General features: G+C 69.1%; 57 protein-coding genes and 1 riboswitch. Of the genes, 35 read left to right on the top strand and 22 right to left on the bottom strand.

Annotated elements, in window-relative coordinates; all coding sequences use genetic code 11:
• Window positions 1-53 precede the first annotated feature (53 nt).
• The 8 genes from rpmH (at window position 54) to AS25_RS05355 (ending at window position 6,531) form a co-directional block, all read left to right on the top strand.
• Window positions 54-191: a 50S ribosomal protein L34 gene (gene rpmH / locus AS25_RS05320; RefSeq protein ID WP_035962803.1), complete on the top strand. Its 138-nt coding sequence runs from the start codon at window positions 54-56 to the stop codon at window positions 189-191.
• A gap of 28 nt (window positions 192-219) precedes the next feature.
• Complete coding sequence (gene rnpA / locus AS25_RS05325) at window positions 220-561, top strand: ribonuclease P protein component (protein WP_035962805.1); 342 nt, start codon at window positions 220-222, stop codon at window positions 559-561.
• Window positions 562-628: 67 nt separating this feature from the next.
• Entirely contained in the window at window positions 629-1,066 is a 438-nt protein-coding gene (gene yidD / locus AS25_RS05330) for a membrane protein insertion efficiency factor YidD (RefSeq protein WP_035962812.1), read from the top strand.
• Window positions 1,063-2,046, top strand: coding sequence for a membrane protein insertase YidC (yidC, locus tag AS25_RS05335; RefSeq protein ID WP_035962814.1), 984 nt, complete (start codon window positions 1,063-1,065; stop codon window positions 2,044-2,046). The genes yidD and yidC overlap by 4 nt, the downstream gene beginning before the upstream one ends.
• Window positions 2,047-2,059: 13 nt before the next feature.
• Entirely contained in the window at window positions 2,060-2,602 is a 543-nt protein-coding gene (locus tag AS25_RS05340; protein ID WP_035962816.1) for a Jag family protein, read from the top strand.
• A gap of 137 nt (window positions 2,603-2,739) precedes the next feature.
• Window positions 2,740-3,330 (top strand): 16S rRNA (guanine(527)-N(7))-methyltransferase RsmG, encoded by a 591-nt coding sequence (rsmG, locus tag AS25_RS05345; protein ID WP_052160741.1) that lies wholly within the window; start codon window positions 2,740-2,742, stop codon window positions 3,328-3,330.
• 261 nt (window positions 3,331-3,591) lie between these two features.
• Complete coding sequence (locus AS25_RS05350) at window positions 3,592-4,452, top strand: ParA family protein (RefSeq protein WP_052160742.1); 861 nt, start codon at window positions 3,592-3,594, stop codon at window positions 4,450-4,452.
• Between the two features lie 876 nt (window positions 4,453-5,328).
• Window positions 5,329-6,531 carry a ParB/RepB/Spo0J family partition protein gene (locus tag AS25_RS05355; protein ID WP_437123709.1) on the top strand — a complete coding sequence of 401 codons (1,203 nt, stop codon included), beginning with the start codon at window positions 5,329-5,331 and terminating at the stop codon, window positions 6,529-6,531.
• A gap of 156 nt (window positions 6,532-6,687) precedes the next feature.
• Here the strand turns inward: AS25_RS05355 and AS25_RS05360 are convergent, their stop codons facing one another.
• From AS25_RS05360 to AS25_RS05385, 6 genes are all read right to left on the bottom strand, one after another.
• Window positions 6,688-7,866 (bottom strand): peptidoglycan-binding protein, encoded by a 1,179-nt coding sequence (locus AS25_RS05360; RefSeq protein ID WP_052160735.1) that lies wholly within the window; start codon window positions 7,864-7,866, stop codon window positions 6,688-6,690.
• 152 nt (window positions 7,867-8,018) lie between these two features.
• Window positions 8,019-8,354 carry a thioredoxin gene (gene trxA, locus AS25_RS05365; protein WP_035962823.1) on the bottom strand — a complete coding sequence of 112 codons (336 nt, stop codon included), beginning with the start codon at window positions 8,352-8,354 and terminating at the stop codon, window positions 8,019-8,021.
• A gap of 88 nt (window positions 8,355-8,442) precedes the next feature.
• Window positions 8,443-9,480, bottom strand: a complete 1,038-nt coding sequence (gene trxB / locus AS25_RS05370) for a thioredoxin-disulfide reductase (protein WP_035962826.1) — start codon at window positions 9,478-9,480, stop codon at window positions 8,443-8,445.
• Window positions 9,481-9,582: 102 nt separating this feature from the next.
• Window positions 9,583-11,442 (bottom strand): hypothetical protein, encoded by a 1,860-nt coding sequence (locus AS25_RS05375; protein WP_035962828.1) that lies wholly within the window; start codon window positions 11,440-11,442, stop codon window positions 9,583-9,585.
• A 67-nt stretch (window positions 11,443-11,509) separates the two neighbouring features.
• The gene (murJ, locus tag AS25_RS05380; RefSeq protein WP_035962830.1) at window positions 11,510-13,165 is read right to left on the bottom strand and encodes a murein biosynthesis integral membrane protein MurJ; all 1,656 of its coding nucleotides are present in this window, start codon (window positions 13,163-13,165) and stop codon (window positions 11,510-11,512) included.
• 65 nt (window positions 13,166-13,230) lie between these two features.
• The gene (locus tag AS25_RS05385; protein WP_035962832.1) at window positions 13,231-13,731 is read right to left on the bottom strand and encodes an NUDIX hydrolase; all 501 of its coding nucleotides are present in this window, start codon (window positions 13,729-13,731) and stop codon (window positions 13,231-13,233) included.
• Between the two features lie 103 nt (window positions 13,732-13,834).
• Between AS25_RS05385 and AS25_RS05390 the strand changes: the two genes are divergently transcribed.
• From AS25_RS05390 to AS25_RS05440, 11 genes are all read left to right on the top strand, one after another.
• Window positions 13,835-15,259: a CCA tRNA nucleotidyltransferase gene (locus AS25_RS05390; RefSeq protein WP_035963005.1), complete on the top strand. Its 1,425-nt coding sequence runs from the start codon at window positions 13,835-13,837 to the stop codon at window positions 15,257-15,259.
• Window positions 15,260-15,372: 113 nt separating this feature from the next.
• Window positions 15,373-16,632, top strand: a complete 1,260-nt coding sequence (locus AS25_RS05395; RefSeq protein ID WP_035962838.1) for a glycosyltransferase 87 family protein — start codon at window positions 15,373-15,375, stop codon at window positions 16,630-16,632.
• 9 nt (window positions 16,633-16,641) lie between these two features.
• A complete protein-coding gene (locus tag AS25_RS05400) occupies window positions 16,642-17,811 on the top strand; it encodes a hypothetical protein (RefSeq protein WP_035962840.1) in 1,170 nt (389 codons plus the stop codon).
• A gap of 50 nt (window positions 17,812-17,861) precedes the next feature.
• Window positions 17,862-18,281, top strand: coding sequence for a TM2 domain-containing protein (locus AS25_RS13745; RefSeq protein WP_052160743.1), 420 nt, complete (start codon window positions 17,862-17,864; stop codon window positions 18,279-18,281).
• A 129-nt stretch (window positions 18,282-18,410) separates the two neighbouring features.
• Window positions 18,411-18,716 carry a 30S ribosomal protein S6 gene (rpsF, locus tag AS25_RS05410; RefSeq protein ID WP_012399407.1) on the top strand — a complete coding sequence of 102 codons (306 nt, stop codon included), beginning with the start codon at window positions 18,411-18,413 and terminating at the stop codon, window positions 18,714-18,716.
• 124 nt (window positions 18,717-18,840) lie between these two features.
• Window positions 18,841-19,485, top strand: coding sequence for a single-stranded DNA-binding protein (locus AS25_RS05415; protein ID WP_035962843.1), 645 nt, complete (start codon window positions 18,841-18,843; stop codon window positions 19,483-19,485).
• A 66-nt stretch (window positions 19,486-19,551) separates the two neighbouring features.
• A complete protein-coding gene (gene rpsR, locus AS25_RS05420; protein ID WP_012399405.1) occupies window positions 19,552-19,788 on the top strand; it encodes a 30S ribosomal protein S18 in 237 nt (78 codons plus the stop codon).
• A gap of 20 nt (window positions 19,789-19,808) precedes the next feature.
• Window positions 19,809-20,258 (top strand): 50S ribosomal protein L9, encoded by a 450-nt coding sequence (gene rplI / locus AS25_RS05425; protein ID WP_035962847.1) that lies wholly within the window; start codon window positions 19,809-19,811, stop codon window positions 20,256-20,258.
• Between the two features lie 165 nt (window positions 20,259-20,423).
• On the top strand, window positions 20,424-20,729 hold the full coding sequence (locus AS25_RS05430; RefSeq protein WP_253270484.1) for a hypothetical protein: 306 nt from the start codon (window positions 20,424-20,426) through the stop codon (window positions 20,727-20,729).
• A 310-nt stretch (window positions 20,730-21,039) separates the two neighbouring features.
• Window positions 21,040-22,347, top strand: coding sequence for a replicative DNA helicase (gene dnaB / locus AS25_RS05435; RefSeq protein WP_231885474.1), 1,308 nt, complete (start codon window positions 21,040-21,042; stop codon window positions 22,345-22,347).
• 125 nt (window positions 22,348-22,472) lie between these two features.
• A complete protein-coding gene (locus tag AS25_RS05440; RefSeq protein WP_035963011.1) occupies window positions 22,473-23,822 on the top strand; it encodes a threonine/serine exporter family protein in 1,350 nt (449 codons plus the stop codon).
• Between the two features lie 88 nt (window positions 23,823-23,910).
• Here the strand turns inward: AS25_RS05440 and AS25_RS05445 are convergent, their stop codons facing one another.
• Window positions 23,911-24,414, bottom strand: a complete 504-nt coding sequence (locus AS25_RS05445; protein WP_035962862.1) for an FBP domain-containing protein — start codon at window positions 24,412-24,414, stop codon at window positions 23,911-23,913.
• 526 nt (window positions 24,415-24,940) lie between these two features.
• On the opposite strand from AS25_RS05445, the gene AS25_RS05450 reads away from it, so the two are divergent.
• Together AS25_RS05450 and recQ are read left to right on the top strand one after the other, a co-directional pair.
• Window positions 24,941-26,083 (top strand): Fic family protein, encoded by a 1,143-nt coding sequence (locus AS25_RS05450; RefSeq protein ID WP_084118021.1) that lies wholly within the window; start codon window positions 24,941-24,943, stop codon window positions 26,081-26,083.
• A gap of 70 nt (window positions 26,084-26,153) precedes the next feature.
• On the top strand, window positions 26,154-28,004 hold the full coding sequence (gene recQ, locus AS25_RS05455; protein WP_035962869.1) for a DNA helicase RecQ: 1,851 nt from the start codon (window positions 26,154-26,156) through the stop codon (window positions 28,002-28,004).
• A 28-nt stretch (window positions 28,005-28,032) separates the two neighbouring features.
• Here recQ and AS25_RS05460 read toward each other — a convergent pair whose 3' ends face one another.
• The 4 genes from AS25_RS05460 to AS25_RS13760 are packed head-to-tail and all read right to left on the bottom strand — an operon-like array spanning window position 28,033 to window position 30,195.
• A complete protein-coding gene (locus tag AS25_RS05460) occupies window positions 28,033-28,881 on the bottom strand; it encodes an alpha/beta fold hydrolase (RefSeq protein ID WP_035962876.1) in 849 nt (282 codons plus the stop codon).
• Window positions 28,878-29,639 (bottom strand): DinB/UmuC family translesion DNA polymerase, encoded by a 762-nt coding sequence (locus AS25_RS13750; RefSeq protein ID WP_172644415.1) that lies wholly within the window; start codon window positions 29,637-29,639, stop codon window positions 28,878-28,880. The genes AS25_RS05460 and AS25_RS13750 overlap by 4 nt, the downstream gene beginning before the upstream one ends.
• The gene (locus tag AS25_RS14870; RefSeq protein WP_052160738.1) at window positions 29,531-29,824 is read right to left on the bottom strand and encodes a hypothetical protein; all 294 of its coding nucleotides are present in this window, start codon (window positions 29,822-29,824) and stop codon (window positions 29,531-29,533) included. The genes AS25_RS13750 and AS25_RS14870 overlap by 109 nt, the downstream gene beginning before the upstream one ends.
• Window positions 29,818-30,195 (bottom strand): Y-family DNA polymerase, encoded by a 378-nt coding sequence (locus AS25_RS13760; RefSeq protein ID WP_052160739.1) that lies wholly within the window; start codon window positions 30,193-30,195, stop codon window positions 29,818-29,820. Before AS25_RS13760 ends, AS25_RS14870 begins: the two co-directional genes overlap by 7 nt.
• 321 nt (window positions 30,196-30,516) lie before the next feature.
• Here AS25_RS13760 and AS25_RS05470 point away from each other — a divergent pair, with 321 nt between their 5' ends.
• Window positions 30,517-31,098, top strand: a complete 582-nt coding sequence (locus AS25_RS05470; protein ID WP_143470094.1) for a class I SAM-dependent methyltransferase — start codon at window positions 30,517-30,519, stop codon at window positions 31,096-31,098.
• A gap of 139 nt (window positions 31,099-31,237) precedes the next feature.
• Here the strand turns inward: AS25_RS05470 and AS25_RS14875 are convergent, their stop codons facing one another.
• Window positions 31,238-31,900 carry a C40 family peptidase gene (locus AS25_RS14875; protein ID WP_035962879.1) on the bottom strand — a complete coding sequence of 221 codons (663 nt, stop codon included), beginning with the start codon at window positions 31,898-31,900 and terminating at the stop codon, window positions 31,238-31,240.
• 5 nt (window positions 31,901-31,905) lie between these two features.
• Window positions 31,906-32,054: riboswitch (cyclic di-AMP (ydaO/yuaA leader) on the bottom strand.
• Between the two features lie 632 nt (window positions 32,055-32,686).
• Here AS25_RS14875 and AS25_RS05480 point away from each other — a divergent pair.
• From AS25_RS05480 to AS25_RS05490, 3 genes are all read left to right on the top strand, one after another.
• Window positions 32,687-33,097, top strand: coding sequence for a four-helix bundle copper-binding protein (locus AS25_RS05480; protein ID WP_035962886.1), 411 nt, complete (start codon window positions 32,687-32,689; stop codon window positions 33,095-33,097).
• Window positions 33,098-33,513: 416 nt separating this feature from the next.
• Window positions 33,514-34,200, top strand: coding sequence for a DUF305 domain-containing protein (locus AS25_RS05485; RefSeq protein ID WP_035962894.1), 687 nt, complete (start codon window positions 33,514-33,516; stop codon window positions 34,198-34,200).
• A gap of 103 nt (window positions 34,201-34,303) precedes the next feature.
• Window positions 34,304-34,648 (top strand): NADH-quinone oxidoreductase subunit A, encoded by a 345-nt coding sequence (locus AS25_RS05490; protein WP_019310385.1) that lies wholly within the window; start codon window positions 34,304-34,306, stop codon window positions 34,646-34,648.
• Here the strand turns inward: AS25_RS05490 and AS25_RS14880 are convergent.
• A complete protein-coding gene (locus tag AS25_RS14880; RefSeq protein ID WP_172644413.1) occupies window positions 34,645-35,112 on the bottom strand; it encodes a hypothetical protein in 468 nt (155 codons plus the stop codon). The two genes, AS25_RS05490 and AS25_RS14880, sit on opposite strands and share 4 nt — an antisense overlap.
• A gap of 23 nt (window positions 35,113-35,135) precedes the next feature.
• On the opposite strand from AS25_RS14880, the gene AS25_RS05500 reads away from it, so the two are divergent.
• The 7 genes from AS25_RS05500 to AS25_RS05530 are packed head-to-tail and all read left to right on the top strand — an operon-like array spanning window position 35,136 to window position 42,744.
• The gene (locus AS25_RS05500) at window positions 35,136-36,113 is read left to right on the top strand and encodes a hypothetical protein (RefSeq protein ID WP_253270485.1); all 978 of its coding nucleotides are present in this window, start codon (window positions 35,136-35,138) and stop codon (window positions 36,111-36,113) included.
• On the top strand, window positions 36,106-37,041 hold the full coding sequence (locus AS25_RS05505) for a complex I subunit 1 family protein (protein WP_035962902.1): 936 nt from the start codon (window positions 36,106-36,108) through the stop codon (window positions 37,039-37,041). Before AS25_RS05500 ends, AS25_RS05505 begins: the two co-directional genes overlap by 8 nt.
• A gap of 3 nt (window positions 37,042-37,044) precedes the next feature.
• The gene (locus AS25_RS05510) at window positions 37,045-37,608 is read left to right on the top strand and encodes an NADH-quinone oxidoreductase subunit J (protein WP_035962907.1); all 564 of its coding nucleotides are present in this window, start codon (window positions 37,045-37,047) and stop codon (window positions 37,606-37,608) included.
• Window positions 37,605-37,907: an NADH-quinone oxidoreductase subunit NuoK gene (locus AS25_RS05515; RefSeq protein ID WP_019310381.1), complete on the top strand. Its 303-nt coding sequence runs from the start codon at window positions 37,605-37,607 to the stop codon at window positions 37,905-37,907. Before AS25_RS05510 ends, AS25_RS05515 begins: the two co-directional genes overlap by 4 nt.
• On the top strand, window positions 37,904-39,814 hold the full coding sequence (locus AS25_RS05520; RefSeq protein WP_035962911.1) for a proton-conducting transporter transmembrane domain-containing protein: 1,911 nt from the start codon (window positions 37,904-37,906) through the stop codon (window positions 39,812-39,814). Before AS25_RS05515 ends, AS25_RS05520 begins: the two co-directional genes overlap by 4 nt.
• Window positions 39,811-41,307: a complex I subunit 4 family protein gene (locus AS25_RS05525; protein ID WP_253270486.1), complete on the top strand. Its 1,497-nt coding sequence runs from the start codon at window positions 39,811-39,813 to the stop codon at window positions 41,305-41,307. Before AS25_RS05520 ends, AS25_RS05525 begins: the two co-directional genes overlap by 4 nt.
• A gap of 15 nt (window positions 41,308-41,322) precedes the next feature.
• A complete protein-coding gene (locus tag AS25_RS05530; RefSeq protein ID WP_253270487.1) occupies window positions 41,323-42,744 on the top strand; it encodes an NADH-quinone oxidoreductase subunit N in 1,422 nt (473 codons plus the stop codon).
• 55 nt (window positions 42,745-42,799) lie between these two features.
• On the opposite strand, the gene AS25_RS05535 is transcribed toward AS25_RS05530, so the two are convergent.
• The 8 genes from AS25_RS05535 to AS25_RS05570 all read right to left on the bottom strand — a co-directional run bounded on the left by AS25_RS05535 (window position 42,800) and on the right by AS25_RS05570 (window position 50,030).
• Entirely contained in the window at window positions 42,800-43,675 is an 876-nt protein-coding gene (locus AS25_RS05535) for a potassium channel family protein (protein WP_035962920.1), read from the bottom strand.
• A gap of 64 nt (window positions 43,676-43,739) precedes the next feature.
• Window positions 43,740-45,071 (bottom strand): APC family permease, encoded by a 1,332-nt coding sequence (locus AS25_RS05540; RefSeq protein ID WP_035963029.1) that lies wholly within the window; start codon window positions 45,069-45,071, stop codon window positions 43,740-43,742.
• An 87-nt stretch (window positions 45,072-45,158) separates the two neighbouring features.
• On the bottom strand, window positions 45,159-46,643 hold the full coding sequence (locus AS25_RS05545) for a multicopper oxidase family protein (protein WP_035962925.1): 1,485 nt from the start codon (window positions 46,641-46,643) through the stop codon (window positions 45,159-45,161).
• Entirely contained in the window at window positions 46,640-46,915 is a 276-nt protein-coding gene (locus AS25_RS05550) for an SHOCT domain-containing protein (RefSeq protein ID WP_019310374.1), read from the bottom strand. Before AS25_RS05550 ends, AS25_RS05545 begins: the two co-directional genes overlap by 4 nt.
• Before the next feature lie 79 nt (window positions 46,916-46,994).
• Window positions 46,995-47,660 carry a DUF305 domain-containing protein gene (locus AS25_RS05555; RefSeq protein ID WP_035962928.1) on the bottom strand — a complete coding sequence of 222 codons (666 nt, stop codon included), beginning with the start codon at window positions 47,658-47,660 and terminating at the stop codon, window positions 46,995-46,997.
• A gap of 100 nt (window positions 47,661-47,760) precedes the next feature.
• Window positions 47,761-48,099 carry a heavy-metal-associated domain-containing protein gene (locus AS25_RS05560; RefSeq protein ID WP_035962930.1) on the bottom strand — a complete coding sequence of 113 codons (339 nt, stop codon included), beginning with the start codon at window positions 48,097-48,099 and terminating at the stop codon, window positions 47,761-47,763.
• Window positions 48,100-48,183: 84 nt separating this feature from the next.
• Entirely contained in the window at window positions 48,184-49,323 is a 1,140-nt protein-coding gene (locus AS25_RS05565; protein WP_035962932.1) for a sensor histidine kinase, read from the bottom strand.
• On the bottom strand, window positions 49,320-50,030 hold the full coding sequence (locus AS25_RS05570; protein ID WP_035962935.1) for a response regulator transcription factor: 711 nt from the start codon (window positions 50,028-50,030) through the stop codon (window positions 49,320-49,322). The genes AS25_RS05565 and AS25_RS05570 overlap by 4 nt, the downstream gene beginning before the upstream one ends.
• 158 nt (window positions 50,031-50,188) lie before the next feature.
• On the opposite strand from AS25_RS05570, the gene AS25_RS05575 reads away from it, so the two are divergent.
• The 3 genes from AS25_RS05575 (at window position 50,189) to AS25_RS05585 (ending at window position 53,886) form a co-directional block, all read left to right on the top strand.
• On the top strand, window positions 50,189-51,715 hold the full coding sequence (locus AS25_RS05575; protein ID WP_035962937.1) for a multicopper oxidase family protein: 1,527 nt from the start codon (window positions 50,189-50,191) through the stop codon (window positions 51,713-51,715).
• The gene (locus tag AS25_RS05580; RefSeq protein WP_019310368.1) at window positions 51,712-52,563 is read left to right on the top strand and encodes a F510_1955 family glycosylhydrolase; all 852 of its coding nucleotides are present in this window, start codon (window positions 51,712-51,714) and stop codon (window positions 52,561-52,563) included. Before AS25_RS05575 ends, AS25_RS05580 begins: the two co-directional genes overlap by 4 nt.
• A gap of 84 nt (window positions 52,564-52,647) precedes the next feature.
• Window positions 52,648-53,886, top strand: coding sequence for a heparan-alpha-glucosaminide N-acetyltransferase domain-containing protein (locus AS25_RS05585; protein ID WP_239321857.1), 1,239 nt, complete (start codon window positions 52,648-52,650; stop codon window positions 53,884-53,886).
• Window positions 53,887-54,033: 147 nt separating this feature from the next.
• Here AS25_RS05585 and AS25_RS05590 read toward each other — a convergent pair whose 3' ends face one another.
• Window positions 54,034-55,392: a site-specific integrase gene (locus AS25_RS05590; protein WP_156960903.1), complete on the bottom strand. Its 1,359-nt coding sequence runs from the start codon at window positions 55,390-55,392 to the stop codon at window positions 54,034-54,036.
• Between the last annotated feature and the right edge of the window lie 364 nt (window positions 55,393-55,756).

The raw sequence follows: 55,756 nt of genomic DNA on the forward strand, positions 1-55,756 counted from the left end.
CCCTGTGATCCGTCGCAGTTGGCGCGCCGTTGTCCAACCTCGTGGAGTGACTAATGCCCAAGCGGACTTTCCAGCCCAACAACCGCCGCCGCTCTCGCAAGCACGGCTTCCGTGCTCGCATGCGCACCCGTGCCGGCCGCGCCATCATCGGCGCCCGCCGCAGCAAGGGCCGCGCCAGCCTGTCGGCCTGATTCATCGTCAACTCGCGAGGTTCGCATCGTGTTGCCCACCAGGCATCGGATGCGGACCTCGGCGCAGTTCTCAGACACCGTACGTTCCGGCGCCCGCAGTGGCCGCCGGAACGTCGTCGTATCCGTGCGAAGCACCACGGAGCAGGCGTCCCGCGTGGGGTTCATCGTCTCCAAGGCGGTGGGTAACGCCGTGGTCAGGAACAAGGTCAAGCGCCGCCTGCGTGAACTCGCTGCCGTGACCGTCCGCGAACACCCGGCCGGGCTCGACGTCGTCGTCCGCGCTCTGCCCGCGGCCGCCGCGGCAGGGTGGGACGAACTGGGGCGTGACTACCGCGACGCCCTGCATGCCGCGCTGCGCAAGGCGCGATGACCTCCCCGTTGCGCACGCGACGGATGCCGTAACGTTGCCTGTACAGAGTCGAGAAGGAGGCCCGCACGTGACATCACGTCCGTCTCCTGAGCAACTCCTCTCGCGCGCGCCGCACGAGTACAACCCCGGCGGTGGCCTCGTGCGCACCGTCAAGCATCTTCCGCAGAATCTCTGCATCGCCCTGCTCAAGCTCTACCGCACGATCGTCTCCCCGCTGTACGGGGACGTGTGCCGGTATTTCCCCTCCTGTTCCGCCTACGCGCTGGAGGCGTTCACCGTGCACGGCGCGGTGCGCGGACTCGGACTGAGCGTCAGACGTCTGCTGCGCTGCCACCCGTGGGCGGCCGGCGGGATCGACAGGGTCCCGAGCGGCGGTCGGGAGTTCCCCTCCATGGCCTCGACCCCCAAAATCGTTCTGCTCAACCACCCGAACCTCGTGCGCGACCACGTGCGCGACTGCCCGGCCCGTGACGACCACGCGGCTCAAGGAGCCAACGCTCGATGAACTTCTTCGACATCATTCTCTTCCCCTTCAGGTGGATCGTCTCCGCCGTGCTGTGGGTGTTCCACGAACTGTTCACCACCATCGGGATGGACCCGGCCTCCGGTGTCACCTGGGTACTGTGCATCGTGGGCCTGACCCTGGTCATGCGTACGCTGACCATCCCGCTGTTCCTCAAGCAGATCAAGTCCATGCGCGGCATGCAGGAGCTGCAGCCGGAGATGGCCAAGCTGCAGGCCAAGTACAAGGGCAAGAAGGACCAGCTCTCCCGCCAGGCCATGGCCGAGGAGCAGATGGCCCTGTACAAGGAACACGGTTCCAACCCGTTCGCGGCGTGCCTGCCGATCATCGTGCAGATGCCCATCTTCTTCGCGCTGTTCCAGGTGCTGCGTTCGGTCCCGCAGGCCGCCCAGAACAGCGAGTCCATCCACGTCCTCACGCCGCAGCTGGTCCACCAGTTCAATGACTCCACGATCTTCGGTGCTCCCCTGTTCTCCACCCTGATGCAGCCGGGTGCGGGCAACCACACGGCCACCATCGTGCTGGCGATCGTCATGATCGTGGCCATGTGTGCCACGCAGTTCATCACGCAGAAGCAGCTGACTGCGCGCAACATGAGCGATGCCGCCAAGGAATCGCCCATGTACCGTCAGCAGCAGATGATGCTCTACCTGTTCCCGCTCATCTTCGCGATCGGTGGCATCAACTTCCCGCTGGGTGTGCTCATCTACTGGACCGTCTCGAACCTGTGGTCCATGGGCCAGCAGTGGTGGGTCATCCGCAACAACCCCACCAAGGGGTCCCAGGCGGAGCGTGAACTCAACGAGCGCCGTGCGGCCAAGGGCCTGCCCCCGGTGGGCATGACCAAGAAGGAGCACGAGGAGAAGCTCGAGGAGCAGCGTGAACGCGCGGCGGCGGGCCAGCGTCAGCAGCCCGTGTCCAAGAAGCGCCAGAAGCAACAGGCCAAGAAGAAGAACGGCTGAGAGGTCGCACCCGATGAACGACATCGACGAACAGCAGCAGCTGCCCTCGCAGGACGCGTCCGCCGACGCGCAGACCTCCGAGCTCTCCCCCCTCGAGGAGGAGGGTGAGATCGCCGCGGACTACATCGAGGAACTCCTCGACACCGCGGACATCGACGGCGACATCGACATCGAGGTCCGCGACGGCCGCACGTACGTCTCCGTGGTCGCGGAGGACGGAGACGACTCCCCGCTGCGGGAGCTCGTGGGCGAGAACGGTGAGACGGTCGAGGCGCTGCAGGAACTCGCGCGGCTGTCCGTCCTCAGCGCCACGCAGCGGCGCAGCCGGTTGATCCTGGACATCGCGGGGCACCGTGACGAGCGGGCCTCGGAGCTGCGCGAGATGGCGCAGGACGCCGTGGCCAAGGTCGAGTCCGAGGGCGGCAGCGTGCACCTGCCCCCGCTGTCCCCGTACGAGCGCAAGATCGTCCACGACGCCGTCGCGGACGCCGGTCTGGTCTCCGAGTCCGAGGGCGACGGCGCCGGGCGCCACATCGTGGTCTCGGCGGCTCAGTGACCGTGTCGCGTTCCACCCCGCACCCCGGCGCGTCCGGGCAGGACAGGAACGGGTCGGGCGGCGAGGGCGCGTCGCGTCCCGCTCCCGAGCCCCAACCGGCCCCCGAGCTCGGTGAGCACGAGGCCGCCGCGCGCACGATCTTCGGTGACCGCCTCGACCTGGCGCGGCGCTACACGGAGCACCTGGCGTCCTCGGGCATCGTGCGTGGACTGATCGGTCCCCGTGAGGCCCCGCGACTGTGGGAACGCCACGTACTCAACTGCGCGGCGGTGGAGAGCCTGATCCCGCGGGACGCTCACGTCGCGGACGTGGGCTCGGGGGCCGGCCTTCCCGGCCTGTGCCTCGCGATCGCCCGGCCCGACCTGTCGATCACGTTGATCGAGCCGCTGGAGCGCCGTGTCACGTGGCTCGAGGAGATCGTGGCGGATCTCGGCCTGGACAACGTCCGTGTGCTGCGGGCGCGCGCCGAACAGGCGAAGGACGAGGTGGGCCCGGTGGATGTGGTCACGGCCCGAGCCGTCTCCGCGCTCATCGGTCTGGTGGACATCACCCTGCCGCTGTTGAAGGGCTCGGGTGAACTGCTCGCGCTCAAGGGACGTTCCGCCCAGGACGAGCTGCGCAAGGCGAGCAAGAAGTTCAATCGTTACGGGGTCCGGTCCTCGGAGGTCGTGACCGTGGGCGAGGACCTCCTGGAGGAACCCACCACGGTGGTCCGGCTCGTGCTGTGAGTCCGTCGTTGCCGGTGCGGCCTTGTCGATAAGCTACTGGGAGCACCGCACCAGTCACGGAAGGGACAGTCGATGACCGAGCCGGAACGGCCCACCGCAGGACGTACCCGTGGACACGACTTCGGACTGCCGCCTGATCCGATTTCGCAATCAAAAAAAGTTGTTCCTGATCGCGGACGCCATGTTTCACGTGAAACAGACGGTCAAGCAGGAGTGACGGCACAAGACGCGGTGGCGGATACCGCCCTGGGGAGGAAACTCGTGGAAGAGAACAAGCGCCGCGCCAAGCTCAAGAACGTGCACCTGGACCGCCCCGACAACACACGCTACATCACCATCAGCAATCAGAAGGGTGGTGTGGGGAAGACCAGCACGTCGGTCAACCTCGCCGTGGCGCTCGCTCAGCAGGGCCAGAACGTGATGGTCGTTGACAACGATCCGCAGGGCAACGCCTCCACCGCACTCGGGATCCCCCACGGTGCAGATGCGGACTCCGTCTACGACGTGCTCATCGACGAGGTGCCGGTGGCCGAGGTGGTCAAGGAATCCCCCGAGGTGTCCAACCTGTGGGTCCTCCCGGCGACCATCGACCTTGCCGGCGCCGAGATCGAACTCGTGTCCGTGGTGGCTCGTGAACAGCGCTTGCAGCGGGCTCTAGCGGAATACGCGACGGCGCGAGAGGAGCAGGGACTCCCCCGACTGGACTACGTGTTCATTGACTGCCCGCCCAGCCTCGGGTTGCTCACGATCAACGCGTTCGTCGCGGCGACCGAGGTGCTGATCCCCATCCAGTGTGAGTACTACGCGCTCGAAGGGCTGAGCCAGCTGCTCAACAACATCACCATGATCCAGAAGCACCTGAATCCGAAGCTCGTGGTGTCCTCCATCCTGCTGACGATGTACGACGGGCGGACCAACCTGGCGTCGCAGGTGGCCGACGAAGTCCGGCAGCACTTCCCTAAGGAGGTCATGGAGACCATGATCCCCCGGTCGGTGCGTGTCTCGGAGGCGCCAAGCTATCAGCAGAGCGTCATCACCTACGACCCCAGCTCCACCGGAGCGCTGTCGTACCTGGAGGCTGCGGCTGAACTGGCCAGCCGCGGATCCGGTGCGGCCAAGTAGATAGTTCCTGGACCGCGAACCAAACTAGTCCCCACGCTGCGCGTACGAGGCTCCGGGGACGTCAGGTCCTAAAACGCGGTGCCGTTTAGTTCTCCCCACGAGGGCCCCGATGTTTCACGTGAAACATCGGGGCCCTCGTATTTAAGGTGCACGGTTGCCACCGGTGAATGGGTCATATGAACGATCCGTTGTTGACTACGATGGACACACCATCATCACCGGGAGGAAATCATCGTGGCAGAACGACGTCGTGGCCTCGGGCGCGGATTAGGCGCTCTCATCCCCAGCGGGGACGCCCAGGAGCAAACGACACCGCCGACAGTCGACCCTAGCGAGACCGCGAGAAGTAGCGACCAGTCCGCACGAAGGGACGTGGCCGAGCCCACTGGTCGGAGATCGTCCCGTAAAGCCGGTACTACCAAGGGTGTAAAGGCCACCTCCGCCTCGACGCCTGCCGACGAGGATCCCCAGGGGGCGACTCCGCGCGCGACGGCGGCCCGCAAGAAAACCGGGACGAAGGGCAACAAGACCGTGGCATCAGGCGCCGACGCTGGGGCATCTGGTAAGAAGGCCGCCCCGACCGGTGACGGCGACAAAACTGGAACCTCAGTGCGTCGGTCGTCGCGGTCGGCTAAAGCGGGGGAGGCGGGCTCCGTAAAGGGTGCGAGCACCAAGCCTGATACGGCAACGTCGAAGACCCAGGTGAGACCGGCCAGAAGCGGCGCCGACGCCGCTGGGTCACAATCCGACGATGTTTCACGTGAAACATCCGATTCCCCGAAGGCTTCGGCATCACGTGGAAGCAAGCAGCCGCGGACCCGGAGAGACATGGGCCAGGCCCTACGCAGTACAACGAACGTGCGCCGCCCAGTGGACATGTTCTTCCTGCCGTCGGGTGGTGACGAGGAATCCAATGCGGGAGACTTTGACGACGTCTCGCGTACCGATGAAAGTCAGGACTCCTCGCGGGCCGCGGAGGTAACCTCCTCGACTACAGCATATGGGTCTCACCAGGAGACCGTGGACAATACACCCAAGAATGCTGGTCAGGCGAACGAGCAGGTAGAGTCCGGCTCTGCCGATGTTTCACGTGAAACATCGACCCAATCGTCTACCACTCCGAACACGACGCGTACCGCCGCTTCCGCCGATGGTGCTGCGGACGCTGCCAGAAATGATGTCCCCGCGGCGAGCGCTCCCGCGTCACAGCCAGAGGTCGTGCCCACGGGACACTCTGACCAGCAAGACCTGCAGAGCGTCCCCGGAGCCACCTTCGCGGAAATCTCGGTCACGGACATCCACCCCAATCGCAAGCAGCCGCGCCAGGTCTTCGACGAGGACGAGCTCGCGGAGCTCGCCTTTTCGGTGAAGGAACTCGGTGTCCTGCAGCCCATCGTCGTGCGGCCGAGTCACGAGGGGGGAGAGCAGAAGTACGAGCTCGTCATGGGTGAACGGCGTTGGCGGGCCGTTCAAGAGGCCGGTCTGGCCCAGATCCCCGCCATCATCCGGGACACGGCGGACGACGACCTCCTGCGCGATGCCCTGCTGGAGAACTTGCACCGGGCTCAGTTGAACCCCCTTGAAGAAGCCGCCGCGTACCAGCAGCTCATGGAGGAGTTCGGGGCCACTCAGGAGCAGCTCTCGGAGCGGATCGGACGCTCCCGGCCGCAGATCTCCAACACCCTGCGCCTCCTCCGACTCCCGGCGCTCGTGCAGCGCCGTGTGGCCGCAGGGGTACTGAGCTCGGGGCACGCACGCGCCCTGTTGGCGCTGACGGATCCCGCCGAGATGGAACGGGTCGCCCAGCGGATCGTGGCGGAGGGCCTTTCCGTGCGTGCCACGGAGGAGCTCGTCGCCCTCTCCGACGGTCTCAAGCGACACGCGAGCAAGCGGAAGACCCCCGCAACCCGTCACGATGACCGACTGGGTTACATCGCAGATTCCTTCTCCGACAAGTTGGACACGAGCGTGAAGATCCAGCTCGGAGCGCGCAAGGGCAAGATGACGATCGAGTTCGCCTCGGTCGAGGACCTCAACCGCATCATCGACGTGTTGGACCCCAAGCTCGACTCCAACTGACTCTCCGCAAGTACGAAGTAGGGCGGCGATGTTTCACGTGAAACATCGCGGCCCTACTTCCATCACCGGCGTACTCCGGCCGGACGAACCAGTGTCAGCAGCGAGTCGATCAGCCTTGTCTCGAACGAATCACCGTCGCCCAATGATTAGGTGCGTTCAGGCGTCCCTACGGTAATAGTCCTGGATGTCCGCCAGGCTCATGGTTCCCGTGGCCGTGGGTTCCGGCGTGGGCGCCAGGACGCGCTGGAGGCCACACAGAAGCGCCTCCGCCAAACGGGCGCGGTACTCACCGCTCCGCAGCCGGGAGGCCTCATCCTCGTTCGAGAGGTACCCCAGATCGACCCATGCCGCCGCGGTACGGACCTCACGGAGTGCGCTCCACTGCCGCGCGTGGCTCCCCAGGTCCAGGGCACCCGTGCGGGCCACCAGCTCACGCAGGATCATGTCCGAGGCGAGCTGACCCACGGGGGAGTAGGCCTGCCGCGTGTCCGGTGCACCCCAGAAGAAGGTGGCCACGCCCTGGGCCAAGGGTGAGGAGTTCCAATCACACTGCAGGGTGAGCATCAGGGCGTCGTCGGGGAGGACCTCGGGGACCTCTGGGACGCTCCCGTCCGAGTCCTCCGGTCCAGCACCTGACGACGAAGCACCGGTGCCCTGGGCCGTTGCGATCACGGGCTTGGCGCCCACCGCGCGGAGCAGGACGCGGGTGCGCTGCGCGACGTCGAGGGTGATGGCATCCTGATCCGCGGCGAACGAATCCGGGGCCCCGGCGGGGGACACCTGGGGACCGGCGCCGGACGGCACCAGGAGCACCAGGCGATCTCGGAGGGCCTCCTGGAGGCTCTCCAGCCGGTGGTGATCACGCAGGGAGAAGGCCTTCGCCGAGGTGATCTTCTTGCGCACGCGAGCCAGTCCGGAGAGGGTGTCGAGCCCCACGGTGCCGTCGCTCGGGACACCCAGGCTGTGTTGGAGTTCCTTCACGGCGTACTCGGTCTGTCGGCTGAACACCGCATCCAGGTGGCCGTAGTAGAAACCCAACAGCGAGAGGTTGTCCTGCAACTCCTCGACGTCGTCGCCCTGCAGCGGGGCCGCCTCGTCGAAGAACAGTGGACGGTCGCCCAGCCTGTACTGGGCGTCGTTGAGCGCCGCCTCGGTCTCCGGACCGACCACGCCGTCCACGATGAGCCCCTTGCGCTGCTGGAACACGCGCACGGCATGGTCCACACGGTCGTCGAAGACCGTGGGGTCCGACACGCTGTCACCGGCCACGGGTAGGTCCTCGCCCCCTGCCCTTACGAGGCGTTCCCTGAGACCCGTGATGCGGCGGTCGGTCATACCGTGTCTGAGCGCGGCTCCGGGGGTGGATGGCGGCACGTGGTCTCCCTGGGGTCGGCGAGCCACTCTCACGGAGTGGTTCGCACACTGGAATCGGGGTCGAGAAAACCCGGGCCCGCGCACATATCTAATGCGGGCCCGGGTCGGATGTCTCACGCGGAGGGGTTGAGGTACTCCCCGAACTCCTTCTCGAGCGCGGACTTGGGCTTGGCGCCGATCGAGGTCTTGGCGACCTCACCGTTCGCGAAGAGGTACACCGCGGGGATCGAGGTGATGCCGTACTGGGAGGCGATCGCGGGGTTGTCGTCCACGTTGACCTTCACCACGTCCACGTGATCCGCATGCTCCGCGGCGATCGCGTCCAGCACGGGTCCGAGCTGGCGGCACGGACCGCACCACTCGGCCCAGAAGTCCACGATGGTGGGCTTGGAGTTCTCGAGTACCTCGGCCTTGAAGTTGGCGTCGGTGACGTCCTTTGCAGAGCTCATGTGCGTTTCCTTTCGATGGGTTTCCCCGGTCGGTCGCCGAACCGTACCGGCGGTTCCGGGCGGGAGTGGGTTGTCGGGTGGATTCGGATCAGCTGTCGAGGGCCGCGAGGTAGTGCTCCACGTCCACCGCGGCAATACAGCCCGAGCCCGCGGCGGTGATCGCCTGGCGGTAGGTCGCGTCCACCACGTCGCCGGCGGCGAAGACACCGGGCAGCGAGGTCGTGGAGCTGCGCCCGTCCACGGCGATCGTGTTGTCCACGGTCAGCTCGAGCTGATCCTTCACGAGTCCCACGCGGGGGTCCGAGCCGATGGCCACGAACACACCGGTCACGGCCAGCTCCGAGGTCTCACCCGTGACGGTGTCCTCCAGGGCCAGGGACTCCACCTTGTCCGCGCCCTGGATCCCCGTGACCTTGGTGTTCCAGAGGATCTCGATCTTGGGGTCGTCGAACGCGCGCTGCTGCATGATCTCGGACGCACGGAACCGGTCCCGGCGGTGGATCAGGGTCACCTTGTCCGCGAACTTGGTCAGGAACGTGGCCTCTTCGATCGCGGAGTCACCGCCACCCACCACGGCGATGTTCTGCTTCTTGAAGAAGAACCCGTCGCACGTGGCACACCACGAGACGCCGTGGCCGGAGAGCCGTTCCTCATCCTCGAGGCCGAGCTTGCGGTACTCGGAACCGGTGGAGATGATGACCGCGCGGGCGCGCAGCACGGTCCCGTCCTCCACGGTCACCGTCTTGATCTCGCCGTCGAGTTCCACGGAGACGACGTCCTCGTAGCGGATGTCCGCCCCGAAGCGCTCGGCCTGCTGCTGCATGTTGTTCATCAGGTCCGGGCCCATGATGCCGTCGATGAACCCAGGGTAGTTCTCCACGTCCGTGGTGTTCATGAGTTCACCACCGGCGGTCACGGACCCGGCCAGCACCACGGGCTTGAGGTTCGCGCGCGCCGTGTAGATGGCGGCGGTGTACCCCGCGGGACCGGAACCCACGATGACGACGTCGTGAACGGCGTCGTCCCCGGAGGTGGTGCGGGCGTCCTCGGACGCAGCGGAGGCCTGCGCCGCGCCGCCGACGTTGAGGTTCACAGCATTCGCGAAAATGCCGGGCTGATTGCTCACTGGTACGAAACCTTTCCACGAGTCACCGCGTGTGCGGATGTCAACTACACCCCAGAACGTGGGGAGTACCGCCAGATATTCCGTTCGGCGGCGTCACCGGGTTCAGCGCACGGACAGTTCGCTGATCCGCAGGCCGTACGGGTAGCCGCCGATGGGATTGTTCAGTCGGGGCAGTTCGTTCCACACCACCAGGACGTACCGGTGCGGATCGTTCTGCGCGGCCTCGGAGAGCGGGACGCTGACCTGCGGCCCGGTGAACGAGCCCGTGCCCACCTGCTGCGCGCCGTCGAGCGACGGGCTGTCCGAGACGTACACGGTGAACTGTCCGCCGGTGCCACCGTCCTGCTGGATCGTGAGTTCCCGGACGGGCGCGGGGTCCTGCAGCTGCGCGGCGATTCCCACGTACTGGACCAGGTTTCCGAACTGCGGGTTCGAGAAACCGTAGCTCAGCCACGAGGTCCCCGGGTTGCCGTCCGTGGCCTGGCCCAGCGTGGCGTCCGTGTCGGCCATGAAGTTCGGGTCCTGGGTCACCCGCGTGACCGTCCCGATCTGCGGTGTGGCGGCCGGGCTCGGCGTGTTCGACGCCGCGGGGGAGCCCGCGGGTCCGCTCGGCGCCGCGTTCTCCTGCGGGGCCCCGCCCTGTCCGAACTGCCCGGTGAGCGCACCGAGCCCGCGGAAGCCCATCACGATCGCCGCGATCAGCGCGATGATCAGCAACAACAGCAACAGCCACCGCAGCGGACCCTTGCGGGAACGTTCGGTGGAGCCGGACCGGGCGCCACCCGCGCCCGCGGTGTCCGCCCGGTCGGCGACGTCCTCCCGCCCGGCGGCCGCGGGCTCCCTCGTCCCGTCCTCGGTGCGCGCCGCTGCGGTGTCCGTCCCCGCGGGGGAATGCCCGGCGGATGCGTTCGCCGACGACGCCGCTGCCGCGCCCGCGATCCCGCCCGCCGCCGCGGTGGTCGCGGCGGCGTTCATCATCCCGCCCCCGGCGGCATTGGCCGTACCCACACTCTCGGCGGACGCGGCGGCATCCGAACCGCCGGCCGCCGTCCTGGCCGGGGCGGCGGGATCGTCCAGGGCAGCGGCGTCGTCACCGGGGGCCGTGTCGGGGAGCGCCGCGGCGTCGTCGTCCGATGCCGAAGCATGCCCGGCCGCTGCACCGGAGGCCGGTGCGATCGTGCGGAGGGCGGCGGTGCCGTCGTGAGCGGCGTCGTCATCGCGGGCCGAGCGGGGCGCGGAGGGCTGTTCGTCCAGGCGCCCGGGCTTGCCCTCGGTCCGTTCGTAGCTCTCGTAGCGGTTGTCGCCGTCGTAGGTGGGGTCGATCCCCTCGGCCGACGTCGCTGCGGTCGCCCCGGTGGCTGCGCCCCGGGTGGCTGCGCGGTCGAACATCGTGGAGCGCACGGCGTCGGGACGGACCTTGCGCGCGAAGCCGAGCTTGTTGCGCACGGACGGGGCGGCGGGGGCGTCGTCGTAATCGTCGTAGTCGGAGGCGTTCCAGCGCGTGACGGCGGGGCGCCCCGAGGGCTCGGGATCCCGGGAGACGGTGTCCTGCGGCTGTGTGGGGTCCGGCTCCTCGTAGATGTAGGCGGAGGAGGCGGCCGAGCGGGAGTCCCCGAAGATGTCGTCGGAGAGGGAGTAGTCGTCGGCGTCGTCGTCCTCGACCAGCAGCGCGTCCAACAGGTCCGCGGCGGGTGCGTAGGAGGTGACCAGGTAGGTGGAGTCCTCGGTCTGACCCATGTCCAGGACCTGGAAGCCGCTGTGCCCGGCGCCGGCGGCCAGGGAACGCGCGTTGTCCACGAGCAGCGACTCGTGAGCGGGGGAGGGCACCAGGATCGAGACCCGGCGGCGCAGGATCTGGTCCTCGCCCTGGAGCACGTGATCGTCCTCGGCGGTGCTCAGCAGGGACGCGGTGACCTTGTAACGGCCCCCCAGAACGGCTCCTAGCGCAATGGGCTGGGACACGGTGGCTCCCTCTGATAATCGGGCGCCACGGGGGTCGCACGGGCGCGAGAACGATCTTTCGGGCAGTCTACCGGCCGAGTTTGGCGCGCAGCGGGGCCAGCAGACCCGTGAACTCCTGGACCCGGAACAGCTTCAGGGCCACGGCGTACACGGCGGCCATCACGAGCCCGCCCACGGCCAGGCTGATCAGGGCTGCTGCCTGGTTGCCCCACGGGAAACCGTCGGTGCGGTACCCGCCGAGCAACCACAGCGTCACGACCCCCGCCACGCCCGCGACGAGCGAGGCGGCCAGGATGCGCGCGTGACTGCCCACGATCCGGGACAGGCCGTAGTCCCCGATCCGCCGCGTGAGGGCGTAGTGGTAGATCACCGTGGCCAGCACGTTCTGGATGGCGTAACAGGCCGCGACGGCGAACACCATGTGCTCGGGCGAGAAGACCCGGGCGATCAGCACGGCGGCGATCACGGTGAAGACGGACACTCCCAGCTGCACGAGGAACGGGGTGCGCGCGTCCTCCTGGGCGTAGAACGCGCGGCCCAGCATGAACGCGGTGGACATGAACGGCGCGCCGATGGCGATCACCGTGATGACCTGACCGATCACCGCGCCCGCGGCGGGAACGCCACCGGAGAAGAGCATGCCCAGCGGACCCGCGTATACGATCAGGGCGACCATGCAGAACACGGTGGCCACACCGGTGACCCGCAGGCTCGAGGACAGGGACGAGACCAGGGAGTCACGGTCCTTCTCGGAGGCCGCGGCCGCCATGCGGTTGAACAACACGGTGGCGATGGACAGCCCGATCACCCCGTGGGGCAGCGCGTAGAGCATGGTGGCCTGGTCCAGGACGGCCGTACCTGCGATGGGGGGTGCCCCACCCGGGCCGGACGCGATGTCCGCCCGGGCACCGGTGGGGATCGCTGCCGTGCGGTACAGGGCCATGAACGCGAGGTTGGCGATCACGCCGGTGGCGAGCGTCCAACCGCCCAGACGCGCCGCGGTGGACAGCCCGATCCCGCGCCACCCGAAGCGCGGGCGGATCCGCAGCCCCAGCCGGGCGAGCGGCCAGAACAGGATGAAGGCCTGCGCGGCGACACCCACCGTGGCCATGAGCACGAGCCAGAACGTCTGGGCGGAGGTCCAGTTCTCGAGGGTGTGGGGGTTCGTGCGGAACGGACCGAACTGCTGGATGAAGACCAGCAGGGCGGCGATCGCGATGACGTTGTTGAGCACCGGGGCCCACATGTACGCACCGAACGCGCCCTTGGCGTTGAGCACCTGACCCACGACCGTGTAGAGGCCGTAGAAGAAGATCTGGGGGAACGTGATCAGCGCGAACGTGGTGCCCATGGCCAGCTGCGCGTCCGACCACCCCGGGCCCATGAGGTTCATGATGGGGCGCACCAACAGCACGACCGCCGCGGTGATCACCAACAGCGCGATCACGGCGAGCGTGATCAGCCGGGAGATGTAATCGACACCCTCGTCCTGCGCCTTGGACGCCTTGATAATCTGCGGCACCAGCACCGCGTTGAACACACCGCCCGCGATCAACACGTAGATCAGGTTGGGCAGCGTGTTGGCCAGCTGGAACACGTCCGCCATGGTCGCGGCGGAACCGATGGCCACCGTGATCAGGAACGTCTTGACGAACCCCAGGATGCGGGACACCAGGGTCCCGGAGGCCATGATGGCGCTGGAGCGCGCACCGGACTTCTGCATGGATCAAGGCCTCCTGCGCGGGGGGACGGGCCGGGTACGGCGCACGACGGATCGGACGGGACAGCCTACAACTGGTGAATGATGTATTCCCGGGCGATGTCCGCGATGCGCCGCTCGTTGGGGAAGGACAACTTCCGGCCGAGGTCGTCGATCCCGGACCACGCTACATCCACGGCCTCGTGGTCGGGGTCGTTCTCCGTGGTCAGGAATCCGCCGGTGGCCTCCAGCAGGAAATGGTGGACGGTCTTGTGCACGCGGTGTCCGGAGACCGTGAACCAGTAGTCGATGCTGCCCAGCGGGGAGAGCACGCGGCCCATGATTCCGGTTTCCTCCTCGATCTCCCGCACGGCGGCTTCCTCGTTGGTCTCCTCGCCCTCGGGATGACCCTTGGGAAGGCACCACTCGAGCCGTCCACCGCGGTTGATCCGAGCAATGATGGCCACCGGATGCGTGGGATCGGACAGGTCCACCACGATCCCACCGGCCGACACCTCTTCCACCGTGGGCAGCGCGGAGACCGGTTGGTTCGGTCGCCTCTTGGGCGCGCTGGGTACGGGGAAAGCCATGCCATCTACCTTAGCGACATTCCCGGGACACTCCCTGATGTGGGTCCGCAGGTGGGCCGGCCACCCCGGTCCCGTGCGCCGTGATGCGATAATGACGCTCATCATGACGCAGTTGCTGGACACCTCCTCACTTCACCCCGTTTCCCACGAGCTGGGGCGCCTCTTCGACAGCGCCGGATACGAGCTGTCCCTGGTGGGCGGGCCCGTACGTGACCTCCTGCTGGGCCGGGACGCGCTGGACCTGGACTTCACCACGAACGCGAGCCCCGATCAGACCCTCGAGCTGATCCGTGACTGGGCGGACGCGCACTGGGAGATCGGCCGGGAGTTCGGGACCATCGGGATGCGTAAGTCCGGCATGCAGTTGGAGGTCACCACCTACCGCGCCGAGGCGTACGACCCCGATTCCCGCAAGCCCACCGTGGCCTTCGGGGACGATCTCACCGAGGACCTGCGACGCCGCGACTTCACCGTCAACGCCATGGCCCTGCGGTTGCCGGGCATGGAGCTCGTGGACCCGTTCGGCGGGATCAGGGACCTGCACGCCGGTGTGCTGCGTACCCCCGGGACCCCGGAGGACTCGTTCACGGACGATCCCCTGCGCATGATGCGTGCCGCGCGGTTCAGCTCCCAGCTGGGTCTGACCGTGGCGGACCCCGTGCGGGAGGCCATGACCGCGATGGCCGAGCGGATCGAGATCGTCTCCGCCGAACGGGTGCGCGAGGAACTGGTCAAGTTGATCTGCGGCGCCCATCCCCGCCGGGGCATCGAACTCATGGTGGACACGGGACTCGCGCAGATCGTGCTCCCGGAGGTGCCCGCGCTGCAGCTGGAGACCGACGAGGCGCACCACCATAAGGACGTCTACCAACATTCCCTCACGGTCATGGAACAGGCCGCGGAGAAAGAGACCGGTCCGGAGGGCCCCGTGCCCGCCCCGGACTTCGTGCTGCGCTTCGCGGCGCTCATGCACGACGTGGGCAAGCCGGCCACGCGTCGCTTCGAACCGTCCGGGGCAGTGAGCTTCCGACACCACGAGGTGGTGGGGGCCAAGCTCACGCGCAAGCGGATGAAGGCGCTGCGCTTCGACAATGACACCATCAAGCGGGTCACCCGCCTCGTGGAACTGCATATGCGTTTCTACGGATATGGCGATGCCGACTGGACCGATTCCGCGGTGCGCCGGTACGTGCGGGACGCGGGGGACGAACTCGAGCGGCTGCACCGGCTCACCCGCTCGGACGTCACGACCCGCAACAAGCGCAAGGCCTCCCGGCTCGCCCGGCACTACGACGAGCTCGAACACCGCATCGACCAGCTCGCCGAGCAGGAACAGCTGGACGCCGTCCGGCCCGAGCTGGACGGCCAGCAGATCATGGCGATCCTGGGCATCCCGCCCGGGCCCCAGGTGGGCCGCGCATACAAGTTCCTCCTGGAGATGCGTCTGGACGAGGGCGCCGTGGGGGAGGACGTGGCACGCGAGCGTCTCGTGTCCTGGGCGCGTGAGAACGGCGTCATCGACTCCTGACGGAAAGGGCCGCGCCGAGATACCGCAGCGGAACACTCGCGCCATGACGCGTGGACTCCCCGCCCCCGTGGAACACTGACAGCATCCGTACCCGCGTTCCGAGGAGATCCCGCATGAGCCTGGAAGGTGCGCGCAACAGATCGGGAGGCAATGCCGGTCTGATGCTGCTGGGCCTCGGCCTGTACACGGTCATGATGGCCTACCTGTTGCGCATCCCGTGCCGCGTGCCGGACTGGAACATGGCCCAGCAGGTTCCCGAGCTGTGTGCCACGGTGATCGGCACCGGGGATCTCAGCGTGCGCTCGTCGGACGTGGCCGGGGGGTTCTTCACCGGGGGTCCCACGGGGGATCAGCCGGTGCTCGTGGGGATGATCACCACGATCATCGGGTGGTTCGCCTCCAACCTGACCTCCCTGCTGGGCCTGGACGTGGGGCAGGGCTTCTACCTGGACCTCTCCCTGATCCTTCTGGCCCTCGTGTGGTTGGCCATCGTGGGCGTGGTCTCCTCGCTGAGCGGCAACCGGCGCACCGACGCCCTGGTCATGGCGTTGGCCCCCGTGATCGTGCTCGTGGGGTTCCAGTCCTGGGACCTGTGGGCCGTGCTGTTCATGATGCTCGCCCTGCTGGGCTACGTGCGGGGGAACCCGGCGCTCGCCGGGATCATGGTGGGCTTCGGTGCCTCCGTGGCGTTCTTCCCCGTGGTGGTGCTGCTCGCGATCCTGATCATGGCCGCGCGTCACCGGTTCCTCAAGGACATCCTCTCCGCGTTCATCTGGGCCGTGGTCGCGTGGGCCCTGATCAACGGGACGTACATGCTCACGGCGTGGGACCGCTGGCGGGCCCAGTTCGGGGACATGGTGCGCTCCGACACCGAACAACCCTCGCTGTGGAACGTGTGGAGCTCCACCGTGGAACCGCGCACCGGGGTGTCCCTGGGAACCGGCGCGGACGGTCAGGACGTCCTGCTGAGCATGATCCTGGCGCTCGTGTTCGTGCTCCTGATCGCGTTGCTCAGCAAGCGGGAGCCCTCGGCCGTGCAGATCACGTTCCTGTTGCTCGCCCTCTACATCCTGCTGGCCAAGGAGTACTCCCTGACCTACGTGGTGTGGCTCGTGCCCCTCGTCATCCTGTGTCGCCGCAACTGGATCGAGTTCGGGCTGTGGCAGGTCGTGGAAGTGCTCTACTGGGCCACCGTGGTGCTGCCGGCCTCGGCATGGCCCACCCTGCCGTGGGTCGAGGAATTCGGCTGGAGCGCCCAAGATATATTGGCCGTAGTACGTTATGTTTTTCTCATCTATCTGGTGGTGGCGGTCGTGGTGGACATGTTCCGGGGACGCAAGGCTGCGGCGCTCGGCGCGTCCGCGGTCCAGTAAGGACCCGGCATGGCACCGCGTGATTCCGAGAACCTCGCTCGCCTGAGGCTGCCGTCCTGGCGTTCCCTCCGCCTACCCCTGTTGCTCGTGCTGGTGTTCGTCGCGGTCGCGTCCACCGTGTGGGCCGCGCTCGCCAACTACTTCCTGGTCTCGCGGGATCCCGAGGCCCCCGTGGACACGTACCTGGGGTACCTCGAGGGCGGCAGTTCCCGTCAGGTCCTCGCTCCGTTGTTGATCGGCGGGGACCGCCCCCTGGCCCAGCTGCTGTCCAACGGGGTGTACCGGGATGCCGCCAACCGCCCGCAGGGCCACGACTTCGTGGGGGTCCAGAAGCACGGGGACCACGCGGCGGTGGGGGTGGACATCCACCTGGGGGACGGTTCCACCGTGCACCGTGACTACACGGTCGAGAAGGTGGCGTCCTGGGGTCCGTTCAACGACTCGTGGCGATTGGTGGAACGTGACAACGCCATCGTGGACGTGCGGCTACCCGCGGCCGTGGACGCGGTGTCCGTCAACGGCAACAAGGTGCGTCCGAACGGTTCCGAGCTCTTCCCCACGGACCCTTCCGATCCCGGGTCGCCAGCGCGCACGTGGCAGTTCGAGGGTCTGCCCGGGGTCTACGACATCGCGATGCCCGAGGACTCGTACCTCCTGGCCAGCGCGCATGCCTCCGCGGGAATATCCATGAGTGATCCCCGGTCCGCCGCGGCCGAACTGGACTTCACGGCATCGCCCCACATGTGGGAGGGCGCGGAGCGGGCCGTCCAGGACGCCGTGGGCCAGTGCGAACGCGTGCTGCGTTTCGACGCCGCGCAGTGCCCGCTGCCCGCGGAGCTGGGAGGTGGGCCCGCGGCGTCGCCCTCCGCCTCGCCCAGCGCTTTACCCACCGGGGCTTCCACGGAGGTCCCGCCGGGCGTGTCCAACATCCGGTGGGAACTGCAGTCCCGCCCGTCGCTGCTCCTGGAACAGGACGACGACGATCCCCTGGCCTTCCACGCCGTGCGGTTCCGCCCCGCGGTGGCCACCGTGACCTGGCTGCAGAACGGGCGGCAGCACTCGGGGACCGTGGACTTCGGGATCGACGTGACGGCCCGGACCACCGGTGAGGACCTGGACACGGACGTGCAGTTGCGCTCAACGCTGACCGAGCGGGAGAGGGGCAACCAGCCCTCCTAGGATGGGATCGGTTGCATCGGGGCAACTGGGGAGTGGAACAGGGGTTCACCATGGCCGACGAGCCGGAGTACTACAAGGCACAACCGCTACCGCGCCGCGACGAGCCGTCCCGCGGCTACGGCCCGGGCGCCGGCTTCGGCTCCGCGGGCACCGCGCCCGGGTGGGGTCAGCAACGCCCCGTCGGTCAGCCGGTCAACGTCAACGTGGTGGGCGGAAGGTCCATCGTGCTGGCCTACGTCCTGTGGTTCTTCCTGGGCAACTTCGGCGTCCACAAGTTCTACCTGGCCCAGCCCTTCCAGGGGATCTTCTACCTGGTGCTCTCCGCGATCGGGTGGCTCACCGTGGGAATCCTGATCGGCTGGTTCTTCCTGGGTCTGCTGTGGCTGCTCATGCTGATCGACCTGTTCGTGATCCCCCTGCGGGTGGGCACCCTCAACGCCCGATTGGCCCGACGCGTCGGTGGCTACTGAGCCCCCGTTGTAGTAAAGTGGGGAAGTCTGTGTGCCGTGCGCCGATCGCTGCCGGCACCGACATACGCACAGAACCTCCTGCTGCGGAAGGACCGCAGCCGCTTAGCCCGAAGGAGGTGGGTTCTTTACATGCGTGAATACGAATTGATGGTCATCCTCAACCCCGAGGTGGAGGAGCGCGCCGTCGAGCCGACCCTCAAGAAGTTCCTCGAGGTCGTCACGAAGGAGAACGGCACCGTCGACAAGCTCGACATCTGGGGCCGTCGTCGTCTGGCCTACGAGATCCAGAAGAAGTCCGAGGGGATCTACGCCGTGGTGAACTTCACCGCCGAGCCGCAGACCGCCAAGGAACTGGACCGCGTGCTGAGCCTGAACGAGGCCGTGATGCGCACCAAGATCATCCGTCCGGAAGAGCAGAAGATCCACGGCAAGTGAGGTGAGCGTGCGGCCCACCCGGGCTGCACAGCACGCACTCACCACGGGCTCGTGAGAGTCCCCGTGAGATGCTTTTCACCCCACTGAGTCTCGCATCCAGCGTCCACAGAATCCGGAGGTTCACATGGCTGGCGACACCGTCATTACAGTGATCGGAAATCTGACCGCAGACCCCGAATTGCGCTTCACGCCGTCCGGAGCCGCCGTGGCCAACTTCACCGTTGCGTCCACCCCGCGCGCCTTCGACCGGCAGAGCAACGAATGGAAGGATCAGGAGACCCTTTTCATGCGTTGCTCGGTGTGGCGTGAGGCTGCCGAGAACGTGGCGGAGTCCCTGACCAAGGGAACCCGTGTGATCGTCCAGGGTCGGCTCAAGGCACGCTCGTACGAGACCAAGGAGGGGGAGCGCCGCACCAGCACCGAGCTGGAAGTGGACGAGATCGGCCCCTCCATGAAGTACGCGACCGCCAAGATCAACCGGAACTCGCGCGGCGGAGGCAACTCCTACGGCGGGAACCAGGGCTTCGGCGGCGGTCAGGGTGGCTTCGGTGGAGGCCAGGGCGGTTTCAACGACAACCAGGGTGGCGGCTTCGGCGGCAACCAGGGTGGTGGCAACCCCGGCGGTGGCAACCAGGGCGGCGGGTTCAACGGGAACCAGGGCGGCCGTGGGGGCCAGCAACCGCGTCAGCAGGGCAACGATCCCTGGGGTCAGTCCTCCGGTGGGAATTACGACTGGGGAACCGGCGCCGAGGACGAGCCCCCCTTCTAAACACAACCATTCCAACCCATCCCGCAGGTACGCCTGCGGGCTCCGCACCAGAAAAGGAGCACCACGATGGCCAAGGCTGAAATTCGCAAGCCGAAACCGAAGCAGAACCCGCTCAAGGCGGCCGACGTCACCGAGATCGACTACAAGGACGTCGCCTTGCTGCGTAAGTTCATCTCCGATCGCGGCAAGATCCGCGCTCGCCGCGTGACCGGCGTGTCCGTTCAGGAGCAGCGCAAGATCGCCCAGGCGATCAAGAACGCTCGTGAAGTGGCACTGCTGCCCTACTCCGGCGCCGGCCGCTGATCAGAGAGGACTGAGAATTCATGGCAAAGATCATTTTGACCCAGGAAGTCTCCGGGCTCGGTTCCGCGGGTGACGTGGTGGACGTGAAGAACGGCTACGCCCGTAACTTCCTGTTCCCCCGCGGCTTCGCGACCCCGTGGACCCGCGGCGCCGAGAAGCAGATCGACTCCATCAAGCAGGCTCGTGCGGCCCGTGAGCTGTCCTCCCTCGAGGACGCCCAGGCTCTCGCCGCGAAGCTGACCTCCACCACCCTGACCGTTCCGGTCAAGTCCGGTGCCGAGGGTCGCTTGTTCGGTACGGTCCGCGCCGGTGACATCGCCTCCGCGGTCGAGACCGCCGGTCTGGGTTCCATCGACAAGCGTCGCGTGGACCTGACCCAGCGCATCAAGACCACCGGCGTGTACCAGGCCGTGATCCACCTGCACGAGGACGTCAACGCGAACGTGGAGTTCGAGGTCGTCCCCGCCTGATCGCACCTCGAGTGCATCCGGGTCCCTGAGCCGCTCGCGCGGTTCGTGAACGGGCCCGCGGGTGATGTGTGAGAACCCCGTGGAACAGTCGTTCCACGGGGTTCTTGCCGTCTTCGGGCTTCCAGAGATCGCGCAGAGCACCGTGGGAGGATGCCGGTCATGATCATGAGCGCACGCAGGTTGAGTACGGGCCGCACGCTGTTCTGGGTGGCACTGGCGTGTGTGGCATTGACCCTGGTGTTCTTCCTGGGGGCGTTCCTCGCCGGTAACTCATTGGCGCCGCGCGGTGCGGTGACCGTCCTGGTGGTCGGTCTCATCCTGAGCGTGGTCGCGTCCCTCGTGGCGTTGATCCTGGGCATTGCGGGCACCGTGGCCTTCCCGGCGCTGCGGGGCCGTTACGTTCTGGTGTTGCTCCTGGCCATCGTGACATCGCCCCTGCTCTGGCTGCTCTTCTTCGCGCTCCTGGGGTGAGTTACCCACAGCTGCGACGGGTTTTCCACAGATCTCTCCACAGCCCGTGCACAGCACTGCACGGCGTGTTCCACATGTTCTCCACATACTTTTCCACAGGCCGTGGACGACGACGCCGCGCCACCGGGCCGCGCGGCGTCGTCGTCCGCTCGGCGCCCGACAGCGGGGCGAGCGGGGGCGGCTATGGGGGTCGGAGAGCGGTGGGAGAATGAACGGGTGCGCCGCGCGAGGTGGGCGCATTCGTCTGCGAGGAAAGTGAGTGAGGGTGTCGGAATATTCGTCCGGGCCGCGCGAGGACTACGGCCGTACCATGCCGCACGACAACCAGGCCGAACAGTCGGTGCTGGGCGGGATGATGCTGTCCAAGGACGCCATCGCGGACGTGGTGGAAGTGCTGCGGGGCGTGGACTTCTACAAGCCGGCGCACGAGAACATCTACGACGCCATTGTCTCCCTGTACGGGCGCGGCGAACCGGCGGACGCGATCACCGTGGGGGACGAGCTCACCAAGAACGGTGAGATCGAGCGGATCGGGGGGATCGCGTACCTGCACTCGCTGATCGCGTCCGTGCCCACGGCCGCGAATGCGGGGTTCTACGCGGAGATCGTGCGGGAACGCGCGGTGCTGCGGCGGCTCGTGGAGGCCGGGACCAAGATCGTGCAGCTGGGCTACGCGCACGACGGTGAAGTGGACGACATCGTCAACGAGGCCCAGGGCGAGATCTACCAGGTCGCCGAACGGCGCACGGCGGAGGACTACGTCCCGCTCAAGGACGTCATGGAAGCCACCGTGGACGAGATCGAGGCCGCGGGCAACCGCTCCGGGATGCAGGGTGTGCCCACGGGATTCATCGAACTGGACGAGCTCACCCACGGATTCCAGGGCGGACAGATGATCGTGATCGCGGCGCGTCCTGCCATGGGTAAGTCCACGCTCGCCCTGGACGTGGCGCGCTCGGCGTCCATCAAGCACAACATGACGTCCGTGATCTTCTCCCTGGAGATGAGCCGCAACGAGATCGCCATGCGCTTGCTCTCCGCGGAGGGCACCCTGAACATGCAGGATCTGCGCGCGGGCACCCTGCAGGACGAGCAGTGGGCCAAGATCGCGCAGATCATGGGCAAGATGAACGAGGCGCCCCTGTTCATCGACGATTCCCCGAACATGTCCCTGATGGAGATCCGCGCCAAATGCCGCCGGCTCAAGCAGAAGCATGACCTCAAACTCGTGGTGCTGGACTATCTGCAGCTCATGAGCTCCGGCAAGAAGGTGGAGTCCCGCCAGCAGGAGGTCTCCGAGTTCTCGCGTGCTCTCAAGCTGCTCGCCAAGGAGCTGGACGTCCCCGTGGTGGCGCTGTCCCAGCTGAACCGTGGTTCCGAGCAGCGCCAGGACAAGAAGCCGCAGGTGAGTGATCTGCGTGAATCGGGCTCAATTGAACAGGATGCGGACATGGTGATCCTGTTGCACCGTGAGGACGTCTACGACAAGGAGTCCCCGCGCGCCGGTGAGGCGGACGTGATCGTGGCCAAGCACCGCAACGGTCCCACGAAGACCATCGTGGTGGCGTTCCAGGGCCACTACTCACGGTTCGCAAACATGGCGCTGGAGGGGTTCTAAAGTCTTCAGCTCCCCGTCTTGTGCTGCGTTCCGGGCAAGCCGAGCTGCGCCTTGCGTCCAACTTCCCACCCCCTGGGATCGCACCCACCTCGCCCGTAACCGGCCCGTCCCACTACGCGTGGTCGGTGCTCACCACTGAACAGGCTGCTTACAAACTCGCGTTCCAGATGGCCGATGCCCTCATCCGCAGCGGGACCGGATCGGCCAGTACCACCAAGGCGCTGTTGTCGATCTTCCGCAAGACCGAGCTGCAGGGCGTCACCGTGAGTGTGAGCCTGGGGCAGGTGACCATCAGCCACCAGGATGCGCCGGACAAGGCGCCGAGCACTCGCGTGTTCGAGTCCCAGCCCGGAACCCTGGACATCCAGCTGCGCACGGACACGGGCGAGGTGCTGGAGGACTTCGTGCTCGGCCGGATCTCTGCAGAGGAGGGGATCCAGCGCATGGACGAGATCCTCGCGGAGTCCCGGCACATCGGCCACCGTCTGACGGTGACCGGTTTCGGGATGTTCGGTGTCGGGTTCGCTCTCATCCTGGGCGGAAGCTGGCCCACCGCCATCACGGCCGCGATCGTCTCCGCGGCCGTCTACGGGGTCTACGCCCTCGTCCAGCGCGTCAAGGCCCCCGAGGTCTTCAGCCTGGCGGCCGGGGGGCTGACCGCGGTGCTGGGGGCGACCGTGGCGGGGGTGCTCTTCGACATCACCCAGACGGCCGTGTGCATCGTGGCCGCGCTGGCCGCGTGGCTCGCGGGGATCGCCGCGTACGGTGCGGTGCACGACGTCATCACCGGGTGGTACGTCTCCGCCTCCGGGCGCATCTTCGAGGCCATCACGAGCACTGCCGGTCTGGTGGCCGGTGTGACCATCGGCATCCACGCCATGCGGCCGCTCGTGGGGGACTCCGTGGACTACATCGAGACGCTGAAGATGGACGACTCCCGCTGGGCCCTCACCGTCCTTGGTGCCGCCGTGGTCTCCGCCGGTTTCGCGCTCGCCTCGGGTGGTCGTGGGTGGAAGCTGGCGTCCCTCGGTCTATTCGGTGGCCTGGTGCAGCTGGGGACCCTCGCCATCACCGCCACGGGCATCAGTTCGTTCGGTGCCATTCTGATCGCGTCGATCGTCGCGGGCATCCTGAGCGTCACCCTCACCCGCGCCCTGAACCTGGCCTCGAACGCCACGCTCATGGTCGTCCTGCTCCCGCTGTTCCCGGGAATGCTCGTCTACCAGGGTGTCCTGGGCGTGATCTTCGGCCTCGAAGACGCCGGGGAGAACGTCCTCGAGGCTGCCATCACCGCGTTCTGCCTGTGCATGGGCGGCATGCTCGGGCAGTACGTGGCGTCCGAGATCCTCTGGGCAGGGCGGCGTCGCCAGTTCGTGCGTCACCACCCGGGCCAGAAGTTCCGCCGCGAGATGGCGAACGAGGAGAACTTCAGCGACATCATGGTTCCCATCTTCTCCAAGCCCTTCACCAGCTGACGCGGGCACAGATCAAGCTGGGGCGGTCCGCGCTGCGCGCCCGGCGGCGAGGTGGGTCCTGCCCGCGTCCGCCCCGCCGCGGAGGCCGCTACTTCCCCATGGCCTTGGCCACGCGCTCCACGAGCCCGCGCATGTTGGCGAGCGCGCGATCGGCGCGCTCCTCCGGGCTCATGGTCTCCTCCATCTGCCGGATGCCCTCGGGCTTGCGGCGCCCCAGCGTGTAGTCGCTGCACGCCAGGTTCGAGCACACGTAGGTGCCCACGGAGTTGTAGCGGTCCTTCGCGGTCTTGGAACGCTGGATCGACACCAGTGAGACGCCGCTGGCCGGGTGCAACGTCAGGCAGATCTGACACATACGTGCGCCACCGCTCGCCTTCTGCGCGCTCTTCTCGAGCACCAGCCCGCGCAGCCCGTGCTCGGTCTCGACGACGACGTAGCCCGCCCGCGGTGACTTCGGGTCGTACCAGCCCAGGAAGATCTGGGACTCCCAGTCCCCGTGGAGCACGTCCTGCGGGATGTTGATGCGCTGCGCAGCGCCCTTGGAGCAGTTGACGAAGCTCTTGCGGATCTCGGTTTCTGTATGCGTATTCATGTTCTTTGGTCCTTCGAGGATGGTCTCCCCCTGCCTGCCACGTGCGGGTCAGGACGGCGCGCGGGCACCCGGGTGCCAAGGAGTGCGGTGGGGGCGGGCGGCGTCGTCGTGCCGCGTGGTGCGGGAGGGCGACGGCGTTCGGCGCGCTCGTGGAGCGCGGTCGCCGCGGGGAGGTGGAAAGGGGTGGGTGAAAGCGCGCGACGGGCTGGTCTTCACCCGCCGCGTCCGGTCAGCGCTGTCTAGTGCCGGCGGTGAAGAAGCCGGCAACCCCCTAACGCACGAAAGCCTTGTTCCTCCACGGCTGTGGATCTCGAAAATGTACGGGGACAGTTTAGATCCACCGTGGGGCTGCCCACCACCTGGCATCGGGTCGCCCAGAAGGGTATCCCGCTGGAGGTGAGCATCAAGTTCCCATACTCGTAGAAGTCAATAATTTACAAGTGGGTATTGCCTTCTTTCCCTGTTTTTCTAAGGGACAGAGGCTCCGATGTTCAAATCTGTCTGATCCCCGGCTAAATTTTGATACATGCAACCCATGGTCTTTCCCGAGGTCGATTTCGCGAGTGCGCTCGTGACGGATCTGTTCGCCCTGGAGCGGGTGCGCGTGGATTTTCGTACTGAGCACCTTGACGACCCTCTTGGCCTGGAGCTGCGCAGGCTGTTCCAAGGTCTCACGAGCGTCATGTCGGCACGCATCGAAGGGAACCGGACCACGGTGGCGGATGTCGTGGCCGAAGCCCGGCGGGCCGCGGCCACGGGACAGCCAGCAGCAGACGCCGTGCGAGAGATTCTGCAGCTGGAGCAGGCAACTGACTACATGGACGAGTTGGCAGCCCGTGGAAGGCTGTCCCTGACTCATGGGCTGATCCGTGAACTCCACCAGCTCGCCGTGCAGGGACTCGAACGTGAAGGTGACGAGCACCCGGGCAGCTATCGAACAATCCCCGTCGGGATCGCTGGAGCGTCCCATGTCCCGCCCGCACCCGGGTCCGTCCAGGCGGACATGGACCAGCTCCTGGAGTTTGCAAACAAGGAGGTGCCCGCTCAGCACCAACTCCTCCAGATCGCGCTTGTCCACCACCGGTTCGTCTGGATACATCCGTTTGCCAATGGTAACGGGCGGGTCTCACGCCTGCTGACGTACGCCATGCTGAGCAACCAGGGCTACACCTCCAGGAGCGCCGCGCGTCCGCTCAACCCCACAGCAGTTTTTGGTGCCGACCGGCAGTCGTACTACGACCACCTCGCGGGAGCGGACTCCCTGAGCCCGGAGGGGGTGCTGGCCTGGGCCGGGTATGTGATCCACGGCCTCAAGGACGACATGGACAGGGTCAGTCGGCTTGCTGCCCCCCACTTCATTTCCGAGGAGGTCGTGGGGCCTTCGGTCAATGCCGCCCTCGCGGCGGGGGAGCTCACGGAGACGGAGGCAAATGTGATCTACGCGGTGACGCGCCAAGGGAAAGCCAAAGCGGGCGATCTCGAAGACGTGATCAAGGGGTCTCCGTCGAACAGGAGCCACCGTCTGCGCCGCATGGTCGAGTCCGGGTTGCTACAGAAGATGTCAGGGCCGGGGCGGTACGTGGTGAGTCTGCATCGCAACGTTCTGACCAAGCACGTGGTGCGCCGCCTCAACGAGTTGGACATGCTCCCGGCTATCCTGCGTGACTGAGGTGCGGGACTGTCCACACGGCGGCAGGTGAGCGCACAATGCTCCAGTGCTCAGCACCTACCCTGGAGGCATGACTTCCTCCGCCACTGCCACCACATCCTTGGGCGTCCTGCAGGAGGTTTTCGGGTACGACGCCTTCCGCGGTGAGCAGGCGGAAATCATCGAGCAGGTGGTGGCCGGCGGGGACGCAGTCGTGCTCATGCCCACCGGCGGCGGCAAGTCCCTTTGCTACCAGATCCCCGCCCTGCTGCGGGACGGCACGGGCGTGGTGGCCTCCCCGCTGATCGCGCTCATGGCGGACCAGGTGGCCGCGCTCGAGGCCGTGGGCATCCGCGCCGCGTACCTCAACTCCACCCTGGAGCCCTACGAGGCGCAGGAGGTGGAGCGGCAGCTTCTCAACGGGGACATCGACCTGCTCTACATGGCCCCCGAACGGCTCATCCTGCCGCGCACCGTTGAGCTGCTGAAGCGCGCCCCGATCGCCCTGTTCGCGATCGACGAGGCGCACTGCGTCTCCCAGTGGGGGCATGACTTCCGCCCCGACTACATGGGGCTGTCCGTGCTTGCGGACGCCTTCCCGGACGTCCCCCGCATCGCACTCACCGCGACCGCCACTCGGGCCACCCACCAGGAGATCACCGAGCGGCTGCGCATGGAGAACGCGCGGCACTTCGTCTCCAACTTCGACCGCCCCAACATCCAGTACCGGATCGAGTCCAAGGACCGCGCGAAGGACCAGCTGCTGCGGCTCATCCAGTCGGAGCACCCGGGGGAGGCAGGCATCGTCTACTGCATGTCCCGCAAGAGCGTGGAGTCCACCGCCGCGTGGCTCAGCGCCCGCGGGGTCGACGCCATGCCCTACCACGCGGGTCTCGACGCCGCAGTGCGCCAGGACACGCAGACGCGGTTCCTGCGGGAGGAGGGAATCGTCGTCGTCGCCACGATCGCGTTCGGCATGGGCATCGACAAGCCGGACGTCCGCTTCGTCGCCCACCTGGACCTGCCCAAGAGCATCGAGGGGTACTACCAGGAGACAGGCCGCGCCGGCCGCGATGGTATGCCCGCAACGGCATGGATGGCGTACGGCCTGGGCGACGTGGTCAACCAGCGGCGCATGATCGACCAGGGAGACGTATCTGACCTGCACAAACGCAATGCGCGCTCGCACCTGGACGCCATGCTCGCCCTGTGCGAGACCACGGACTGCCGTCGTGTGCAGCTGCTGCGCTACTTCGGCCAGGACTCCGAGCCGTGCGGCAACTGCGACACGTGCCTGAACCCGCCCAAGGTCTGGGACGCCACCGTGCCCGCCCAGAAGCTGCTGTCCACGCTCATCAGGCTGCAACGCGAACGCGGTGAGCAGTTCGGCTCCGGCAAGGTCTTCGACATCCTGCTGGGCCGCAGCAACGAGCGCACGGAGGCGTCGCGCCACCAGGAGCTGAGCGTGTGGGGGATCGGGCAGGACCTCTCCGAGCGGGAGTGGCGGTCCGTGCTGCGGCAGCTGCTGGCCCGCCGCGTGGTGGAAGCCGTGGGTGACTTCGGTGTGCTGGTTCCCGGGCCGGAGGCGGGTCCCGTGCTGCGCGGGGAGATCGCCCTGGAGCTCGCGGTGGACCGCGCACCCGCGGCACGTGGTGGCGGTCGCGCCCGGTCCGCCGGGAGCGGTGGGCGCTCTCGGGCCGCGGACGCACTGGACGAGGCCGCCAAGGAGATGTTCGAGGCCCTGCGCGAGTGGCGGACCTCCGTGGCCAAGGAGAAGCAGATCCCGCCCTACATGGTGTTCTCGGACGCCACGCTCGTCGGCATCGTGGAGGCCGCTCCGGCCTCGACCGCGCAGCTCAGCGGCATCAGTGGCGTGGGCGCCAAGAAGCTCGCCGAGTACGGGGACGCCGTGCTGGAGGTGCTGGGCTCCTCGGAGCCCTGACGGCGAGAACTGCCCCGGCCGTTCGACGTCACTCGGACGTGACGGAGGATATGCGGTCCACGATGGCCTCGGCCACCGCGGGGGCCTCGAGCTCGGGGAGCCAGTGCCCGGCATCGAGCTCGATGAACTCGTACGGCGCGTGCACGTACACCTGGGTCTCCTCCGCGGCCGTTCGGCCCAGGGCGGGATCCCGGTTGCCCCACACGAAGGTGGTGGGCACCGTGATGATGCCGTTCCCAGCATTCTTCCCGGCCACACCGTCCTTGCGCAGCATTGCGCGGTACCAGTTGATGGGCCCGCGCAGGTCGTCCGCGGTGGCGAAGCGACGCCCGTAGCGTTCCGCGGCCTCCCCGGGGATGCCCGCACGGCGGGTGAGGGTTCCCACGCGCCCGGCGAGCAGACGCTCCGGTGCGGCGGGGATCTGGAACATGCCGATGTACCAGGACTTCTTGACCTGGTCCGGGGTCTTCAGCGCGTGCCCGAGCGCGGTGGGGTGCGGGGTGGACAGCACGGTCAGCGAGGTCACCCGCTGCGGTGCGCGCAGGGCGATGTCCCACGCGAGCACCCCGCCCCAGTCATGGCCCACCAGGTGGAACCGCTCGGCTCCGGCCTCGTCCGCGAGGGCCAGCGCGTCCCCGGAGAGCTCCTCGCGGCGGTACGCGGCCAGCTCGGTGGGTCGGGCGCCCGGGGAGTACCCACGCTGGTCCATGGCGAGAGTGCGCAGCCCCTGCGCGTTCAGCCGCGCGGCAACGTCGTCCCAGCCGCGGGCGTCCTGCGGGAAACCGTGCAGCAACAGAACCACGGGGCCGTCCTGCGGGCCCTGGTCGAGAACGTCGAACGTGAGTCCCTGTCGCGTGAAGCTGGTGATCCGAGTCATGCCTCCACCCTATGGTGCACGGAGGGGCTCGTCAGCCGTGGCCCCGGACCTGGGGTGGGTCTGCGGCGGAGCGGGTCTAGAAGAACCCGATGACGCGCCCAATGATGGCCAGGACGGTGAACGGTGCCACGACCACGGCCAGTCCGATCAGCACGACCTAGGCCGACCGTGCCGGTTCCGAACCTGCCGTTGATGGTGTCTATCAGGGACCCGATGGGCGCTGTGGTGGGGATGGTGCCGGGCAGGGGTGCGGCGGCGCCTGTGTCGGTGAGTTCCAGGCACATCACCCCGGCGCGCATGTACGGGATCCCGTGCACCAGGTGCGGCTCCAAGGATCTGCGGGCAGTCGCGGCCAGCGCCCCGGGTTCGTGGGTTGGGGCGGGCAGTCTCACATGAGCGCTGGGGTGGTGGTCAGGTCCTGGGCGGTGCGGTGAGGTGGAGGCGAACACCGTCAGGCGCGCGGCTTCCTGGTCCTCCTTGCGCAGCCGGCGCGCGGCCCGCTGGGCGAAATCGGCCACCGCCTCTGCGATCAGGGCAGGGTCGTGGATCGGTTCGGGGAAGGAGCGGGAGACCAGGATCTGCTGCTTGGTGGCGGTCTCTTCTTCCACGGGTATCGCCGGCACCGCGTTGAGCTCAAGCACGGTGCGCATCAGCACCACGGAGAAGCGGTCGCGGATCCGTACCGGGTCAGCATCGCGCAGCTCGGTGACGGTGGTGATTCCGTGGGTGCCCAGTCGTCGGGCGGTGCGCGCGGCCACCCCCACACCTCGGTCACTGGCAGGGTGCCCATAAGCCGGCCCCAGAAGCCCGGCGGGGTGTTCTCCCAGTGCACCACGCCCCCGGTGGCGGGGATCTTCTTGGCCGCTTCGGTGGCCAGCTTGGCCAGGGTCTTGGTGGGGGCGATGCCCACGCTGACGGGCAGCCCCACGTTGCGCGCTACCAACCGCTGCAGCTCCCGGCCCCAGGCCAGCAGCTCGCGTGTGTGCCCGGGGGAGGGGTCAGGAAGCACTCGTCGATCGAGTAGATCTCCTGTGCCTGGGCGTAGCGGTCCAGCAGAGCCATGGTGCGTTGGGAGAGATCGGCGTAGAGCGGGTAGTTCGAGGATCTGCGCTGCAAGCCCCACCGGCGGGCATCGGCGGCGATCTTGAACCACGGATCTCCCATCTGGATCCCCAGGGCCTTGGCTTCGGCGGAGCGGGCGACCACACACCCGTCGTTGTTGCTCAGCACCACAGTGGGCTTGCCGAGCAGGGACGGGTCGAAAAGACGTTCGCAGGACACGTAGCAGTTGTTCACGTCCACCAGGGCGATCACGCCGAGCGCCCCACGGGGCGTGTTGGTATGTCGCGATGTTCGTTCTTGCGATGTTCCCTGTGCTTGGAGATCTGATCCCTGCCCATGAGAGCAGGTATAGCCGCCGGAGGCGACATCATTGCTGACCCCGCGTGAGGGGGCATGGGTGGGGGTCCGGAGGCCAGGGGCCTAGCTTCCTCGAATCAGCGGCCGCGCCCACCCCGGGCGGTGTGCATAGCGAGGTCGCCTCGTCCTTGCCGAGCCGGTTCACTGCTGTCGATCGTGGAACTAGGCTCGGCGCACACGATCCGGATGCACCGGGAGGGGGAGTCCATGCCGAGGATGTCCGCTCTAGAAGCTTCGTGCTGCCGCAGTGCGCCATGGAGCCTTTTGGCCCGGCGAATGGTCCCCTGGGCGACCCAAGGCTTCCCCGTCACCGGGAACGTGCTGGAAATCGGCGGGGGCAGCGGGGCGATGGCCGAAGCGATCGTCCAAGCCAACCCTTGGGTGCGGCTCACTACGACCGACGCCGACCCGGTGATGGTTGAGGTTGCGCAGCAATGCCTTGTCAGATTCCCCCATGCTGAGGCCTGTCAGGCCGACGCCACCCGCCTGCCCTTCGAGGACGAGTCATTTGACACGGTTGTGAGCTTCCTGATGCTCCACCACGTCATCGAGTGGGAACACGCGGTGGTCGAGGGGTCCCGGGTTTTGCGGCCGGGCGGGGCATTGGTGGGATACGACCTGCTTGCCTCACGGATGGCCTCCTTGGTGCACCGGGCCGATCGCTCTCCCCACCGACTCATCGACCCCGGAGCCTTCGAACCAGTCCTCGACCAGGTCGGCCTGGAGCTCCTCGCCCTCCGGTTGTCCTTCGGTGGGCGGATTCTACGCTTTGTTGCCCAGAAGCCAGCTACGCGGTGACCTGCGTTGGCAACCAGGCCTGGACTGCGGGATGAGATCCCGTGCTGTGGGGGCCCTGTCGTTGACAGGGCCCCCACAGCACGGGGGCGGCTTCTCCGGGAGCCCCTGGGTGGATGCCCAAGGCATCCAGTGGTGTGGGTCAACGGAAGGTGACGTAGCCGACCACGGGCATGGCGTTGACGTCGTGGACGAAGGTGCCCTGGGTCGGATTCAGCGCGGAGATCATCTTGCCGCCGCCCAGGTAGACCCCGATGTGGCCGCCACCGTTCTGGACGACAAGGTCACCGGGCTGGGGGTTGGCGGTCGGGGTACCAGCCGCCCACTGGGCCTGGCTGGTGCGGGGGATCTCGATGCCGTTCTGGGCGTAGACCCACTGGGTGAACCCGGAGCAGTCCCAGGCGCCGAAGGCGGTACCACCCCAGACGTAGCCACCGCCCACACCCTGCATGGCGGTGCCCACGAGCCCGTTCCCGGAAGTGGAGACAGCAGTAGTGTCGGTGGACTGGACGGAAACATCCGAGGCCGAGGCCATCTGCGGCGTCGAGGCCGCCTGCGCCCCAGGGGCCGGGGTGGCTGCCGGGACGATCGGGGCCGCGGCGGGGGACGAGGCCAGGGTCGCCACCACGGGGGCGGGGGTGGAGGAGGCGGTGTTCGAGGGGGTCGGTAGCTCGGCGTAGGCCTGGGCGGGTGCCACCGAGCCGAGCACCGTCGCACCAGCGGCGGCTGCGAGAGTGGTGCGGCGAACGAGGCGGGACGGGGTCTGGGCGCGGTGGCGAGCAGTACGGCGCTGGAACATGGGCATGAGTGGATTCCTCCCTTTGCCTGCGAGGTGAGCTGTCGGATGCGGGTGGGAGACACCCGGCCGGGCGGACGCGCGCGTCCGGCCGGCTTAACCCCCAGGCCCCAAGGGCGGGACCGTGTATGGTTCCCCCGCTTCTGCCAAGCGATGTCTTTTCAGCGGACCCCGGGCACCGGCAGAATTCGGCGATGTACCCGGGGATGCCAACCGGATCGGCGATCGGCACGCAGAGGACAGTAGCGAACAGATAACGGAAAAGTCACGTTACGGTTACGGCCGCTCCTCCCCCCCTTGTTTCACCGCCGAGCGGGACGGAGAGACGCTCGGGAGTGACCGCCGAGGCGGCGGCCGCCTTCTACTCGCGCCCCCGCACATTGCTGCCGAAGAGGTGCATATCTGACGGCGACTAGCGGATTTACGCGGTGTGCGCCCAGGCCCTCCTGTACCTGCGGCTCCGTCAGAGGGGTGCAAGAGCGCAGCTGCCAGCCCCTGCCGCCCCACAGGGATTGGTAAAAAAAGGCTAGGAAATCATCCAGGCTATTTTCAGGAAGTCGTTCTCTTCCGGCGGCGCGGGAGAGATTTCTTCATGAGATCTTCATGGTTCCTATGCATCTTTCACAAAAGGAAATGGATGCGTGGTGTGGCGCGCGCCTCGCTCTCGGGATTTCTTCACGGAATCTTCAAGGAGTAAGTGCTTCATCCGGCCAGATCCGCAGTTTGCTGTCGGTTGTATGGCGGATTGGCTCCGGCCGGTTCGTCTCCTCGGCCGAACCGACGAAGGAGCAAGCCATGACTCATCATGTGACGTCGATGCTGGAGACCTACCCGAAGGGCCTGGGCGGGGTGGACGAGGAGAAGCTAGCCGCCTGCATCGAGGCCTGTTTCCAGTGCGCCCAGACCTGTACCGCCTGCGCCGACGCGTGCCTGTCCGAGGACATGGTCGCGGAGCTGACCAAGTGCATCCGCACCAACTTGGACTGCGCGGATCTGTGCGAGGCCACCGGGCGGGTGCTCTCCCGGCACACCGGCTACGACGCGAACATCACCCTGGATGCGATCCGGGCCTGCCATATGGCCTGTAAGGCCTGCGCGGACGAGTGCGAGAAGCACGCCTCGATGCACGAGCACTGCCGGATCTGCGCGGAGGCCTGTCGGCGCTGCGAGGCCACCTGCGCCGAGCTGGTCGCCGCCCTGGGCTGAGCCTGCCCCCGCGGACCCATCACCCGGGTGGCGGACGGCGGTGAGAAGCTCCGGGGCTGGCTGGGAGCGAGGCCGCGGAGCAAGCCCGAGCTGCACAAGTCGGGCGACGCCATGACACACCCACCGCCCGGGTGATGCCCCGGGTGACTGATCACCTGGGGAGAAGTTCCTCCACGGAAACCGGGCCTCTTCTGGAGGCCGACGCTGACCCACGGAGGCCGTGGATGGGCCTCCGTCGGTGAAAGAGGAATCTGATCCGTTGACCGGGCACCTCCGGAGGCGGGGGTTCTTTCTTCCCCCCGTATCTCATTGAGCACAGCCCCGCCCGCGCGGATCGTTCCCGCCCCGGCGGCGGGGTGATCACCGAGCCGGCATCTCAGGGTCGAGCTCCCTCGTCGTGGAAGAGAGACATCATCATGGGTTCCACCCCATTCCGTGGCCGCCCCACGGTGGCCGCCACTATCGCCGTCGCCACCGCCTTGCTGGGCGGGGCGACCGCCCCGGCGTTCGCCCATCCAGTGGTCCCGGCGGCCGCTGAGACCCAGACGCAGGAGATGCTCCAGCCTGCTCCGACCTCCCCGACCGCCTACGAGTTCGGCGAGACCCTGGCCGGCCTCGAAGGCGAGGAACTGGAGATCACGTTCCTGGCCGAGATCATCCCGCACCACCGCGCCGCCATCGAGATGTCCCAGCTGGAGCTTGAGCGGGGGGTCAGCCCGGACATCCGCACGCACGCGGAGAACATCATCGCCAACCAGCAGCACCAGATCGACCAGTTCACCCGGTGGCTGGAGGAGTGGTACGGGCTGACCCCGGAAGAGGCCATGGCCCAGGTCCCGGCAGAAGCCCAGGAGGAGATGAAGATCCTGGAGGAGGAGACCCAGATGATGATCGAGGAACTCTCGGCCGTGGAGGCCGGTGAGGACTTCGACGTCGCCTTCGTGCAGAAGATGATCCCGCACCATCAGTCCGGGATCGTTGAATTCCTCGAACCCCAGGCCCGGGCCCCGCACACCCAGCTGCGAGTGGCGGCCACCGCGGGGATCACCACCCAACAGGCCCAGGTCGCGGACTTCCGCACCTGGCTCGCCGGCCGCGCCTGATCACCGAGCTGAAACAGCGCGATCGGTGGGGCCACCTGTTAGGGTTGCCCCACCGATCAACGACAGACTTCCATGTTCCGACCGCGCGAAAGGGGAGACCATCGTGTACTCCGGGATCGTGGCCATGGCCCTGGTGGCGCTGTCGGTCGTCGTTCTCCTCTATGCACTCCACCGCGCTGCCGTCATCACCGCCGAGCCGTTGACGGTTCTGCCCGCCCAATCCGGGTGGATGCCCCAGGAGCACGCGCTGTCCCGATTCCACGCCCGCTGGTACCTCGCCTCAATCGTGTTCCTGGCCTTCGACGTCGAGATGCTCTTCATGTATCCGTGGGCGGTGGTCGTGATCGAGAAGGGGATCTCCGCGGTCGTGGAGATGTTCCTGTTCCTCGGGGCCCTGCTCGTCGCCGTGGCCTGGGCCTGGCGCGAAGGAGCCTTCCGATGGGCCTAAGCGGTGCTCTCGCCCGGCTCGCGGTCCGGGCCACCCGGGTCCTCGTCGTCGAGGTCCCGGGGCACTGGGCGACCCGGATGGAGGTCGAGCACCAGCTGCTCCGCCGTGGGTGGCGACCGGCGTGGACACCAGCGGACGCGGACGTCCTGGCGGTGTGCGGTGTCCCCGGCCCCGAGCTCTCGGAGCTCGTGGACCGGCTCTGGGAGCAGATGCCCGGTCCCCGCGTCCGCGCCGACATCACCTCGCCCGGAACTGTAGGTTCCGCCCTCGACGCCGCCGCAGCCCTCCTTCTCGACACCCCGCACCACCGGACGGACGCCCAGGAGCGGGCGCAGGAACCCGAGATCCCCGAGGACGCGGATCATGGGGGTCACGGGGGCATGGGCCACGGGGGCATGGACCACGGCGAGATGGACCACGGCGAGATGGACCACGGCGAGATGGACCACGGCGAGATGGACCACGGCGGGCAATGGGCCACGGGGGCATGGACCACGGCGAGATGGACCACGGCGAGATGGACCACGGCGAGATGGACCACGGCGAGATGGACCACGGCGGTCATGGCGGGATGGACCACGGGGGCATGGACCACGGCGAGATGGACCACGGCGGTCATGGCGGCATGGACCACAGCGGCCACGGCGGGATGGACCACGGGGGCATGGACCACGGCGAGATGGACCACGGCGGTCATGGCGGCATGGACCACAGCGGCCACGGCGGGATGGACCACGGCGAGATGGACCACGGCGGTCATGGCGGCATGGACCACAGTGGCCACGGCGGGATGGACATGGCCCCGGGGGGAATCGCCCTGGCCGGGGGCGGGGAGGACCGTGACGGGCTGGAGATGGACGTGCTCCACCTGCCGCTGGGTCCCGTGCTGCCGTTCTGGCCGGCCGGGCTCGTGCTGCGCTGCTCGTTGCAGGGGGATGTCGTGGTCGACGCCGAAGCCTCCGTGGTCGACGGCGCCGGAGCAGGCGGACCGGGTCCCGGTCCCGCGCCGGCGGCGGTGGTGTGGTGCGACCAGGTCATGGCGTTGCTGGCTCTCGCGGGGGTCGAGGACGCGGCGGCCTGCGCCCGCCGCGCCCGGGACGCCCTCCTGCACGGCGATCAGGGCGCCGCCCGGGCCGCCGCCGAGCGGTTGCACCGGACGATCCGGAGATCACGACTGCTCCGCTGGTCGCTGCGGGGCGTGCTGCCGCTCGACCCGTCCGACCTGGAGCAGCATGGTTTGCCGCGGCGCTGCCTCGGGGACGCCCACGACCGGCTGCTGGCCCGGCTGGAACGGATCCGGGCCGAGGCCGGCGGCGCGGAGCCGGTCCCGGTGGAGGACGCCGCGGTGCCGTGGGCGGTGCTGCCGGAGCTGGTGACCGGGCTGGAGCTGGCCTCCGTGCGGTTGGCCGTGGCGAGCCTGGATCTCGATCCGCATCCTGCCGTCCAGGCGGTGGGGCATGGCTGAGAGCGTGGTGACGACCGTCCCCGGAGGATGGGCCGTGCTGGCGGGGATCCTCCTGTGCGGCTTGGCCTTCTTCGCCGTGGCGCTGGATGCGGCGCTCTCGGCCCGGGCGCAGGGCACCGGCGGCGGATGGGGCGCGCCGCTGGGCCGTGCGGCGAGGCTGCTGCGGCAGCGGCGCCGGAGCACCGTGGCCGCGGACACCCTGCTGTGGCGGATCGGTGGCGCGGGCATGCTGGTCGGGGCGTTCCTGATGATCGCGGTGATCCCGCTGGGGGAGTGGACGCTGGCGGACCTGGACGTCGGTGTCGTGTGGTTCAACACCGTGGACGTCATGGTCTGGGCGCTGGTCTGGTTGGCCGGCTGGGGTGCGAACTCCGCCCACGGCCTGGTGGGCGGCTACCGCTTCCTGGCGCACGGGCTGGCCTACGAGCTGCCGTTGATGTTCGCGCTGGTGGCCCCGGCGATCGCCGCCGGCAGCCTGGCCGTGGGCGATGTCGCGGCGGCCCAGGACGGCGTGTGGTTCGTGGTCTGGATGCCGGTGGCGTTCCTCGTGTTCCTCATCGGCGTGACCGGCTTCTCCGTGTGGGGCCCGTTCACCCCGGCGCTGGCCGCCGACATCGGCGGCGGCGTGCTGGCCGAGCTCTCCGGGGTCGACCGCCTCGTCCTCCAGGCCGGGCGCTACCTGTTCCTGACCGCCGGAGCCGCCTTCTCGGTGCCGCTGTTCCTCGGGGGCGGGGCCGGGCCGGTCCTGCCCGGCTGGGCGTGGGTCCTGGTGAAGACCGTGGCCGTGCTCGCGGTGCTCGTGTGGTTGCGGCGGAAGCTTCCGCTGCTGCGCCCGGACCGGTTCATGGAGATCGGGTGGATGGTCCTGCTCCCGGCCGCCGTGCTCCAGGACCTGGTCGTGTCCCTCGTCGTCGTCTGGAAGGGCTGAGCCGTGCTGGTCGGAATCGTATTCTGGGTGCTCGCCGTGGTGGCCGTGACCGCGGGGGCAGCTGTGTTCGTGGTGGACTCCATGGCCCGGGCCACCTATGCCCTGGCGCTGTCGTTCATCGCGGTGGGGGTGCAGATTCTGCTGCTCGGGCAGAGCTACCTCGGGATCATCACGATCCTCATGATGGTGATGGAGATGGCGGTGATGGCGGTCTACATGGTGATGTTCATGGGCATGAACCCGGCGCTGATGCCCATGGACATGACCCACGGGAAGAAGACCGCGATCGTCGCCTCGGCCGGGGTCTTCGTGTTGCTGGCCGCCGGTGCGCTGCTCGTGCCGTGGCCGCAGCGGCGCGGTGCTCCGCCGGAGGACCTCACGCACGCGCTGGGCCTGGAGATCATGGGCGAGAAGATGCTGATCATGGCCGTGGTGGGCCCTGTCATGGTGGCCACCATCGTGGCCGGGGTGGTCCTGGCCGCCCACCGCACCCGCTACGACCGGCTCGGTGACGACCTGCGCCGCCGCCCGGCCGACGACCCCCAGCCGGGGGGTGTGGGCCGATGACCCTGGAAGCCGTGCTGGTCGTGGCCGCCGCACTGTTCGCCGTCGGGCTCTACGGCGCCCTGTCCCAGCAGGTGGTGGTGATGGTGATGATGGGCCTGGAACTGATGATCAACGGGGTCCTCCTGGCCGCCGCGGGCTTCTGGTGGTTCCTCGCCCCGGACCCCTCCGGGCAGGTGCTGCTGCTGGTGATCCTGGCGGCCATGACCGTGGAGATGGCCATGGGCTTCGCCGTGGCCACGCTGCTGCACCGCAGGCGCCAGACCGACATGACGGACATGGCCGAGGAGCTCTCCCGATGACCGCGGCCCAGGCCGTCCTGCTGGCCGTGGTGGTGCTCCCGGCCACCGTGGGGGCGGTGCTCGCCCTCACCCGGGCGGAGCGTGCCGCGGCCCCGGTCGCGGTGGCGACCGCCGCGGTGACCACGGTGCTCGCGGCGGTCGCCGCCCTGGCGCGGCCCGCCCTGGCGTATCCGTTCGTGGCCGGTGCCGACTTCGCGCTGGAGGCCGACGCCCTCGCGGCACTGACCCTCCCGATGGTCGCGGGAGTGACGCTCCTGGTGCTGGTCTTCGCGGCCGGCAGCATCCGGGCGGCACGGCCGCGCTTCCACGGGCTGATGCTGCTCTTCGCCGCCGCGGCCCTGACCACGGTCACGGCCGCGAGCCTGCCGGCGCTGCTGTTCGCCTGGGAGCTGATGGGCGCCACGTCCTACGCCCTGATCGGGTTCTGGTGGCGGGACGCCGACCGCGTCTCGGCCGGACTCACCGCCTTCATCACGACCCGCACCGCGGACTTGGGACTCTACGTCGCCGCCGGCGCCGCCCTGGCCGGCGGCGCCGGGATGGCCCTGTCCGCCCTGCCGGCCGCCGAGAGCCCGTGGCGGCACGTGATCGCGGCCGGGATCCTCGTGGCGGCCCTAGGCAAGGCCGCGCAGCTGCCGTTCTCCTTCTGGCTCTCCGGGGCGATGAAGGGCCCCAGCCCGGTGAGCGCGCTGCTGCACTCCGCGGCCATGGTCGCCATGGGCGGCTACCTCCTGCTCCGGGTGGAGCCGCTGCTGGCCTCCACCGGGTGGGCGGGCCCGGCCGCGGCGTGGATCGGGGCGGTGACCGCGGTGCTGATGGGGTTCGTGGCGCTGGCCCAGCGGGAGCTCAAGCAGCTGCTGGCGGCGTCCACGGTGGCGCAGCTGGGCTTCGTCGTGCTGGCCGCCGGGGTGGGCGCGGTCAGCGGCGGCGCGGCCCACCTGGTGGCCCACGCCTCCACCAAGGCGCTGCTGTTCCTGGCCGCCGGGGCGTGGCTGACGGCCCTGGGCACCGAGGAGCTCGCGGCACTGCGCGGGGCCGGCCGCCGGTGGCGGGTCGTGGGCGTGAGCGCGACCGTGGGGGCGCTGGCCCTGGCCGGGATCGCCCCACTGTCCCTGTGGGCCACCAAGGACGCGGTGCTGGCCGCCGCCCTCGAGGCCTCGGCGTGGCTCTACGCCGCCGGGCTCGTGGCGGCGGCCCTGTCGGCGGCCTACGCGGGCAAGGTTCTGTGGACGATCTGGTATCGGGGTGTCCGCGCTGAGGCCCAGGAGGGCGGCACCGGGGGAGTGGGGGTGCTGGAGCAGGTCCCGCTGGTCGTGCTCGCCGTCGGCGCGGCCGCCCTCGGGGTGCTGGCCCTGCCCCCGGTCAGCACGACCCTCGCCCAGGCGGTGGGCGGGCACGGTGAGGTGGCGGCCGCCGAGCTGCTCGTCTCGGCCGCGATCGCCCTCGTGGTCCTGCTGCTCATGCTGCGCCTGCGCGTCCCCGAGCCGGGATGGGCCGTGCGGTGGCTAGGGTTGGAGGCCGCCGCGCACGCCGTCGTCGTCCGCCCCTCACTGGGCCTGGCGCACGCCCTGGCCCGGTTCGACGACCTCGTCCTGGACCGGGCCGTGACCGCCGCCGCCGGGGCCGTCCCGGTGCTGGCACGGGCCGCGGCCCGGTTCGACGACCGGGCCCTCGACACCGGGGTCGAGGCCACCGCGCACGCCGCCGACGCGACCGGCCGGGGTGCGGCCCGGCTCGACGACGACGTCGTGGACGGCGCCGTCGAGGGCCTCGCCGGCCGGGTCCGCCGGCTCGGGCAGCTGGCCCGGGCCCCGCAGACCGGGGCAGTCCACCAGTACTTCCTCCAGGCCGTCGCGGTGCTCGCCGTCGGCGTCATGGTCTGGTCCGTCTACGCCGTGATGGGATGAACATGCTGAGCCTGATCGTCTTCCTGCCCCTGGCCGCCGCCGCCGTCCTGGCCGTGGTCCCCTCGATCGGGGCCGCGGCCGCGCGGTGGGCGTGGGTGGCGGTGAGCGTCGTGGAGCTGCTGCTCGTGGGCGTGCTGTGGGCGGGCTACGAGGACCCGGGACCCAACGGGCTGGCGTTCGAGGAGCAGGTGCCGTGGATCCCCGGGGTGAACAGCAGCTACCACGTGGGCGTGGACGGGCTCTCCCTGCCGCTGCTGGCCATGACGGCCGTCGTGTTCCTGGCCTGCGCCGTCCACGCCCTGCGGGACGCGGACCGCCCGCGCGTGCAGGCCGCACTGTTCCTGTTCCTGCAGGGCGTGAGCCTCGGGGTGTTCGTGGCGGCCGACCTCATCCTGTTCTTCGTCTTCTTCGACCTGTCCATCGTGAGCATGTACTTCGTGATCGCCGGGTGGGGCCACGGCAACGCGGTCCGGTCGGCGCTGAAGTTCTTCCTCTACACGTTCCTGGGCTCCCTGGCCCTGCTGCTGGGCTTCATCGGGCTCTACGTGGCGGCGGCACCGCACACCTTCGACATCCCCGAGCTCGTCGCGGCCGCACCTCTGGCGGGCGATCCGCTCACCGGGGGGTTGGTGCTCGCGGCGATCCTGGTGGGCCTGGCCGTGAAGACCCCCACCGTGCCGTTCCACACGTGGCTCCCCCCGGCCCACACGGACGCCCCGGCCACCGGCTCGGCCGTGCTGGCGGGGGTGCTGCTGAAGATGGGCACCTACGGGTTCGTGCGCATCGCCATGCCGATCCTGCCCGAAGCGTGGCGGGCGTGGGCCTGGGTGATCGTGGCCGTCGGCGTCGTCTCGGTGCTCTACGGGGCGTTCGTGGCCCTGGCCCAGACGGATCTCAAGCGGATGATCGCCTACACCTCGGTCAATCACATGGGCTACATCGTCCTGGCCCTGGGCGCGGTCGGGGTCCTCGCCGAGGGCGCCGCCCAGGCCCGGTCCGTGGCGGTCACCGGCGCGGTGGTGCAGATGGTCAGCCACGGGCTGATCACCGCCGCCCTGTTCCTGCTCGCCGGGGTGATGCAGGACCGGGCCGGCTCCTACGACATGGGCTCCTACGGCGGGCTGGCCGCCCCCGCCCCGCGCTACGCGGCGCTGTTCGCGGTCGGGGCCTTCGCCTCCCTGGGCCTGCCCGGGTTCTCCGGGTTCATCGCCGAGTTCCAGATCTTCGCCGGCAGCGTGGCGGTGGCCCCGGTCACCGCGGTCGCCCTGGTGGGCATCCTGGTCACCGCCGCACTGTTCCTGCGGGCCCTGCAGCGGGTCTTCACCGGCCCGGCGGCCGGGCACACCCCCGGGTTCGAGGACCTCCGGGCGCCGGAGCTGTGGTCCGCCGGTCCCCTGCTGGGCCTGTCCCTGCTCATCGGTGTGCTGCCCCGGGTGCTGCTCGAGGTGATCGAGCCGGCCTCGGCCGCCCTCGTGGGCCTGGTGGGACGGTAGCCGATGGAGGCCTCGATGCAGATGCGCCCCGAGCTGCTGCTGCCCGAGATTCTCGTCTTCCTCGGCGGGCTGGTGGTGCTGCTGGGCGGATCCTTCCTGCCCCGCGACCGGCAGTGGATCGCCCGCGCCGCCGCAGCCCTGGCCCTGCTGGGTGCCGCGGCCGCCGCGGCCCTCGCCATGGCCGGGCCCGCGCAGAGCGCCTTCAGCGGCACTTTCACCGTGGACACCGCCACCGGTACCGCCCGGGTGATCACCGCCCTGACCACCCTGCTGGTCCTGGGGGTGGCCTCCGGGGAGATCGCCGGGTCCCCGCGGGAGTCGGACACGTACGCGCTGCTGCTGCTGGCCACCACCGGGGTGATGGTCCTGGCCGGGTCCACCGACCTGCTCGTGCTGATCGTGGGGTTCCTGCTGGCCAGCATCCCCCTGTACGGGATCGTCGGCCTCACCGGCGGCCGCGCCGGGGCCGAGGCCGCCATGAAGACCTACCTCATGGGGGCGCTGTCCGGGATCCTGCTCATGCTCGGGGTCACCGTGCTCTACGCCCTGGCCGGGGGCACCGACTACGCCCTGCTCCAGGAGACGCTGCCCGCGGCCCCGGCCGCGGCCGTGGGCGCGGGCGTGCTGGGCGTGCTCGCCGGGCTGCTCTTCAAGGCCGGTGGGGTGCCCTTCCACTTCTGGGTGCCCGACGCCGCCCAGGGCACCGGGGCCACCGCCGCCACGTTCCTCACCACCGTCCCGAAGGTGGGGGCGCTGGTGGCCGTGTACCGGCTCGTGGCCACGGTCTCCGCCGGGGACGGCTCCTGGTTGCTCGTCGCCGCACTGCTGGCCACCGCCTCGATGGTCCTGGGCAACCTCGCGGCGTACTGGCAGACCGACCCCCGCCGGCTGCTGGGCTGGTCCACGGTGGCCCAGGTCGGGTTCCTGCTCGTGCCCGTGGCCGCGGCCGGGCGCAGCGACCTGGCCCTGCCCTCGCTGCTGTTCTACCTCGCCGCCTACGCCGTCACCAACGTCGCCGCCTTCGCCGTCACCGCCGCGCTGCCCGAGCACCGGGAGCTGGCCGACTACCGGGGCCTGGCGCGCTCCCGCCCCGGCCTGGGGCTGGCGCTGCTCGTGGCGCTGCTGGGGCTGGTGGGGACCCCGCCGCTGGCCGTGTTCGTCGGCAAGCTCACCACCGCCACCGCCGCCTGGGACGGCGGGCACGGCTGGCTGGCCCTGGTGGTGATGCTCAGCAGCGTGCTCAGCCTCTTCTACTACCTGCGCTGGTTCGCCCCCGTCTTCGCCCGCCCGGAGCAGCACGCCGCGGGGTTCCCCGGCCGCGGCGGGGCGGCCGCCTGGCCGGCCGTCACCGCCGGGGTCGCCGCGGTCGCGAGCCTGGTGCTGGGTGTCCTGGCCGGCGCCCTGTGGGCGGCCCTCGAGGGCCCCCTGGGAATGTAGGTGCGGCGACCTTCGCGCCCCGGACCGCCCGTGCGCAACGCCGAGAGGGGCGAACTCAGGCCCGGGTGCTCTGGCCGTGCTCGGCCGCATAGGCGGCGAAGACCTCACCGGGGTGCTCCCCGGTGCCCACGAAGTCGTCCTTGATCTCGGACCCGAGCTGGTCCAGGGCCGAGGACAGCCGCTGGGCGCTGGACCGCACCGCCGGCTCGGACCGGGCCATGGCCGCATCACGGAGCCGCAGCGCATACGGCAACTGCCGTGCCAAGGACAGATCGGGGTCGCTCTCCTGAAAATAGAAACCCTCGGTGTGCTGGGTGAAGTCCACGGAGATCTTCGTGAGATCCGCCTGCAGGGAATCCAGGACCCGGGAGGCGATGACCGGCTCGACCTCCTCGATCGTCTCGGCATAGTCGGCGTCGGCCAGCCCCTTGAGTTCCAGGGCCAGCGCCCGGCGCCGCATCAGGGGAGGATAGATCTGCGTGAACCACGTCAGCGCCGCGGTCAACAGCGCGAACCCGGTCAAGGCCTCGAACGGGGCAGCGACCCGGATCCACGAGTCGGTGGCCACCACGTCCCCGTAGCCCAGCGTCGACAGCGTCACCACGGAGACGTAGACGGCCTCGACCGCGTCCGGGTAGGCGGCCGCGTCGATGCCGGAGGAGTACATGAACCCGCCCGGGACGTGCGGGTAGTAGATCAGCGCCCACCCCGCTGCTTGCAGCACCACCCAGAGGAGCACCACGGCCACCATCGCCGCCGGCCCCACGGCGGAGCCGGCCCGGTGACCGGTGGCCTTCGAGACCTTCCACACCGTGGAGAGCACCAGTCGGCTCAGACGTCCCTGGCCGCTGGGGTGCAACAGGGTGTGGAACATGTCCATCAGCCCGGCTACGATGACCACGATCCCCAGAGCTGTCAGCAGTACGTCCATGATCGACCTCCGTCGTTGGTTCTTGTTCTTCCGGTCCCCGGGTTACGGGGCGGCTCACCGGTCCTCAGTGCTGTTCGTGCTCGCCCTGCCGCGCGTCCTCGTCGGAGCGGTGTCGCACGGTGAACCACTGCGCCACGACGATGACCAGGGCCACCACGGCGGTGATTACCAGGGTGAACGGGTCCGACTGGGATTTCAGCAGCACGAACGGCACGAGCACCGTGACGTCGAGGGCGATCGCGACCCAGGGGATCCACGGTTTGGCCCCGACGTCGTCCTTGAGGTGGCGGAGGATGCCGAGGTGGATGGCGATGTCCATCGCCAGGTAGAGGATGGCGCCGAGGGAGGCGATCTGGCCCAGGTCGAAGAAGGCCGCCATGACGATGGCCAGTCCCGCCGTGATGTAGAGGGACTGGTGGCCCTCCTGACCCGGCAGCCCGGGGGCCTGGCCCATGTCGCGGAGCATGTCGTAGAGCTTCGAGACCGAGAACAGGCTCGCGATCAGCCCCGACAGGGTCGCGACGACGGCGATCGCCACGGTCAGCGTCACGCCCCAGGCGCCGAACATCGGCTCGGCCGCCTCGGCCAGGGCGTAGTCCCGGGCCTCGACGATCTGCGGCACGGTCAGGCTGCCGGTCACCGCGACGGTGATCAGCAGGTAGAGCACGGTGCACAGGGCGAGGGAGATCATGATGGAGCGGCCGATGTTGCGCTCCGGCTGCTGCAGGTCGGCGCCCTGGTTGGTGATCGTGGTGAAGCCCTTGTACGCCAGGATGCACAGGGTGGTTCCGGCCAGGAAGCCGGCCCATCCCGCCTCCGGCGGGGTGCGGTCGGCGGCGCTGAACAGCCGGCCCAGGGAGGACACCCCGGCGGCGAGGATGCCGGCGATCGCCAGCACGGCGATCCCGACGATCTTGAGCGCCGCGGTCACCGTGGCCGAGCGCTCCACCCACCGGTTGCCCACCAGGTTGACCAGGGCGGCGGCCACGATCGCCACCACCGCCAGCACCGCCACCCACACCTCGGAGCCCTGCAGGCCGAAGGGGCGCAGCAGGTAGGAGGCGAAGGTACGGCCCAGCAGGGACTCGGCCAGGATCATCGACACGTACATGAACAGGGAGAAGGACCCGGCGAGAACCCCGGGGCCGTAGGCGGCCTTGAGCAGCATCGCGATCCCGCCGGAGGACGGGTTGGTGGCCGAGTAGCGGATGTAGGAGTAGGAGCTGAACGCCACGACCACGGCTCCGGCGAGGAACGCCCAGGGCACCCAGCCGCCGGCCAGTTCGGCGACCTGCCCCACGAGGGCGAAGATGCCTGCGCCGATCATCACCCCCGTCCCCAGGGCGACGGAACCGGTCAGGGAGAGCTTCTGCTGCGTCTGCGTGTCGTGGTCCATGAGGAGGTGCACGTCCTTCCTGCCGGGCGGTGAGTGCCCCCGGCGGTGGGGTGGTTCGGACAGGGTCGGTGGGCCGGCCCACGGTGCTCAGCGGGCCTCGAGGGTGCCCATCATGCCGAGGTCCTCGTGGTCGAGGATGTGGCAGTGGTAGACGGTGCGGCCGGCGAAGTCGTCGAAGGCCACCCGGACCGTCACCTCTCCGAAGGCCGGGACGTTGACCACGTCCAGCCACCGCGGTGCGGCGACCTCGCGGCCCGCCTCGGTCACGACCTGCATGGGCCACACGTGCAGGTGCATCGGGTGGTCCATGGGGCTGGAGTTGGTGAGGGTCCACTCCTCCACGGTGCCCACCCGGACCCGCTGGTCGGTGCGCTCGGCGTCGAACGGCCGCCCGTCGATCGTGAAGGACATCATCTGCCCGGGGCCGCGCATGCCGCCCATCATCCCGCCCATGCCCATGCCCATGGCGAAGTCCAGGGTGCGCCGGGCCGCGACCGGCTCCTCGCGCAGGTCCCGCAGCACCGGACCCGGGGGGACGGGGCCGGCGTCCGCGGCCCGGTCCCCGGTGACCTCGAGGGTGAGCAGCTCGATCGGCTCGTCGGTGCCGGGGCCGTCCCCCGGCATCGCCCCGCCCATCATGCCGTCCATGCTGCCGCGGTCCACGGGGGCGGCGGTCAGGGTGGAGGCGCCCTCGCGGGTGTCCACGAGCAGCTCCACCCGGTTGCCCGGGGCCAGGGTCACCTCGGTGAGCTCGACCGGCTCGGGGAGGCGGCCGACGTCGCGGCCGAGCAGCCGCAGCGTCTGGCCGTCGAGGGTCAGGCGCAGGTACCGGGCCGGGCAGGCGTTGACGACCCGCCACAGCTCCCGCTCCCCGGGTGCGGCGCCGGCCCGGGGCCGGACCTGGCCGTTGACCAGCACGGTCTCGCCCTCCCGGCCCATCATCCGCTGCGGCGGGGAGACCTCGGCCAGGTTCCCGGAGTCGTCGAGGGTGAGGTCCGAGACCACCAGCACCCGTTCCCGGGCCACGGGCACGGGGTCGGGGTCCTCGACGACGATGGCCCCGTAGAGACCCGCCGCGAGCTGGTCGGCCACGTGCCCGTGCCGGTGCGGGTGGTACCAGTAGGTGCCGGGCGGGTGGTCGTCCGGAAGGGAGAAGTCGTAGTCGAAGGAGTCCCCGGGGGCGATGCTGACGAAGGGGTTGTCCCCGTTGTCCTCCGGGGAGACGTGCAGCCCGTGCACGTGCAGGTTCGTGGGGGCCTCCAGGCCGTTGGTCATCGCCACCCGGAGCGTGTCGCCGGGGCGGACCCGCAGGGTGGGCCCCGGCAGGGAGCCGTTGAACGCCTGCACGTGCGCGGTGCGCGCCCCGATCCGCACCCGGGCGGGGGCGGCCTCCAGGGCCAGGTCCAGGGCCCCGTCCCGGCTGGACAGCACCTCAGGCTGCACCAGCTCCCGGCCGCCGCCGAGGGCCTCGCCGCCGCCGCTGGTCCACCACAGCCCGGCCCCGCCCACGGCCGCGGCACCGGCCCCGGCCGCGCCCAGGGCCAGCATCTGTCGGCGGGTCAGCGGGCTCACCTGCCGCCCTCGTCCAGGGTCCGCAGCCGCTCCCGGTATTCCTCGGTGCTGATCTCCCCGCGCGCGTAGCGCTCCTCGAGGATCTCGCGGGACCGGCGCGGGCCCGCCCCCGTCGGGGGCGCGGCGTATCCGCCCTGCCTGGTCCCGCCGCCCGTGCCGCCGGTGAACGCCTTCACGAGCACGACCACCAGCACGACCACCCCCACGATCAGCAGGATCCAGAAGAGCCAGGCCCATCCCATGCCCCCTCCCATGCCGTCGCCCCACATCATCACGGTCCTCCTTCATCGATCGGTTCGCTGCTTCCTGCAGAGCGCCGCCCGTGGGCGGCGACGCCGGTCACCGGGGCAGTCAGGAACCGTCCGGCAGCTCCTGGAGCATCTGCTCCATCTCGGTGATCTCCGCCTCCTGGTCCTCGACCACCTGGCGGGCGAGCTCGACGGCCTGGGGGTTCTGTCCCTGCTCGATCTGCTCCTGGGCCATCTCGACCGCGCCTTGGTGGTGGACGGTCATCTGCTCCAGGTACAGCCGGGCCGCGTCCGTCCCCTGCGCGTCGTTGAGCATGCCCATGTCCTCCTCGCTCATCATCCCGCCGGTCCCGTGGTCCATGGACGTGGAGTCCTCGGCGGGCATCGGCGCTTCCCAGGTCTGCAGCATCTGGTTCATGCGCTCGATCTCCGGGCCCTGGGCATCGATGACCTTCTGGGCGAAGTCCTGGACATCGGCGGGGATGTCGTCCTTGGCCAGCAGTGTCTCGCTCATGTCTACGGCCTGCTGGTGGTGGGGGATCATCATCTGGGCGAACATCACGTCGTCGTCGTTGTGCTCTTCAGCGATCGGCTCCCCTGAGGTAGCGCCCGACGGGGTGCTCGAGGGGCTACCGGCCCCGGTGGCGGCAGCTGTGGAGCTGGTGGTCTCGGAGGCCGCGTCAGTGTTCTGTTCGCCTCCGGTGCCGCAGCCGGCCAGGGCCAGGGCAGAGGCGAGGGCCACGGCGGTGAGGGAAGAGGCTCGGTTCATGGGGATGTCCTTACGTGGGGTGGTTGGGTGGTGGTGGCCCCAGGCAGGGCCTGGAGACCGGGAGCCGGGTCGGGCCGTGGGGGATCCGGTCCCGGCACGCTCAGGAAGAGGTGACCGCATATCCGGCACGCGCCACTGCGGCGCGCACGGATTCCTCTGCGACAGGGGTGGTGCTGGTCACGGTAACGGCCGAAGCCTCGCCGGCTACGAGGTCGATCTGCACGTCAAGGACCCCCTCCAACGCCGTGAGGGCCTCGGTGACCCGGCCGGCGCAGTGGCCGCAGGTCATGCCCTCCACCTGGTAGGTCGTGGCGGTGCCGTCCGAGGACGGCGACTGCGCCTCGACGGCAGTCCCCGCTTCCTCAGGGACAGAGGAGGGAGCGCAGCAGGCGCAACCGGTGGCGGCCATCGGCAGGGGGCGGCGGGGCGAGCTGGTCATGGTGGGCTCCTTCGGATCGTGAGGGAACGGGGAACGCCCCTCGCCTCTCAGGTATATACCCTGGGGGGGTATAGTGCAAGGATGTCAGTGAGCCTCCCGAGCGGGAGGCAGATCGGCCAGTTGGGGGGGCGGCAACTGGATGGTGAACACCGCGCCGTGTCCGGGGCCGGGGGAGGCGGCGGTCAGGGTGCCGCCGTGGGCTTCGACCAGTGCTTTGGAGATGGTCAGGCCGATCCCGGAGCCGCCGTGGTCGCGGTCGCGGGCGGTGTCCCCGCGGTAGAAGCGTTCGAAGACGTGGGACAGGTGTTCGGCGCTGATGCCATCACCGGTGTCGGCCACGTGGATGGCGATCTGCCCGGGACCCTGCCGGGCCGCCCTCAGGATCACCTTTCCGCCCAGCGGGGTGTGGCGCAGGGCGTTGGTGAGCAGGTTGCCCAGTACCTGGCCCATCCGTTGCCGGTCCACGTCCACGGTCCCGGCCGACTCGTCGACGTCGAGCTCCAGGGCTACGCCCTTGGCGGCGTAGCCCTCCCGGTGGGCCTCCACGGCACTCCGGAGGAGCTCACCGACGGGCTGCTCGGTGCGGTCCAGGTCGATCCGGCCTTCCTCGGCGCGGGAGACGTCGTTGATGTCGTCCACCAGCCGGGTCAGTCGGGCCAGTTGCTCGCTCATGAGCTCACTGGTGGTCTCATCCCAGTGGGTGACCCCGTCCTGGAGGGCCTCGCAGTAGACGGTGAGCACCGCGATGGGGGTGCGCATCTCATGGGCCAGGTCTGAGAGCATTCGCCGGCGGGTGTCCTCGGTGCTCCGCAGACGGGCGGCCATGGTGTTGAACGAGGAGGCAAGGGCCTCGACCTCCGCCCCGGCGCCCATCGCCGGGACCCGGGTGTCGTAGCGGCCGTGGGCCATGCCCTGGGCCGCCTCGGTCAATCGTTCCAACGGCCCCCGGATACGACGGGAGCACCAGGCGCTGACCACCAGGGCGCAGACCAGGGCGGTGCCCAGGGCCACGCCCAGGGTGATGAGGTTGGTGTCGCGGTAGGCCTGCTCCACGTGCAGCAATTCCGGGGAGTTCTCCGGGTGCCCGGCCATGATCAGGTGCTCGTGGAAGATCGCCGGGCCGGCCAGGGAGGCCACCACGACCGCGGCGAGCAGGCTGGCGGCCACCACCAGCAGCTGGGCGAGCAGGAACCGGGAGACCAGCCCCCGGGGGCGTCGGGTCATCGGGCCCCCATCCGGTAGCCGACCCCGCGCACCGTGTCGATATGGGCGGTCGGTTCCTCGCCCAGCTTGCGGCGCAGGTGGCCGATGTGCACGTCCACGATCCGCTCGTCGCCCACCCAAGCCGGGTCCCACACGATGTCGATGAGCTGACGACGGGAGAACGCCTGGTGTGGGCGGGCCGACAGGGCCGCCAGCAGGTCGAACTCGGTGCGGGTGAGCGCCACCGGATCGCCGCCCACCCGCACCTCGTGGGCGGTCAGGTCGATGACGAGGTCCCCGAACACCCGCGCCGGTTCGGCCGGGGCCACGGTGGGGCGGGGCCGGCGCCGCACCGCGGCCACCCGGGCGACGAGCTCGCGCACGCTGAAGGGCTTGGTGATGTAGTCATCGGCTCCGGCGGCCAGCCCGGCCAGCTTGTCCTCCTCGTCCCCGCGGGCGGTGAGCATCAGCACGTAGCACTCCGAGAAGGCCCGCAGCCGCCGGCACACCTCGACCCCGTCCAGCCCCGGCAGCCCCAGATCCAGGACCACGACGTCCGGGTGCTCCGTGCGGGCGGTCTCGAGGGCGTCGGGGCCGGTGTGCGCCTGGGCGACGGCGTAGCCGGCGCGGGCCAGGTAGGTGGCGACCATCTGCGCCAGAGGCTTTTCGTCGTCGACCACCAGCACCCGCCCGGCTGAGGACGCATCCCTGTCTGCGGAGATCACCATGATCCCAGTGTGTCCCGCCGTCCCGACGTAGAAGCCACTTGGGGGCCGGATGGTCCGCAATCTTCGCCAAACCTTCATGGAATCTGGGCTCCCGCCTGCCGGTGGCCTGCCAGAATGGTTCTCAACCCCCGCATTTTCTGGTGACCCGACAAGGAATCATGGACACCCTTTCCCGTAGAAGTCTGCTCGTCGCCGGATTCGGCCTGCTCGGCTCCGGCGCCCTGGCGGCCTGTTCCTCACCTGCCCCGTCCCTCCCAGCAGGGGTGGGGGCCGGGACGGCCTCCGCCGGAGCCGGTCAGCGCCTCGTGGACACGGCGCTCACCGCCCGGCCGGTCACGCTCGATCTGGGCGGATCGACGGTGGCGACGTGGGCCTACGGCGACAGTCTCCCCGGTCCGCTCATCCGCGCCACGGCCGGGGACCGGCTGCGCATCCGGGTCGAGAATCGCCTGCCGGCGGACACCACCGTGCACTGGCACGGCATCGCCCTGGCCAATGGCGCCGATGGGGTGCCCGGGGTGACCCAGGATCCGATCGCCGCCGAGGCGACCTACACCTACGACTTCACCGCCCCGGACCCGGGGACCTACTTCTACCACCCGCACGTCGGGGTGCAGCTGGACCGCGGTCTGTACGCCCCGCTGATCATCGACGACCCGCAAGAACCCGGCGCCTACGACCACGAGTGGATCCTCGTCCTCGACGACTGGGTCGACGGCACCGGCCGTACCCCCGATGAGGTCCTGGCCGCCCTGACCTCCTCCCGGGACAACGGCGGGATGCCCGGGATGGACCACGGCAACATGGGCGGGATGGAGGGCATGGACATGTCCTCCGGCTCCTCGGAGGGCATGGCTGGGATGGACCACGGGGCGATAAGCGCCGGGGACTCCCCGTACGGCGATGACGCCGGGGACGTGTCCTACCCGCACTACCTGGTCAACGGGCGGGTTCCCGCGGACCCGGAGGTGCTCACGGCGAAGCCGGGCCAGAAAGTGCGGTTGCGGATCATCAACGCCGCCGCGGACACCATCTTCACGGTCGCCCTGGGCGGGCATCGCATGACCGTCACACACACCGATGGGTTCCCGGTGCAGCCGCAGGACACCGATGCCCTCTACCTGGGCATGGGAGAACGCTACGACGCGACCGTCACCCTGGCCGAAGGGGTCTTCCCCTTCGTGGCCGTGCCGCTGGGCAAGGACGGGCAGGCCATGGCCCTGGTGCGCACCGGGGCCGGCAATCCACCGCCGTCGTCAGTACGACCGGCGGAACTGGACAGATCCGTGCTCATCGGCGCCGACCTGACACCGGCGGACAGCGCCCGGCTGGAGGCCCGGGACCCCGACGTGTCCCTGGACCTGGCCATGACCGGGCAGATGAACCCTTACGAGTGGGGATTCAAGGGGGCCCCCTACGGGCAGCACGATCCTGTGCAGATCCAGGAGGGACAGCGGGTGCGGCTGACCGTGGCCAACCACACGATGATGGCCCACCCCCTGCACCTGCACGGGCACACCTTCGCGCTGCCCAACGGCCTGCGCAAGGACACCGTCCTGATCGCCCCGATGCGATCGATGGCCATCGACCTGCAGGCGGACAACCCCGGGAACTGGCTGATCCACTGCCACAACATCTACCACGCCGAAGCCGGCATGACGACCGAACTGAGATACCGCCCATGACCACCCTCTCCCGCCGTTCCCTGCTCACCTTCGGCCTGGTCGCCGGCACCGGACTGGCCGTCACCGCCTGCTCACCACAGTCCGGGAACTCCACCGCCCCGGCCTCCAGCACGGGCACCGCCATCACCCACGTCCACGCCATCACCCGCGATGCGGCCGGGACGATCCTGCTGGCCACCCACGAAGGCCTGTTCCGCCTGGACGACCAGGACCTGACCCAGGTCGGCCCGGTAGTGGACCTGATGGGCTTCACCACCACCGGCGAGGGGCGCTACCTCGCCTCCGGCCACCCGGGTCTGGGCGTGGACCTGCCTGAACCGGTCGGGCTGATCGAGTCCACCGACGCCGGTGAGAGCTGGAGAGTGCTCTCGCGGGCCGGGGAATCGGACTTCCATGCCCTGGCCGCCGGCCCGAACGGGGTCATCGGCTTCGACGGGCAGCTGCGCATCAGCGCCGACGGCCGCAACTGGGACACCGCCGCCATCCCCTCCGCCCCCGCTTCTCTGGCGGTCGCCCCGGGTACGGGCACGGTGCTGGCCACCACCGAGGACGGCCTGCTGCGCTCCTCCGACAACGGCACGACGTGGACGACGGTGGACACCCCGCAGTTGATGTCCCGGGTGGCCTGGGCCGACGACGAAACGATGGTGGGCGCCGGCATCGACGGGCGCCTGCTGACCAGCCGTGACGCCGGGGACACCTGGACAGCCAGTCGGGACCCGGTCGGCGAGGTCGTAGCCCTGGGAGCAGGTCTGACCGACGGCGGGGAGGTCGAGGCGCTGCTGGTGGAGGGCCCCCGGGTGCTGCGGAGCCTGGACGGTGGAGCCACGACGGAGCAGCTGCTGTGAACACCACCGCTCGTGCCCCCAGGCACAGTCGGCGACCATTCACGCCTGACAGCGCGCCAGGCAACAAGGGAGTAGGGGGCCATCATGAGTAAGGACGACTCTACGCACCAGGACGCCACCCATGCCGCGATGCCGGCGGAGGCCGGACGTGTCCCGCGGAAACGGCTGACCGGCATCGACGCGGCGCGCGGGCTGGCGCTGATCGGGCTGACCGCCATCCATTTCCTGCCCGCCGAGAACGAACAGACCCACGAGGCGACGCTGAGCTGGACCCTGTTCTCCGGAGACTCCGCCGCCCTGTTCGCCCTGCTGGCAGGGGTGGGCCTGGCCTTCGCCACCGGTGGCCGACACCCCCGAACAGGCCGACGGATGACGGGAGCGCGGGTGGGCGTGGCGGTGCGGGCCCTGCTGATCTTCGCCCTCGGGGTGGCAATCAACTCCCTGATGCCCGAGGACCCACCGGCGTTCAACATCCTCACCTACTACGGCATCTTCTTCGTGCTGACCATCCCCTTCCTGCACCTGCCCGCCCGGACGCTGTTCCTCAGCGCAGCTGGGTTCGCGGTGGCGGCACCGGTCCTGATGCTGGAGCTGGGCGACCAGGTCCCGGAATTCTCCTCCGGCAATCCCACCGTCATCGACGTGCTCACCGACCCCGGCGCCACCCTCGCCCAATTGCTGCTCACCGGCACCTACCCGGCCCTGCCCTATCTGACCTACTTGCTGGTGGGCCTGGGCATCGGACGCCTGCACCTGCACCACGTCGAGATCCAAACCCGTCTGTTGGTGATCGGGGTGGGTCTGGCGGTCACGGCCCGGCTGGCCTCCTGGCTGGTGCTCTACATCTTCGGCGGCTATCACCAGCTCACCCACGCCGCGTCCTTGGACGAGGAGACTCTGGCCGGGATCCTGATCTGGGGCCCCGACGACGCGCTGCCCGCGGGCTCCTGGTGGTGGCTGGCCATCACCACCCCGCACACCAACATGCCCCTGGCCATCGCCTGGAGCCTGGGGGTGAGCCTGGCCGCGCTCGGGGCGTTCCTGCTACTAGCCCGCAAGGTCGGTCCGTGGCTGCTGCCCCTGTCGGCGATGGGGGCGATGACCCTGACCCTCTACTCCACCCAGCTGGTGCTGCTCTCCTTCGAGCTGCACTACGACCAGCCCCAGCTGTGGTTCCTGCTCTACCTCGTTCTGGCGGCGATCTTCGCCCTCGCCTGGAAACGCGCCTTCGGGCAAGGCCCTCTGGAACGGCTCGTCAGCACGGCCGCCAAGAAAGCCAGCACCACCGTCCTGCCTTCCTCCTCCGGCGCCGATCGAGAATGAGGACACGGTGGTCAGCCACCACATGAAGAAGCTCGTCGACCCTGGCCTGCTCACCCGTGAACAGCGGTGCGCGGCAAAACCTGGGCGGCCGACCGACCTCGTTGGGCAGGCGCTTCTCAGGCCGCGGACTACTCCGTCTTGCGACGCTCAGGGCGGCTCTGTGCTGGATGCCGAGGAAAGCACAGTTCGCAGCACTGCGGTTGGGCTCTCTTCGGAGGCGAGCAGCAGGCCGGCGTAGTGAGCGTTGCTGGCGGCGACGGTGCTGCGCCAGCGGACGGCGGTGGCCAGGTGCATGCCGGTGAGGTCGGCGAGCACGGGTGGTGGCAGCTGTTGGGACAGTGAGGTGAGTGCCCCGGTTCGCGCCGGGCTCACCAGGACACCGACTGCGGCCAGCCGGCGCACCAGAGCGGCCGCTGACAAGGGTGTCCCCGGCTGAGCGCCGGGATACAGCCAGTGGTGGTCTTGGGCAGGGGTGAACATCCGACGCGCGCTGCGATCTGCTGCGGTCTGGGTAGCGAGATCGGCCAGCGGCTCGGGCAGGAGCAGCGGTTCCTTCCCGACCGTGACTTGCAGCGCCTCCCCGGTGGAGCGGATGTCGTCCAGACGGATCCGGGTGATCTGGGCAGGGCGGAAGCCGAAGACCAGCACCAGGGCGGCGGCCAGCTTCGTCCCCGCCGTGATCGTGTCGTGGTTCAGGACGCCGTCGAGGACTCGGCGGCGCTGGTCATCGCTGAGACCTCCCACCAACAGGTACGTCCTGGGCGGTCGGGTGATCTCCAGAGGCTGGCTGCGGCCGTTGGTGTGGGCCCAGGTGAGGAAGCCGGCCACGAGGTATTTCTCGGCCCCGGTGGTGGCCCAGTGGTCCAGGTCGGCCTGGTCCAGGCTCGCCAGGGTCTTGCCCCGGTCTCGGGCCCAGGCGAGCAGGTCAAGCACGACCCGCAGCTCGTGCCGGCGGCTGGTGACCAGCGGACCGGACAGGGGCTCGGCGCGGCTTCTGAGATCGCGCAGGTGCTTCCAGGTGGCGAACTGGACAAAGGCCTGCCGCTCACCCGGATCCTCGATCAGCTGGGCGGTGGTGATGATCCACGCCTGGAAGCGGGCCAGCGGCAGGTTGCGGGCGGGCAGCAGGCCGTGCTCGACCAGCAGCGCCCGCACCGCCCGGGTCGTGTACTCGGGCCCGAGATCGTCGAGGGCCTCGTGGTCGAGCAGATCGGGGGTGGCCAACACCGTGCGCAGCAGTTCCACGGCGCGGTGGCGATGGAAGGCCGCGCGGACCGTGGCCGGGTCCCCGGCCTGGAGGGCGGTGAGCATCGTGCGGGCGGTCTCGTGGCGCTCGAGCAACTCGGGCGGGAACAAGGTGGCGAGCTGGTCATCGGCGGTGCACCGGTCGCACAGCCCGGTCTGTCGCAGCTTGGCATGGCGGCCGCAGCGGGTGCAGTCGCGGAAGCTGACCGGGTGGCGCGGGTAGCAGTATTCGCACAGGGGCGCCCCCTCGGTTCGTCCCACGACGCGCCGGTGCCGGTGGCAGACGCTGCAGTCCTCGAGAATGTGGTGACAGCTGTGGCAGATCGGGGCGCCGGACTCGTCCCGGGTGGCGACAATCCGCTCCTGGGCGCACCGGGAGCAGGGTTGCCTGGGTTTGCGGCACCTCTCGCACACCGCGCCCGGGGTGCCGGGGAACCGGCACGGTGTAGTGCGCCCACACCGGGTGCACGTGTCCACCTGGGCTGCGAACCGGCACGGGGCGCAGACGGGTCCGGCGGGGCCGCGGTAGACGATGTGCTGGTGGGTGCCGCACTGGCTGCAGATGCCCCAGCCGTCGGGGAGGGCCTTCGCGCACCCCTGGCACAGCCGGTCCTCGTCGGGCATC

This window comes from Kocuria marina, assembly GCF_000786655.1.
GTDB lineage: Bacteria > Actinomycetota > Actinomycetes > Actinomycetales > Micrococcaceae > Kocuria > Kocuria marina_A.

Excerpts from the sequence above, each read along its gene's own strand:
- AS25_RS13745 (WP_052160743.1), top strand. The coding sequence starts at position 17,862 with ATGGCCGACGAGCCGGAGTACTACAAGGCACAACCGCTACCGCGCCGC.
- AS25_RS05480 (WP_035962886.1), top strand. The coding sequence starts at position 32,687 with ATGACTCATCATGTGACGTCGATGCTGGAGACCTACCCGAAGGGCCTG.
- AS25_RS05560 (WP_035962930.1), bottom strand. The coding sequence starts at position 48,099 with ATGACCAGCTCGCCCCGCCGCCCCCTGCCGATGGCCGCCACCGGTTGC.
- AS25_RS14875 (WP_035962879.1), bottom strand. The coding sequence starts at position 31,900 with ATGCCCATGTTCCAGCGCCGTACTGCTCGCCACCGCGCCCAGACCCCG.
- AS25_RS05470 (WP_143470094.1), top strand. The coding sequence starts at position 30,517 with ATGTCCGCTCTAGAAGCTTCGTGCTGCCGCAGTGCGCCATGGAGCCTT.
- AS25_RS05395 (WP_035962838.1), top strand. The coding sequence starts at position 15,373 with ATGAGCCTGGAAGGTGCGCGCAACAGATCGGGAGGCAATGCCGGTCTG.
- AS25_RS05500 (WP_253270485.1), top strand. The coding sequence starts at position 35,136 with ATGGACCACGGCGAGATGGACCACGGCGAGATGGACCACGGCGAGATG.
- rpsR (WP_012399405.1), top strand. The coding sequence starts at position 19,552 with ATGGCCAAGGCTGAAATTCGCAAGCCGAAACCGAAGCAGAACCCGCTC.
- dnaB (WP_231885474.1), top strand. The coding sequence starts at position 21,040 with ATGCCGCACGACAACCAGGCCGAACAGTCGGTGCTGGGCGGGATGATG.
- AS25_RS05530 (WP_253270487.1), top strand. The coding sequence starts at position 41,323 with ATGCAGATGCGCCCCGAGCTGCTGCTGCCCGAGATTCTCGTCTTCCTC.
- AS25_RS05520 (WP_035962911.1), top strand. The coding sequence starts at position 37,904 with ATGACCGCGGCCCAGGCCGTCCTGCTGGCCGTGGTGGTGCTCCCGGCC.
- trxA (WP_035962823.1), bottom strand. The coding sequence starts at position 8,354 with ATGAGCTCTGCAAAGGACGTCACCGACGCCAACTTCAAGGCCGAGGTA.
- AS25_RS05565 (WP_035962932.1), bottom strand. The coding sequence starts at position 49,323 with ATGACCCGACGCCCCCGGGGGCTGGTCTCCCGGTTCCTGCTCGCCCAG.
- AS25_RS05360 (WP_052160735.1), bottom strand. The coding sequence starts at position 7,866 with ATGACCGACCGCCGCATCACGGGTCTCAGGGAACGCCTCGTAAGGGCA.
- AS25_RS05515 (WP_019310381.1), top strand. The coding sequence starts at position 37,605 with ATGACCCTGGAAGCCGTGCTGGTCGTGGCCGCCGCACTGTTCGCCGTC.
- AS25_RS05580 (WP_019310368.1), top strand. The coding sequence starts at position 51,712 with ATGACCACCCTCTCCCGCCGTTCCCTGCTCACCTTCGGCCTGGTCGCC.
- AS25_RS05570 (WP_035962935.1), bottom strand. The coding sequence starts at position 50,030 with ATGGTGATCTCCGCAGACAGGGATGCGTCCTCAGCCGGGCGGGTGCTG.
- AS25_RS05585 (WP_239321857.1), top strand. The coding sequence starts at position 52,648 with ATGAGTAAGGACGACTCTACGCACCAGGACGCCACCCATGCCGCGATG.
- rplI (WP_035962847.1), top strand. The coding sequence starts at position 19,809 with ATGGCAAAGATCATTTTGACCCAGGAAGTCTCCGGGCTCGGTTCCGCG.
- murJ (WP_035962830.1), bottom strand. The coding sequence starts at position 13,165 with ATGCAGAAGTCCGGTGCGCGCTCCAGCGCCATCATGGCCTCCGGGACC.
- AS25_RS05535 (WP_035962920.1), bottom strand. The coding sequence starts at position 43,675 with ATGGACGTACTGCTGACAGCTCTGGGGATCGTGGTCATCGTAGCCGGG.
- AS25_RS05355 (WP_437123709.1), top strand. The coding sequence starts at position 5,329 with ATGTTCTTCCTGCCGTCGGGTGGTGACGAGGAATCCAATGCGGGAGAC.
- AS25_RS05390 (WP_035963005.1), top strand. The coding sequence starts at position 13,835 with ATGACGCAGTTGCTGGACACCTCCTCACTTCACCCCGTTTCCCACGAG.
- AS25_RS05485 (WP_035962894.1), top strand. The coding sequence starts at position 33,514 with ATGGGTTCCACCCCATTCCGTGGCCGCCCCACGGTGGCCGCCACTATC.
- yidC (WP_035962814.1), top strand. The coding sequence starts at position 1,063 with ATGAACTTCTTCGACATCATTCTCTTCCCCTTCAGGTGGATCGTCTCC.
- AS25_RS05575 (WP_035962937.1), top strand. The coding sequence starts at position 50,189 with ATGGACACCCTTTCCCGTAGAAGTCTGCTCGTCGCCGGATTCGGCCTG.
- AS25_RS05450 (WP_084118021.1), top strand. The coding sequence starts at position 24,941 with ATGCAACCCATGGTCTTTCCCGAGGTCGATTTCGCGAGTGCGCTCGTG.
- AS25_RS05415 (WP_035962843.1), top strand. The coding sequence starts at position 18,841 with ATGGCTGGCGACACCGTCATTACAGTGATCGGAAATCTGACCGCAGAC.
- AS25_RS05385 (WP_035962832.1), bottom strand. The coding sequence starts at position 13,731 with ATGGCTTTCCCCGTACCCAGCGCGCCCAAGAGGCGACCGAACCAACCG.
- AS25_RS05340 (WP_035962816.1), top strand. The coding sequence starts at position 2,060 with ATGAACGACATCGACGAACAGCAGCAGCTGCCCTCGCAGGACGCGTCC.
- rpsF (WP_012399407.1), top strand. The coding sequence starts at position 18,411 with ATGCGTGAATACGAATTGATGGTCATCCTCAACCCCGAGGTGGAGGAG.
- AS25_RS05540 (WP_035963029.1), bottom strand. The coding sequence starts at position 45,071 with ATGGACCACGACACGCAGACGCAGCAGAAGCTCTCCCTGACCGGTTCC.
- AS25_RS05445 (WP_035962862.1), bottom strand. The coding sequence starts at position 24,414 with ATGAATACGCATACAGAAACCGAGATCCGCAAGAGCTTCGTCAACTGC.
- AS25_RS05525 (WP_253270486.1), top strand. The coding sequence starts at position 39,811 with ATGAACATGCTGAGCCTGATCGTCTTCCTGCCCCTGGCCGCCGCCGCC.
- AS25_RS05460 (WP_035962876.1), bottom strand. The coding sequence starts at position 28,881 with ATGACTCGGATCACCAGCTTCACGCGACAGGGACTCACGTTCGACGTT.
- AS25_RS05430 (WP_253270484.1), top strand. The coding sequence starts at position 20,424 with ATGAGCGCACGCAGGTTGAGTACGGGCCGCACGCTGTTCTGGGTGGCA.
- recQ (WP_035962869.1), top strand. The coding sequence starts at position 26,154 with ATGACTTCCTCCGCCACTGCCACCACATCCTTGGGCGTCCTGCAGGAG.
- rpmH (WP_035962803.1), top strand. The coding sequence starts at position 54 with ATGCCCAAGCGGACTTTCCAGCCCAACAACCGCCGCCGCTCTCGCAAG.
- AS25_RS05555 (WP_035962928.1), bottom strand. The coding sequence starts at position 47,660 with ATGAACCGAGCCTCTTCCCTCACCGCCGTGGCCCTCGCCTCTGCCCTG.
- AS25_RS05400 (WP_035962840.1), top strand. The coding sequence starts at position 16,642 with ATGGCACCGCGTGATTCCGAGAACCTCGCTCGCCTGAGGCTGCCGTCC.
- AS25_RS05505 (WP_035962902.1), top strand. The coding sequence starts at position 36,106 with ATGGCTGAGAGCGTGGTGACGACCGTCCCCGGAGGATGGGCCGTGCTG.
- AS25_RS05550 (WP_019310374.1), bottom strand. The coding sequence starts at position 46,915 with ATGATGTGGGGCGACGGCATGGGAGGGGGCATGGGATGGGCCTGGCTC.